This window comes from Leucobacter sp. MMO-125, from assembly GCF_037148395.1.
Classification (GTDB): domain Bacteria; phylum Actinomycetota; class Actinomycetes; order Actinomycetales; family Microbacteriaceae; genus Leucobacter.
Map to the genome: position 1 here is coordinate 286921 of NZ_JBBCTL010000002.1, position 57043 is coordinate 343963.

General features: G+C 68.4%; 48 protein-coding genes and 1 tRNA gene (1 of these 49 cut by a window edge). 20 read left to right on the forward strand and 29 right to left on the reverse strand.

Translation table 11 applies throughout. The features are described 5' to 3' along the window. The 8 genes from WFI54_RS06050 to rsmI all read right to left on the reverse strand — a co-directional run. A protein-coding gene (locus WFI54_RS06050; RefSeq protein ID WP_336651895.1) for an amidase crosses the window boundary here: on the reverse strand, positions 1–820 show its 5' portion. The gene continues 332 nt to the left of window position 1, outside the view; 820 of the gene's 1152 nt are visible here — the first part of the coding sequence; its start codon is at positions 818–820; the stop codon falls past the left edge of the window. Between the two features lie 40 nt (positions 821–860). Beyond that, complete coding sequence (locus WFI54_RS06055; RefSeq protein ID WP_336651896.1) at positions 861–2006, reverse strand: TIGR00730 family Rossman fold protein; 1146 nt, start codon at positions 2004–2006, stop codon at positions 861–863. 57 nt (positions 2007–2063) lie between these two features. After that, positions 2064–3194 (reverse strand): flavodoxin-dependent (E)-4-hydroxy-3-methylbut-2-enyl-diphosphate synthase, encoded by a 1131-nt coding sequence (gene ispG / locus WFI54_RS06060; RefSeq protein WP_336652199.1) that lies wholly within the window; start codon positions 3192–3194, stop codon positions 2064–2066. A gap of 66 nt (positions 3195–3260) precedes the next feature. Then, a complete protein-coding gene (locus WFI54_RS06065) occupies positions 3261–4640 on the reverse strand; it encodes a M15 family metallopeptidase (protein WP_336651897.1) in 1380 nt (459 codons plus the stop codon). A 34-nt stretch (positions 4641–4674) separates the two neighbouring features. Then, the gene (locus WFI54_RS06070) at positions 4675–6162 is read right to left on the reverse strand and encodes a M50 family metallopeptidase (protein WP_336651898.1); all 1488 of its coding nucleotides are present in this window, start codon (positions 6160–6162) and stop codon (positions 4675–4677) included. A gap of 154 nt (positions 6163–6316) precedes the next feature. After that, entirely contained in the window at positions 6317–7408 is a 1092-nt protein-coding gene (gene dxr, locus WFI54_RS06075; RefSeq protein ID WP_336651899.1) for a 1-deoxy-D-xylulose-5-phosphate reductoisomerase, read from the reverse strand. 93 nt (positions 7409–7501) lie between these two features. Next, entirely contained in the window at positions 7502–8488 is a 987-nt protein-coding gene (locus WFI54_RS06080; RefSeq protein ID WP_336651900.1) for an FKBP-type peptidyl-prolyl cis-trans isomerase, read from the reverse strand. 119 nt (positions 8489–8607) lie between these two features. After that, complete coding sequence (gene rsmI, locus WFI54_RS06085; protein WP_336651901.1) at positions 8608–9441, reverse strand: 16S rRNA (cytidine(1402)-2'-O)-methyltransferase; 834 nt, start codon at positions 9439–9441, stop codon at positions 8608–8610. Between the two features lie 113 nt (positions 9442–9554). On the opposite strand from rsmI, the gene WFI54_RS06090 reads away from it, so the two are divergent. After that, positions 9555–10508: a DsbA family protein gene (locus WFI54_RS06090; RefSeq protein ID WP_336651902.1), complete on the forward strand. Its 954-nt coding sequence runs from the start codon at positions 9555–9557 to the stop codon at positions 10506–10508. A gap of 72 nt (positions 10509–10580) precedes the next feature. Then, a complete protein-coding gene (locus WFI54_RS06095; RefSeq protein WP_336651903.1) occupies positions 10581–11852 on the forward strand; it encodes an MFS transporter in 1272 nt (423 codons plus the stop codon). Between the two features lie 19 nt (positions 11853–11871). Here the strand turns inward: WFI54_RS06095 and WFI54_RS06100 are convergent, their stop codons facing one another. Continuing rightward, positions 11872–12513, reverse strand: a complete 642-nt coding sequence (locus WFI54_RS06100) for a trimeric intracellular cation channel family protein (protein ID WP_336651904.1) — start codon at positions 12511–12513, stop codon at positions 11872–11874. 108 nt (positions 12514–12621) lie between these two features. On the opposite strand from WFI54_RS06100, the gene WFI54_RS06105 reads away from it, so the two are divergent. Genes WFI54_RS06105 through WFI54_RS06115 form a run of 3 tightly spaced genes read left to right on the forward strand, consistent with a single transcriptional unit; the run spans position 12622 to position 15076 of the window. After that, entirely contained in the window at positions 12622–13929 is a 1308-nt protein-coding gene (locus tag WFI54_RS06105; RefSeq protein ID WP_442918484.1) for an aminotransferase class V-fold PLP-dependent enzyme, read from the forward strand. Then, positions 13926–14396 (forward strand): Fe-S cluster assembly sulfur transfer protein SufU, encoded by a 471-nt coding sequence (gene sufU / locus WFI54_RS06110; RefSeq protein WP_336651906.1) that lies wholly within the window; start codon positions 13926–13928, stop codon positions 14394–14396. Before WFI54_RS06105 ends, sufU begins: the two co-directional genes overlap by 4 nt. Continuing rightward, positions 14393–15076, forward strand: coding sequence for a DNA alkylation repair protein (locus WFI54_RS06115; protein ID WP_336651907.1), 684 nt, complete (start codon positions 14393–14395; stop codon positions 15074–15076). The genes sufU and WFI54_RS06115 overlap by 4 nt, the downstream gene beginning before the upstream one ends. A 106-nt stretch (positions 15077–15182) precedes the next feature. On the opposite strand, the gene WFI54_RS06120 is transcribed toward WFI54_RS06115, so the two are convergent. Further along, complete coding sequence (locus WFI54_RS06120) at positions 15183–16115, reverse strand: LysR family transcriptional regulator (protein WP_336651908.1); 933 nt, start codon at positions 16113–16115, stop codon at positions 15183–15185. Positions 16116–16192: 77 nt separating this feature from the next. Between WFI54_RS06120 and WFI54_RS06125 the strand changes: the two genes are divergently transcribed. Both WFI54_RS06125 and WFI54_RS06130 read left to right on the forward strand, forming a co-directional pair. Next, positions 16193–17968 carry an FAD-binding protein gene (locus WFI54_RS06125; protein ID WP_336651909.1) on the forward strand — a complete coding sequence of 592 codons (1776 nt, stop codon included), beginning with the start codon at positions 16193–16195 and terminating at the stop codon, positions 17966–17968. Between the two features lie 141 nt (positions 17969–18109). Then, positions 18110–19384: a DUF4192 family protein gene (locus WFI54_RS06130; RefSeq protein WP_336651910.1), complete on the forward strand. Its 1275-nt coding sequence runs from the start codon at positions 18110–18112 to the stop codon at positions 19382–19384. A gap of 38 nt (positions 19385–19422) precedes the next feature. On the opposite strand, the gene WFI54_RS06135 is transcribed toward WFI54_RS06130, so the two are convergent. Genes WFI54_RS06135 through WFI54_RS06155 form a run of 5 tightly spaced genes read right to left on the reverse strand, consistent with a single transcriptional unit; the run spans position 19423 to position 25529 of the window. After that, positions 19423–20658 (reverse strand): cysteine desulfurase family protein, encoded by a 1236-nt coding sequence (locus WFI54_RS06135; protein ID WP_336651911.1) that lies wholly within the window; start codon positions 20656–20658, stop codon positions 19423–19425. Continuing rightward, a complete protein-coding gene (nadC, locus tag WFI54_RS06140) occupies positions 20655–21503 on the reverse strand; it encodes a carboxylating nicotinate-nucleotide diphosphorylase (protein ID WP_336651912.1) in 849 nt (282 codons plus the stop codon). Before nadC ends, WFI54_RS06135 begins: the two co-directional genes overlap by 4 nt. After that, positions 21497–23275: an L-aspartate oxidase gene (locus WFI54_RS06145; RefSeq protein WP_336651913.1), complete on the reverse strand. Its 1779-nt coding sequence runs from the start codon at positions 23273–23275 to the stop codon at positions 21497–21499. The genes nadC and WFI54_RS06145 overlap by 7 nt, the downstream gene beginning before the upstream one ends. Beyond that, positions 23272–24609: a quinolinate synthase NadA gene (gene nadA, locus WFI54_RS06150; RefSeq protein WP_336651914.1), complete on the reverse strand. Its 1338-nt coding sequence runs from the start codon at positions 24607–24609 to the stop codon at positions 23272–23274. The genes WFI54_RS06145 and nadA overlap by 4 nt, the downstream gene beginning before the upstream one ends. Continuing rightward, on the reverse strand, positions 24606–25529 hold the full coding sequence (locus WFI54_RS06155) for an NUDIX hydrolase (protein WP_336651915.1): 924 nt from the start codon (positions 25527–25529) through the stop codon (positions 24606–24608). Before WFI54_RS06155 ends, nadA begins: the two co-directional genes overlap by 4 nt. Before the next feature lie 341 nt (positions 25530–25870). On the opposite strand from WFI54_RS06155, the gene WFI54_RS06160 reads away from it, so the two are divergent. After that, positions 25871–26074, forward strand: coding sequence for a cold-shock protein (locus WFI54_RS06160; RefSeq protein ID WP_017883062.1), 204 nt, complete (start codon positions 25871–25873; stop codon positions 26072–26074). Between the two features lie 79 nt (positions 26075–26153). Here WFI54_RS06160 and WFI54_RS06165 read toward each other — a convergent pair whose 3' ends face one another. After that, a complete protein-coding gene (locus WFI54_RS06165; RefSeq protein ID WP_336651916.1) occupies positions 26154–26717 on the reverse strand; it encodes a dihydrofolate reductase family protein in 564 nt (187 codons plus the stop codon). 235 nt (positions 26718–26952) lie between these two features. Here WFI54_RS06165 and WFI54_RS06170 point away from each other — a divergent pair, with 235 nt between their 5' ends. Continuing rightward, positions 26953–29097, forward strand: a complete 2145-nt coding sequence (locus WFI54_RS06170; protein WP_336651917.1) for an NADPH-dependent 2,4-dienoyl-CoA reductase — start codon at positions 26953–26955, stop codon at positions 29095–29097. Positions 29098–29141: 44 nt separating this feature from the next. On the opposite strand, the gene WFI54_RS06175 is transcribed toward WFI54_RS06170, so the two are convergent. Beyond that, on the reverse strand, positions 29142–29714 hold the full coding sequence (locus tag WFI54_RS06175) for a TetR/AcrR family transcriptional regulator (protein WP_336651918.1): 573 nt from the start codon (positions 29712–29714) through the stop codon (positions 29142–29144). A 182-nt stretch (positions 29715–29896) separates the two neighbouring features. On the opposite strand from WFI54_RS06175, the gene WFI54_RS06180 reads away from it, so the two are divergent. From WFI54_RS06180 to WFI54_RS06195, 4 genes are read left to right on the forward strand one after another with little or no spacing between them, the layout of a single operon-like run. Continuing rightward, positions 29897–31522 (forward strand): ABC transporter substrate-binding protein, encoded by a 1626-nt coding sequence (locus WFI54_RS06180; RefSeq protein WP_336651919.1) that lies wholly within the window; start codon positions 29897–29899, stop codon positions 31520–31522. Between the two features lie 34 nt (positions 31523–31556). After that, complete coding sequence (locus WFI54_RS06185; RefSeq protein WP_336651920.1) at positions 31557–32525, forward strand: ABC transporter permease; 969 nt, start codon at positions 31557–31559, stop codon at positions 32523–32525. Continuing rightward, complete coding sequence (locus WFI54_RS06190; protein WP_336651921.1) at positions 32522–33388, forward strand: ABC transporter permease; 867 nt, start codon at positions 32522–32524, stop codon at positions 33386–33388. Before WFI54_RS06185 ends, WFI54_RS06190 begins: the two co-directional genes overlap by 4 nt. After that, positions 33381–34928 carry an ABC transporter ATP-binding protein gene (locus WFI54_RS06195; protein ID WP_336651922.1) on the forward strand — a complete coding sequence of 516 codons (1548 nt, stop codon included), beginning with the start codon at positions 33381–33383 and terminating at the stop codon, positions 34926–34928. The genes WFI54_RS06190 and WFI54_RS06195 overlap by 8 nt, the downstream gene beginning before the upstream one ends. 166 nt (positions 34929–35094) lie before the next feature. Here the strand turns inward: WFI54_RS06195 and WFI54_RS06200 are convergent, their stop codons facing one another. After that, on the reverse strand, positions 35095–35679 hold the full coding sequence (locus WFI54_RS06200) for a MarR family winged helix-turn-helix transcriptional regulator (RefSeq protein WP_336651923.1): 585 nt from the start codon (positions 35677–35679) through the stop codon (positions 35095–35097). A gap of 105 nt (positions 35680–35784) precedes the next feature. Here WFI54_RS06200 and WFI54_RS06205 point away from each other — a divergent pair, with 105 nt between their 5' ends. Together WFI54_RS06205 and WFI54_RS06210 are read left to right on the forward strand one after the other, a co-directional pair. Next, positions 35785–36363, forward strand: a complete 579-nt coding sequence (locus tag WFI54_RS06205; RefSeq protein ID WP_336651924.1) for an NADPH-dependent F420 reductase — start codon at positions 35785–35787, stop codon at positions 36361–36363. A 56-nt stretch (positions 36364–36419) separates the two neighbouring features. After that, a complete protein-coding gene (locus WFI54_RS06210; protein ID WP_336651925.1) occupies positions 36420–37334 on the forward strand; it encodes a VOC family protein in 915 nt (304 codons plus the stop codon). Between the two features lie 2 nt (positions 37335–37336). Here WFI54_RS06210 and WFI54_RS06215 read toward each other — a convergent pair whose 3' ends face one another. Together WFI54_RS06215 and WFI54_RS06220 are read right to left on the reverse strand one after the other, a co-directional pair. Continuing rightward, positions 37337–38437 carry a carboxylate-amine ligase gene (locus tag WFI54_RS06215; protein WP_336651926.1) on the reverse strand — a complete coding sequence of 367 codons (1101 nt, stop codon included), beginning with the start codon at positions 38435–38437 and terminating at the stop codon, positions 37337–37339. Positions 38438–38585: 148 nt separating this feature from the next. Beyond that, positions 38586–40877, reverse strand: a complete 2292-nt coding sequence (locus WFI54_RS06220; RefSeq protein WP_336651927.1) for a bifunctional alpha,alpha-trehalose-phosphate synthase (UDP-forming)/trehalose-phosphatase — start codon at positions 40875–40877, stop codon at positions 38586–38588. A 233-nt stretch (positions 40878–41110) separates the two neighbouring features. On the opposite strand from WFI54_RS06220, the gene WFI54_RS06225 reads away from it, so the two are divergent. Continuing rightward, positions 41111–41581, forward strand: a complete 471-nt coding sequence (locus WFI54_RS06225) for an Hsp20/alpha crystallin family protein (RefSeq protein ID WP_336651928.1) — start codon at positions 41111–41113, stop codon at positions 41579–41581. A 211-nt stretch (positions 41582–41792) separates the two neighbouring features. Then, positions 41793–42437: a dihydrofolate reductase family protein gene (locus tag WFI54_RS06230; protein WP_336651929.1), complete on the forward strand. Its 645-nt coding sequence runs from the start codon at positions 41793–41795 to the stop codon at positions 42435–42437. A gap of 68 nt (positions 42438–42505) precedes the next feature. On the opposite strand, the gene WFI54_RS06235 is transcribed toward WFI54_RS06230, so the two are convergent. From WFI54_RS06235 to WFI54_RS06245, 3 genes are all read right to left on the reverse strand, one after another. Then, positions 42506–43240, reverse strand: a complete 735-nt coding sequence (locus WFI54_RS06235) for an ABC transporter permease (protein WP_336651930.1) — start codon at positions 43238–43240, stop codon at positions 42506–42508. Then, complete coding sequence (locus WFI54_RS06240) at positions 43237–44064, reverse strand: ABC transporter ATP-binding protein (RefSeq protein WP_336651931.1); 828 nt, start codon at positions 44062–44064, stop codon at positions 43237–43239. The genes WFI54_RS06235 and WFI54_RS06240 overlap by 4 nt, the downstream gene beginning before the upstream one ends. A gap of 164 nt (positions 44065–44228) precedes the next feature. Next, positions 44229–44305 (reverse strand) — tRNA-Pro (locus tag WFI54_RS06245). A 113-nt stretch (positions 44306–44418) separates the two neighbouring features. On the opposite strand from WFI54_RS06245, the gene WFI54_RS06250 reads away from it, so the two are divergent. Beyond that, a complete protein-coding gene (locus WFI54_RS06250; RefSeq protein ID WP_336651932.1) occupies positions 44419–46074 on the forward strand; it encodes an amidohydrolase in 1656 nt (551 codons plus the stop codon). A 27-nt stretch (positions 46075–46101) separates the two neighbouring features. On the opposite strand, the gene WFI54_RS06255 is transcribed toward WFI54_RS06250, so the two are convergent. The 4 genes from WFI54_RS06255 to WFI54_RS06270 all read right to left on the reverse strand — a co-directional run bounded on the left by WFI54_RS06255 (position 46102) and on the right by WFI54_RS06270 (position 51339). Then, positions 46102–46464, reverse strand: a complete 363-nt coding sequence (locus WFI54_RS06255; protein ID WP_336651933.1) for a GntR family transcriptional regulator — start codon at positions 46462–46464, stop codon at positions 46102–46104. A 395-nt stretch (positions 46465–46859) separates the two neighbouring features. Then, on the reverse strand, positions 46860–48764 hold the full coding sequence (typA, locus tag WFI54_RS06260; RefSeq protein WP_336651934.1) for a translational GTPase TypA: 1905 nt from the start codon (positions 48762–48764) through the stop codon (positions 46860–46862). Between the two features lie 73 nt (positions 48765–48837). Beyond that, a complete protein-coding gene (locus tag WFI54_RS06265) occupies positions 48838–50322 on the reverse strand; it encodes an amino acid permease (protein WP_336651935.1) in 1485 nt (494 codons plus the stop codon). Between the two features lie 57 nt (positions 50323–50379). Further along, positions 50380–51339 (reverse strand): arginase family protein, encoded by a 960-nt coding sequence (locus WFI54_RS06270; RefSeq protein ID WP_336651936.1) that lies wholly within the window; start codon positions 51337–51339, stop codon positions 50380–50382. Positions 51340–51505: 166 nt separating this feature from the next. Here WFI54_RS06270 and hutH point away from each other — a divergent pair, with 166 nt between their 5' ends. Beyond that, entirely contained in the window at positions 51506–53089 is a 1584-nt protein-coding gene (gene hutH / locus WFI54_RS06275; protein ID WP_336651937.1) for a histidine ammonia-lyase, read from the forward strand. 59 nt (positions 53090–53148) lie between these two features. Next, positions 53149–53931, forward strand: a complete 783-nt coding sequence (locus tag WFI54_RS06280; RefSeq protein ID WP_336651938.1) for an IclR family transcriptional regulator — start codon at positions 53149–53151, stop codon at positions 53929–53931. Between the two features lie 24 nt (positions 53932–53955). Here the strand turns inward: WFI54_RS06280 and hutI are convergent, their stop codons facing one another. Continuing rightward, positions 53956–55197 carry an imidazolonepropionase gene (hutI, locus tag WFI54_RS06285; protein WP_336651939.1) on the reverse strand — a complete coding sequence of 414 codons (1242 nt, stop codon included), beginning with the start codon at positions 55195–55197 and terminating at the stop codon, positions 53956–53958. 49 nt (positions 55198–55246) lie between these two features. Beyond that, positions 55247–56974 (reverse strand): urocanate hydratase, encoded by a 1728-nt coding sequence (gene hutU / locus WFI54_RS06290; RefSeq protein WP_336651940.1) that lies wholly within the window; start codon positions 56972–56974, stop codon positions 55247–55249. Between the last annotated feature and the right edge of the window lie 69 nt (positions 56975–57043).

Consider the following 57043-nt stretch of genomic DNA (forward strand, 5'->3'; position numbering starts at 1 on the left):
CCAGCTTCGCGGCCACATTCGGATCGTATTCCTCGGCCAAACGCGGATAGCTCACCTGATGCTCGCGCGCGATCTCGGCGCGAAACGCCGGCCAGAACGCCTCTTCAATTTCAGCGAGCGGCAGGGTCACGGGCACGAGCTCCACACCGAGCTCGCCCAGCAGGCGCAGCGCGGCAGGGTCGGGATCACCGCAAACGCCCACCCGCTCGGCACCCGCAGCTTTTCCCTCCACCAGCCCGGGCGCCCGCCCGCCCGGCGCGCCGTCGGCGAGCACCCGCCAGGCCTCGGCGACAAGCGAGACACTCGCCGCCATCGGCCCCACGGTGTCGAATGAAGGGCACAACGGCTGCACGCCGGCAAGGTTGAGCACCCCGTTGCGCGGACGCAGCCCCACGGTTCCCGTGCACGCAGCAGGAATGCGGATCGAGCCCGCCGTATCGGTGCCGAGCGCCAACTCCGCAAGCCCAGCAGCGACCGCCGCTGCACTGCCGCCGGAGGAACCACCCGGCACGTGGCCGGAGTACCGAGGGTTGGGCACCCTGCCGTGCCAGGGGTTGTCGCTGCTCACCCCGTAGGCAAACTCGTGCAGGTTCACCTTGGCGACGGGCCTCGCTCCAGCGCTCGCAAGCGCCGCCACAGTGGGCGCGGTCGCCAGAGCCGCTTCGTGACCGCAGATGCGGGATCCGCCCGTCGTGGGCGCACCCTCGACGTCGATATTGTCTTTCACCGCGAGACGCAGCCCGCTCAGCACACCGTTACCGGTTTCAACACCCGACAGCTCGGTGATCACGATGCCCGCAGGCGCATCCGTTCCGCTCACCCGCACCACAGTAGCGGGTGGGCGGGGCGCAGGGCGATCATCACCCCGGCAGCGTCTCCTCTTCCGCGAGCGCATTCACGGCCCTGATGAGCTGGTGCAGCTCGCCGATCGCGCGCCGCTGCGGCACCAGCGTGATACGCGGCAGATCGATACGGTCTCTGTCGGCGAGCTCCTCCGGCGAGGGCTGCGCACACTCGATACGTCCCCGCGCGAGCAGCCAGGCAAAGCGATCGCTCAGCTCGGCGACTTGCCGCTCGCTCGGCGCACGCCGCAACCGCAGCACCAAACGGTCGTACTGCACTGGCAGGGTGAGCGCCGGGGCGGCAGGTGCGCCCGGCTCGGGCTGCGCCCCAGGAGCGAGCTCGGCAGTCGCCCCGCGATCCGGAACCCACCGCAGCGAATCGTAGTTGCTCCAGAACCCGGCAATCTCGGCCACTGCAGCATCGACCGAATCAGTGATCAGCACCCGATCAAGATCGCCGGGCGCCACCATCCCATAGTCGGCGAGCTGCTCACGCACAAAGGTTTCGAAGCCTCGCCAGAACGTGCCACCGGGCCGATCGAGCAGCACAATCGGAGTCGGCACCGCCTTCCCCGTCTGCTGCAGGGTGAGCAGTTCGAAGGTTTCGTCGAGCGTGCCGAAGCCGCCCGGCAGGCACACGAACCCGCTCGACTCTTTCACGAGCATGAGCTTGCGCGTGAAGAAATACTTCATCGCCACACGATTGCCGTCCTGGTTCACCATGTCGTTCGGCTTCTCCTCGAACGGCAGCCTGATTGACACGCCCAGAGAATGCTCCGGGCCGGCACCCCGAACCGCGGCCTCCATGATGCCGGGGCCAGCCCCCGTCACCAGCATCCAGCCACGCTCGGCAAGACCCTTTGCAACAGCTTCGGCCTGCTCCCAGAGCGGGTCACCGGCCCGAATGCGCGCCGAACCGAAGATCGTGACCTTCGGCGTACCCTCGTGCGCCGCGAAAATATCGAAGGCTCGGCGCATCTCGGTGAGCGCCGCCGCCGAAAGCTTCAGATTGGCGCGGCTCGCACCATCCTGTCCCAGCCCCAGACTCGTCTCGACGAGCTGCGAAACCAGCTTGCGCTGCCCGCGCACACCGGCCTCATCGAGCAGAGCGGCGATCCGCTCCCGCAGATCATCGCGGCCCGCGATCACTCCCCCGTCGTCCATGCTTCGAGTCTACGAGGCCAAGGGTGCGACACGCACGGCCGCGGTGAGAGCCCCTGCTCAGATCGTGACGACCTCGGGCTTGCCCGTTCCCGCCGTATGGCCCATCTCGTCGGCGATACGGTTCGCCTCTTCAATGAGCGTTGCGACGATCTCACTCTCGGGCACGGTCTTGATAACCTCGCCCTTCACGAAGATCTGGCCCTTGCCGTTGCCGCTCGCAACACCCAGATCGGCCTCGCGCGCCTCGCCTGGGCCGTTTACCACGCAGCCCATCACGGCAACGCGCAACGGCACGCTCATGCCCTCGAGCCCCTGCGTCACCTGCTCGGCCAGCGTGTACACGTCAACCTGTGCGCGACCACACGACGGGCACGAAACAATCTCAAGCTTGCGCTCGCGCAGATTGAGCGACTGCAGAATCTGCAGCCCTACCTTCACCTCTTCGACCGGGGGTGCCGAAAGCGAGACGCGGATCGTGTCGCCGATGCCCTCCGAAAGCAGGATGCCAAACGCCGTGGCGCTCTTGATCGTGCCCTGGAACGCGGGGCCGGCCTCGGTCACACCGAGGTGCAGCGGCCAATCGCCCCGCTCGGCGAGCTGACGATACGCCTTCACCATCACGATCGGGTCATTGTGCTTCACCGAGATCTTGAAGTCGTGGAAGTCGTGCTCTTCGAACAGCGACGCCTCCCAGACGGCGCTCTCAACAAGCGCCTCAGGCGTGGCCTTGCCATACTTCTGCAGCAGGCGCGGATCGAGCGATCCCGCGTTCACACCGATGCGGATCGAGACACCGGCGGCCTTCGCGCGTCGCGCGATCTCACCCACCTGATCGTCGAACTTGCGGATGTTGCCCGGATTGACGCGCACCGCAGCGCAGCCGGCATCGATTGCGGCGAACACGTAGTTCGGCTGGAAGTGGATATCGGCGATCACCGGGATCTGGCTCTTCTTCGCGATGATCGGCAGCACCTCGGCATCGTCGCGCGAGGGGCACGCAACGCGCACGATGTCACAGCCCGAGGCCGTGAGCTCGGCGATCTGCTGCAGCGTCGCGTTGATGTCCGTGGTGGGGGTCGTGGTCATCGACTGCACCGACACAGGGGCGTCGCCGCCCACCATCACCGAACCGACTTTGATCTGGCGGGTCTTGCGCCGGGGGGCGAGGACCTCGGGGATCTTCGGCATTCCTAGATTCACTGCTGCCACGCACACGAGTCTAGCGCCGACCGCTGAACGCCGCCCGATGACGCCTCAGTAAGTCGGAGCGGCGGGCAGGCCGAAGTAGTCTTCGAGGTTCGCGATCCCGCGCGCCCGCATATCGCCGGCCACCTGCGCGCCGACGTAGCGGAAGTGCCACGGTTCGTAGATGAAACCGACCACAGGCTGCTGGCCGGCGTCATAGCGCAGAATGAACCCGAAGCGGTGAGCGTTCTCACGCAGCCAGCGACCCGCCGCGGTGTCACCGAAGCAGCTGTCGAGCGAGCACCCCGAGCCGTCGTCGAGGTCGGCGGCTAGCCCCGTCTGGTGCTCCGAGTGCCCCGGGCGCGCCGAATACGTCTCGGCAGCGGCGAGCCCGTCGCGCGCCGTGTAACTCTCGAACAGCGACGTCTGCAGGCCGTAACCGCGATACCCACTGGTGATGATGAAGGGCACGCCCGCCGCCGCAGCCTCGGCGTACATCGCTTCGAGCGCGGTGGCAGCCTCTGCTCGCAGCGGCTGGCCATTGGGGTTGGGGATGCCCGCCGGCATGCGCAGATCACCGGGCTCCCACGAGATCGGCTGCAGGGGCCGCTGCTTGTTCACCACTACGGCGATCGAAGCCGGATCGTCGATGTTCGCCGCGGCGGCCGGCCCGGCGGCGGCCTCGTGCTCGGCTCGCGCAGCGTCGAGGGCGGCGGTGAGCGCCGTCGCCGACGCGGCCGCCTCCGCCACAGGCGCCGCAGCGAGCGATTCGCCCGCCGCGGCAAGCGCCTGACGGGCCTCGGCCGATGCTCCCGTCAACCCCGCCGCCTGATCCGCCACAACAGTCACAAGTGCGCCACGCGCAGTATCCACAGCGGCCACAACCGCGCGGCGCTGCTCGGTGACAGCCGCAAGCGCAGCGTCATCGCTCTGCGCTGCCCCTTCGCGTGCGGCGATCGCGGCCTCGATCCGCTGGGTCGCGGCACGCAGCTTTGCAGCATCCTCGGGTTCAGCAACGGATGCCGGCCCCCGTGTGTCGCCCGCCCCGCCGTGCTGCGCCGCCGTCTGCTGAGCCGCTGTTGCTGCACCTTCAAGCGCAGTTCTCGCGTCGACCCCCACCAGAGCCTCGGGCAGCACCGCCGCCAATTCCCGAGCGGCCGCGATCTCACCGTCGAGCCCTTGCAGTTCAGACGACAGCGAACCCGGCGCAGCGTCACCACCGATGGCCTGCCACCGCGCCACAGCGGCACGGTAGGCGTCGCGGGCATTCCGCTCCTCAGCTGCGCTCACCGCGACACACACCAGGGCTCCCGCCAGAACCGCCGCAAGAGCGGCCGCACCCCAAACAATCACGCGGCGCCTGCGGGCAGCTTCGGCGGGCTGCGCGGGCGCCTGCGGTTCGGATACCCGCGGCTCAGGCGCCTGTTGCTCGGAGAAGTGCTCGTTCACGACGCCAAGTCTAGGCGGGCACCCCGCTCCGAGATCAGCCGAAGAGCGACACCGGTTTCACAATGTCGGCGTACACGAGCAGCAGTGACATCGCACCCAGCACCACCACCACGGCAAACGTCACGGGCACCATGCGGGCGGTGTCGACAGGGCCGGGATCGGGTTTGCGGCGGATCCTGGCGATGCCCCGCTTCGCCCCCTCGTAGAGGGCGCCCGCGATGTGCCCACCATCGAGCGGCATCAGCGGCACCAGATTGAAGACGAACAGCGCCACATTGAGCGAGCCGAGCAGCCCGATCACGCTCTGAGCGCGCGCCGCAACCGGTGCCTCGTCAAGACTCACGATCTCGCCGGCCAACCGGCCGACGCCCACAACGCTCATCGGGCCTGAGGGGTCGCGCTCCTCTGCACCGAACGCCGCGTTCCAGGTGTCGACCATGCGCTGCGGCAGGCGCAGAATCACACCGGCCACCTGCTCGACGTTCTGCCCCACGAACGCGGGCACTTCGGTGATCGGCTGGGGCACGGTCTCGGTCGCGGCGACCGCCCCGATCATGCCGACGGTCTCGGTGACGGGGTCGCCAGCAGCATCGGTGACGGGTTTGCCCGCCGCGTCGACCACCGCACGCGTGTTCGCCTCCGGGGTCATCGTGAGGGTCTGCTCAGAGCCGTCGCGCTCGATGAGCACGCGCAGCGACTGCCCCGGCGCAGCCGACACGATGCCGCGGAACTGCTCCCAGCTCGTGATCTTCTCTCCGTTCACGGCAAGGATGGTGTCACCCGGCAACATGCCCGCTGCCGCCGCGGGCGCGGCAGGGTCGCCTGCGGCGCAGGCGGTCTGGGTGCTGCCGGCCGGCTGCAGGCACTCGCTCACACTGCCGAGCGTGGTGCTGCTCTGCGGCACGCCGAAGCCCACGAGCACAATGGCGAAGAACACGAAGGCGAGCACCAAGTTCATGAGCGGGCCGCCGAGCATGATCACGATCTTCTTCCACACCGGCAGCCCGTAAAAGGTGCGGTGCTCCTCGCCAGCCTGGATCGTTTCGGCGCTCGCGATGCGAGCGTCATCGACCATGCCGGCGATGCCACCGCGCACCTCGCCCGCGCCCGGGTCGATGACGCTCTGCGGGGCGGCATGGGGCGCGGTCGCTTCAGGATCGCCGATCCGCTCCACCTCGGCGACGACGTCACCGGCCGAGCGATGACCCAGCGCGGGCCGCTCTTCGACCACGGTGTTGAGGAAGCCCGTGGTCGACTCGCGCGGCGCCTCCCCCGGCTTCTGCGGCGGATACATGCCGATCATCGCAACGTAACCGCCGAGCGGGATCGCCTTGATGCCGTACTCGGTCTCGCCGCGCTTGCGCGACCACAGGGTCTTGCCGAAGCCGACCATGTACTGCGTCACCTTCACGCCGAACAGCTTCGCGGGCAGCAGATGCCCGAGTTCGTGCAGGCCGATCGAGACCGCGAGCCCGACGAGCACGATCAGGATCCCCAACACGTAGAGCAGCACCTCAATCACCCGCTCAGGCTACTGTGCTGCGCTGTGGAGATGCGGGGAGGGCTCGGAGGTCGAAATCGGGGTCACTCTGTGCCGTGACGCGGCGCGACACGCGACCACATTTGGCCTCGATTGGGTAGCGAAGCGCGGGCAGCGGATCAGCGGCGGCGGCGGATCAGCGCGCAGCGCGGGCGGCGATGAGCTGCTGGGCGCGCTCGCGAGCCCAGCGCTCGGCCTCGGCGAGGGCTTCGAGCGTGAGCGTGTCCGGGGCGCTGTGGGCTTCGAGCACATCGCGCACGGTGTCGACGATGTCGAGGAAGCCGATGCGGCCGTCATGGAACGCTTCGACAGCTTCTTCATTGGCGGCGTTGTAGACGGCGGGGTAGGTGAGCCGCGCGCGCCCCACCTCCTTCGCCAGATCGACGGCCGGGAATGCCTGCGAGTCGAGCGGTTCGAAGTCCCATGAGCTCGCGGTGGTCCAGTCGAGCGGCGGCACGGCGTGCGCCACCCGGTTCGGCCAGCTCAGGCCAAGCGCGATCGGCAGCCGCATATCCGGCGGCGAAGCCTGCGCAATAGTGGAGCCATCGATGAACTCCACCATCGAGTGCACAATCGACTGCGGGTGCACTACGACGTCGATATCGCTGTAGGAGACACCGAACAGCAGGTGGGCCTCGATCACTTCGAGCCCCTTGTTGACGAGCGTGGCCGAGTTCGTGGTCACCACGCGACCCATGTTCCAGGTGGGGTGGGCGAGAGCCTGTGCCGGGGTGACATCTCGCAGCGACTCCCGGCTGCGCCCACGGAAGGGGCCGCCCGACGCGGTCAGCACGAGGCGTCGCACCTCGTCTGCGCTGCCTGAGCGCAGTGCCTGCGCGATGGCGGAGTGCTCGGAGTCGACGGGCACGATCTGTCCGGGCTTCGCGAGGCCTGTGACGAGGTCTCCGCCCACGATCAGCGACTCCTTGTTGGCGAGCGCGAGGGTGCGACCGGCTTCGAGCGCCGCGATCGTCGGGCCGAGACCGATGGATCCCGTGATCCCGTTGAGCACCACATCGGCGGGTACCTCGCGGATCAGCTTCGCGGCGTCGACCGCACCGAGTGCGGTGTGCTCCACATTGAATTCGTCGGCCTGCTCGCGCACCCGATCCGCCTGGCTGCCGGCGACAAGCCCGACGACCTGAAACTTCGACGGATTCTTGCGCACCACGTCGAGCGCCTGCTCGCCGATAGAACCCGTTGACCCGAGAATGACGATGCGCCTCATACTGTCCATTCTGTCAGCCCGTCCCCTACCGCGCTGCGGGCACGACGAAGCCCGCCCCGCAGCTGTGTCGCGGGGCGGGCTTCGGCAGGTGCGTTACTTACTCTCGGCGTCGGCGTGCACCGTGCCGAGGATGTCGAGCACGAAGACCATCACATCGTCGGCCTCGAAGCCGCGCTGGGTGAGGCCGTCGGCACCGTAGCCGCCGTCTTCCGCGGGCACCACGGAGATGATCTGCGAGCCGACCTTCTGACCCACGAGCGCCTTGGAGAAGCCGCCGATCACGCCGTCGGTGGTGAAGTTGGCGGGCTCACCACGGGTCCAGCTCGAGTCGAACTCTTCGCCGGTGCGCCAGATCACACCGCGATAGTTGACGTAGACGCGGTCGCCCGGCTCGACCTTCTCGCCGTCGCCCTCGATGAGGGTCGCGATCTCGAGCTTGGTGGGCGCTTCGACGCCCTCGGGGATGGTGATGGTGGGTTCGCCATTGTCGGCGAGCTTCACCGTCGGGAAGCCTTCAGGAGCCTTCTGAGCCTTGCCCTCGGCCTTCTTCAGCAGCTTGTCGGCGTCGAGCGTGCCGGGTTCGCCTGCGGCACCGGCGGCGTCAGACCCCTCGGTGATCTTGCCGAACTTCATGACGACCACGATGGAGTCCTTCTCGGTGAGACCCTCGACACCGCTTTCCTCGGCCTTCTGCTCACCGAAGATGTCGGCGTAGGGTGCCACGAGGGCGACCTGCTCGCCGGAGGTTGCGCAACGAATGCCCTCGTACGCCCAAGGCATGAGCTGATCCTTGACGAACGGCACTTCGCTCTCAGGGAACTGCTGCAGGCTGGTGCCGTCTGCGCCGTTGAACATCGCCATCGACACCGCGATGCTCTGACCGCTCTTGATGACATCGCCCTTGCCCTGCTCGAGCACCGAGCGCTCCATCTCCTTCGCCTTCACCGGCGTCTTCGAGGTGATCTCGAGATCGGTGCCGACGGTGCCCTTCACCGCGATGCTCTTGCTGGCGTCACCGGCCGGCACGCAGGCCTCGCCCGAGGCGTCCTTACCGGTTCCTCCTCCCGTGCAGCCTGTCAAGAGCAGAGCCCCGGCAAGGGCCGCGGGCAGGAGAACGGAGGAGATTTTCACGGTAGCTGACTTCCTGACATGTGACGGATAACTGGCAACCGCTTCAGTATTCCCTATTCGTATCTCCGTCAGCTGGGAGCAGCAGCGGATCGCGCGTCGAGTGCCGCGGCGTAGAGTTCGCGCGCCGAGAGACCGGTGGCCTCCGCAACAGAGCGGGTGGCATCTTTCAGGCGCTCGCCTTCGGCGACGCGCTGTTGCACCTCAGCGAGGGCGGTGTCTGCCGACACTGCAACCTCGGGCGCACCGCCCACAACCACCACGATCTCACCGCGCACGCCCTCCGCGGCCCAGTCGGCGAGTTCGGCGAGCGTCCCACGGCGCACCTCCTCGTGCAGCTTCGTGAGCTCACGGCAGACCGCAGCCGGGCGGTCGGCCCCGAACTCGGCCGCGAGGTCTGCGAGCGATGCCGCGAGACGGGTGGGGGCTTCGAAGAACACGAGTGTGCGGCGCTCGGCGGCGAGCGCCGCGAGGGCGCGAGACCGCTCCCCCGACTTGCGCGGCAAGAAGCCCTCGAAAGCGAAGCGGTCGGTGGGAAGGCCGGCGACGGCGAGCGCGGTGATGACCGCGCTGGGGCCGGGGATCGCACTCACCGCGACGCCGCGCTCGGCGGCGAGCTGCACGACGCGGAAGCCGGGGTCGGACACCGTGGGCATCCCGGCATCGCTCACGAGCACCACGTCTTCGGCTTCGGCGCGCTCGACGAGCGCCGCAGCCTTCTCGTGTTCATTGTGGTCGTGCAGGGCCAGCAGCTCGGGGCGGTTCTCGATGCCGAGCAGGCGCAGCAACTGCGCGGTGTGGCGCGTATCCTCCGCGGCGATCACGGTGGCGGCTTCGAAGGTTTCGCGCAGGCGGAGCGAGGCGTCCCCCAGGTTTCCGATGGGGGTGGCCGCGAGCAGGATCATGCCTCCATCGTAGGCCCTGCCTCGCGTGCGCAGCCCCGGCGGCCCCGTGCAGAGAGAGGCCGCGCTCCGCCGTGCCCGGGGAACTCTCCGGGCAGCACTGCCAGAATGTCGGCATGAGCGAAATCACCCCCGATCCGCAGACTCCCGCCGATCCGCAGCGCGCCACGCCACCCGCCAATCCCTTCGCCGCGACGCACACCGCAGCCGCGGAGCGAGGGACAAAGCGCGCCATGATCTGGATTGCCGCAGCGCTCGTCGCCCTGCTCTTCACGGGCCTCATGGTCTGGTACACCACGGTGCAGCTGCGCGGCGGCTCAGACACGACCGGTGCCGCGTCAACGGCGGAAGCCCCGGGCGGTTCGGATGAGGCGACGGCTGTGGAGTGGCCGGCGAACCTTGCGACGGGCGGCATTGTGTTCGTCGAGCGAGACGGCGCGGTAGACCTGCTCCCCTCCGACGCTCCCAGCGGCAACGCTGTGCCGGCCCCCGTCGACGCCGCCGGCATCGGCGCGCAGCACCACATCCGCGTCTACCTCGACTACCGTTGCCCCTTCTGTTCGCTGTTCGAAGAAGCCAACGCCGACACGCTCGAAGAGGCAGTGCTGCAGGGAGGCTCCGCCGTGGAGATCCACCCGCTCACCTTCCTCGACAGGGTTTCCGCGGGCAGCGCATACTCCTCGCGCGCGGCCGGTGCCATCGAATGTGTCGCCGACGCCCAGCCCGAAGCAACGTGGGAGGCGCACCAGGCGCTGCTCGCCCAGAGCTTCCAGCCCAAGGAAGGAATTGCCGGCCACGACAACGCCGCGCTCATCGCCGAGCTCGACCGCGCGACGGGCGGGCTGAACAACGACGCCCGCTCGTGCATCGAGCAGGAGCGCTTCGTACCCTTCGCGCAGGCCCTCAACGACTGGTCGTTCGCCAACCCGGTGCGGGGTGCGAAGGAAGCCGGGCTGAAGGTCACGGGCACCCCGTTCGTGCTGGTCGACGGCGTGCCTTACCCGGGTGATCCCGAAGACCCTGAGGCATTTCGGGCGTTCCTGACGCAGCAGGGCGTCTCCCTCGGCTGAATTTCCTCCGCGGCGCGGGCCGGGGTATGCCCTGGCCCGCACCGCGGCTCGCGCTGCTAGACTCGGTCGGCTATGCATGAGACCGAGCGGCGCAGCGCCGAGCAGCCCTCCCACTCCCTGATTTCGCGTACCGGGGTCGCCTATTATCCGATCGCTCTCGTAGCGCGGCTGCCGTTCGCGATGATGGTGATCGGCGTGCTCACCCTGGTGGTCTCGGCGCGGGGTTCCGTCGAACTTGGCGGCCTCAACTCGGCAATGGTGGGGCTCGGCATCGCCTGCGTCGGCCCGCTCATCGGCGCAGCCGCCGACCGCTTCGGTCAGCGGCCCACCCTGCTCATCGCGGGGGCCGTCAACAGTGCGCTGCTGGGCGCGCTCGCCTGGGTCGCGTTCAGCCCCGCTCCCACCTGGGTGCTGTTCCTCACCTCCTTCGCGGTAGGCGCCACAGTGCCTCAGATCTCACCGATGTCGCGCTCGCGCCTCGTCACGATCATTGCGAGCGAACTGCCCAGGCAGCGGCGGCCGCGCCTGCTCTCCACAGTGCTCGCGTACGAGTCGGCCGCCGACGAAGTAATCTTCGTGTTCGGTCCGGTCGCGGTGGGCGCCCTCGCGACCACGCTCGGAGCGTGGGCCCCTATCGCGGGAGCCGCGATCCTCACCCTCTGCTTCGTCACCGCGTTCGCGGTGCACCGCACCAGCGCACCCGCGAAGAGCGCCGAAGAGCGCGCCGCCACCCTCGCACCGGCTTCGCATCTGTGGCGGCCGGCGCTGCTCATCACCGTCTTCGGCATCTTCACAGTGGGGCTGTTCTTCGGTTCGATGCTCACCTCGCTCACCTCCTTCATGCAGGATCGCGGCGACGCCGAGAGTGCCGGTCTCGTCTACGGCGTGATGGGCATCGGGTCGGCGATCTTCGCGATCGGGGTGGCGCTGTTGCCCGCGCGTTTCACGCTGCGGGCCCGCTGGCTGGTGTTCGCGCTCATGATTCTCGCAGGCACGGCGCTGCTGCAGACCGCCGACGATCTGCCGCGCATGCTGCTGAGCCTCGCGATAATGGGGATCGGGATCGGCCCGATGCTCGTGACGCTCTACAGTTTCGGGGCGCGGCGCAGCCCCGAGGGGCGCTCGGCGACCGTGATGACGATGCTCGGTTCGGGTCTCATGGTGGGCCAGTCGCTCGCGGCGGCCGTCACCGGGGTGGTTTCGGCCGATCTGGGCACGCGCGCGGCGATGGTGCTGCCGCCTTTCTCGGCGGTGCTCGCGGTGGTTGCGGGGGTGGCCAACTGGGTGCTCACCCCGGCAGGCCGCGAACCGGGGATCAGCACGGGGCCGATCGAGCTCGACTAAAGCCGGCTGGGACGCCGCCTCAGCTCTCTGAGGGTTCGGGTTCGCGCCCGATGCGCGGCTTCGGCAGGTGCCAGCCGCGAGCCACCGAGGTGAGGCGCAGCACGATCGCCGCCGCACCGCCCACGAGCGATGCCAGGCCATCACCGCCCCCGAGCGCCATGATCGCAACGGCGAGCCCGGCACCTACGAGAGCAGACACCGCATAGAGCTCGCGTGTCAGCACCCCCGGCACCGTGTTGACGAGCACGTCGCGGATCACGCCGCCACCGATCGCGGTGATCGTGCCCACAAGGATCGCGGTGAGCGGGGTTTGGCCTGCGAGAAGCGCCGTCGCGGCACCGTTCGCAGAGAACAACCCCAGACCGAAGGCGTCGAACACCACTTCGAAGTGTCGGATCCGCGTGATGCCCGGGTGAATGAAGAAGACCGCGAGCGAGCCCACGAGCGCGACCGCCAGGTTCGGCCAGTGCAAGAAGGAGACGGGCGGGTGCACGCCGAGCAGCATGTCGCGCACGATGCCACCGCCGACACCCGTGAACGAGCCGACGACCACCACCCCGAGAATGTCGAGTCGGCGGCGCACACCCACGAGCGCTCCTGAGATCGCGAAGGCGAGAATGCCAGACAGCTGCAGGATCTCGTAGACGACAGTGCTCACCACGGGTCAGATTCTATCCGGGTGCGGGTTTCAGCGATCTCCCTCCGGAATAGGGGCCCGCTCGCAGGCGTTGTACCGAGAGGTTCCACGGGCACAAGCCCGGGTGGAAGAATGGAGACCATGTCTGCTCTCACCCCAGCGGAGGTTGCCGAACTGCGCGCGGCCTTCCCCTACTTCGCGCTGCAGGCCGGTCTCCCGACGCCTCCGGCCTATCTCGATGCTGCGGCGACCTCGCAGCGGCCCGCCGCGGTGCTCGACGCCGAACGGCGATTCCTCGAAACCGCCAACGCCGCCGTGCACCGCGGCACGAGCGGAGCCGTGGGGGCGGCCACAGAAGCCTTCGAGGGTGCCCGCGCCGCGGTCGCCCGCTTCGTGGGCGCGGCTGCGCCCGAGCAGATCGTGTGGGCCGAGAACGCCACCGATGCCCTGAACATCGTGGCCCTCGGCATCGGAGAGGCGAGTGCGAACCCGGCGCTCGGTGTGCCTGGCAGCGAACGCTTCGCGGTGGGGCCGGGTGATGAGATCCTCGTCACCGAGGCCGAGCACCACGCCAATCTCATCCCGTGGCAGCGGCTCGCAGCCCGAACCGGTGCGACCTTCCGCTACATTCCCGTGCGCGAAGACGGCACCTGGACCATCGACGACGCCAGAGCAGCGCTCACCGAACGCACCCGCGTGTTCGCCTTCGCCCACATTTCCAACGTCACCGGCTACGTCGCGCCCGTTGCCGAACTCGCCGCACTCGCGCGCAGCGTCGGCGCGCTCACCGTGCTCGATGCCTGCCAGTCGGTGCCGCACATTCCCGTCGACCTCGACGCCCTCGGTGTCGACTTCGCCGCGTTCTCAGGTCACAAGATGCTCGGCCCCAACGGTGTCGGCGTGCTCTACGGTCGCCCCGAGCTGCTGGCCGCGCTGCCGCCGTCACGCACCGGCGGATCCGCGATCACCCGCGTCACCATGGAGTCGGCCGAGTTCATGCCGCCGCCCATGCGCTTCGAGCCCGGAACCCAGCCCGTCTCGCAGGCTGTCGGCCTGGGCGCGGCCGTCGAGTTTCTCTCGGCCGTCGGCATGGAGCGTGCTGCCGCCCGCGAGCACGAGCTCGTGGAGCGGCTGGTCGCAGGCATCGAGGAGACCCCCGGTGTGCGCTTGCTCGGCCCCGCCGACCCCGCGCAGCGAGTGGCACTCGCAGCGGTGTCGGTCGAGGGCCTGCACGCCCACGATGTGGGCCAGTTTCTCGACGAGCAAGGGGTGCTGGTGCGGGTGGGCCACCACTGCGCACAGCCGCTGCATCGGGCCTTCGGCATTGCCTCGTCGACGCGTGCGAGCGTGCACCTCACCACCACCGAGGACGAGATCGATCGTTTTCTCGACGCGCTCCGCGGCGCTCAGCGGTACTTCGGAGTGGAGGTGTCGGCGTGAGCGCGCTCGACGGACTGTACCAGGAACTGATCCTCGATCACTCGAAGCGCCCGGTGGGCAAGGGAGCGCTTGAGGCGCCCGATGGCGCCCTGACCGCGTCGCATCACGAGTTCAACCCGAGCTGCGGCGATGAGATCGACCTCTCAATTGCCGTCGACGCCGAGAGCGGGCGCATCGAGCGGCTGGCGTGGGAGGGGCAGGGCTGTTCGATCTCGATGGCGTCTGCTTCGATCCTGTCTCAGCTGGTGCGCGATGAACAGCTCACCATCGAGGAGGCGCAGCTGCGGATCGCAGCGTTCCGCGAGATGATTCAGGCGCGCGGCGCTGGGGAACCCGACGAAGAGCTGCTGGGCGATGCCGTCGCCCTGCAGGGCGTCGCGAAGTTCGTGATGCGGGTGAAGTGCGCGATGCTCGGCTGGGTCGCACTCGAGGCGGATCTGCGCCAGGTCGAGGGGCAGCGCGCGTGAGCGCCGCAATCACCTTCGACAGCACGGTCGCCGAGATCGTCGCGGCGCTCGAAGCGCTGGAGGATCCGAAGGTGCGTGCGGTCAACGAGCGCCACGGCGACGATCACGGGGTCAACCTCACGCGGCTGCGGGAGATCGCGAAGCCGCTGAAGAAGAATCAGGATCTTGCACTGCAATTGTGGGCTACCGGCTACACGCCGGCCCGGCTCGTAGCCACTCTCATTGCCAAGCCTCGCGACTTCACCCAGGCCCAGCTCGATTCCATGCTGCGGGAAGCGGTCATCCCCAAGGTGCACGGCTGGCTCGTCAACTACATCGTGAAGAAGAGCCCCCACGCCGAGCAGCTGCGCCTGATCTGGCTCATGGACGACGACCCCGTGGTGGCGAGCGCCGGCTGGGAGCTCACTTCGGAGCGAGTGGCGAAGCAACCCGAGGGTGTTGACGCCGGGATGCTGCTCGATGTGATCGAGCTGGGCATGCAGGATGCGCCGGATCGCCTGCAGTGGTCGATGAACTGGTGCCTCACCCAGATCGGAGTCTGCAACCCGGAGTATCGCGACCGAGCTATCGCGATCGGCGAGCGCCTCGGAGTGCTCAAGGATTACCCGACGCCCCCGAACTGCACCTCGCCCTACGCGCCGATCGCCATCGCCGAGCTGGTTTCACGCCGCGAGGGCTGAGCGCGCGGGTGCCCGCGAAGCGCGCACTCACCGGGGCATGCCCGCTCACGATGCCGGCGCGCTGCCACACACACACACACACACACATCAGCCCTCACACCAGCCCTCACGCCCGCGCGACGAGGCCGTGCTCAGTCGCGGCAAGCCTGTCGGCGATCTCCCTGATGATGGCCTGCATTGCCGCGCCGGCGTGGGTGGGTGCCATGTCTGAGCGGCGGGCCACGCTGATCGTGCGGGTGAGACCATCGCCCGCGAGCGGTGTGACGCGCAGCTTGGATCGATCCGCTGCCACCATGGCCGGCACCACCGCAACACCGATGCCCCGCTCGGCGAAGCTCAGCGCCGCATCCATCTCGGCGCCCTCGACGGCGACAAGCGGCGCGATGCCAGCCCTGCGCAGAGCCGCATCCATCGCGACTCGCAGATCGTAGTTCTCGGGGAACATCACCTGGGGCACCTGAGCGAGCTCGGCAAGCCCGACGGCTGCTGCCCCGGCGAAAGGGTCTCGCTCCTCCGCGGCGGAGACTGCGACCAAACGCTCGCTCAGGATGGGCTCGCGTTCGAGCACCGCACGCGCCGCATCTGACGACACGCTCGTCACGATGAGGGCGAGGTCGAGCGACCCCTCCATGAGCGCTGCGATGAGGCTGCGCGATCCTCGTTCGAGGATCTCGATGTCGATGCCGGGGTACCGGCCACGAAACTCGGCGAGCACATCGGCCACGAGGCTCGTGCAGAGGGTGGGTGTGGCACCCAGCCTGATGCGCCCGCGCCGCAGACCCGCAAGCTCGGCCATTTCGCCGCGTGCGGTCTCGGCGTCGGTGAGCATGCGCCGCGCGAACGGTAGCAGGCGTTCCCCCGCCGCGGTGAGTGTCACATTGCCGCGGGCCCTGTGGAACAGCTCGACGCCGAGCTCGCCTTCGAGGCTCGCGATCTGTCGGCTGAGGGAGGGCTGCGCAAGGTGTAGGTGCTCAGCGGCTCTGGTGAAGTGACCGGTGCGGGCGACCTCGGCAAAGCCGCGCAGCTGTTCGAGATTCATGTCCATAGCCTATTCGCATCGTCATGATCCAATCTATTCATTGGAGTAATCGTCGCTGGGTGCCTAGCGTGGTCCGCATGAACACCATCGCAGCAACCACTGACATTCACGGATCCGCACCCCACGAGCGGATCCTCTCGACCTCCGTGCTCGTCATCGGCACAGGCGGTGCCGGCCTGCGGGCCTCCATTGAACTCGCCGAACGCGGTGTGCAGGTGCTCGCCGTTGGCAAGCGCCGCGCCCACGACGCGCACACCACCCTCGCCGCCGGCGGCATCAACGCGGCCCTCGGCACCGTCGACCCCGAAGACAGCTGGCAGCAGCACGCAGCAGACACGCTGCGCGAGTCCTACTTCCTGGCCGATCCCGCCATTGTCGAGGTCGTCGCTCGCGGCGCCACCCAGGGCATCGAAGAACTCGAACGCTGGGGGATGCCCTTCGCCCGCGAGGCCGACGGCCGGATCAGCCAGCGCTTCTTCGGCGCACACAAGTACCGTCGCACCTGCTACGCCGGCGACTACACGGGCCTGGAGATCCAGCGCACCCTCATGCGCCGCGCCGCCGAACTGCGCGTGCCGATCATCGACACGATCTACATCACCCGCCTGCTGGTGAGCGACGGTCGCATCTTCGGCGCCTACGGCTTCGACATCGTCGACGGCACCCCCGTCGTGATCCACGCTGACGCCGTGATCCTCGCCGCAGGCGGCCACACCCGCATCTGGCGCAACACCTCCTCGCGTCGCGACGAGAACACGGGCGACTCGTTCCGACTCGCGGCGCTCGCGGGAGCCCGCATCCGCGACGCCGAACTCGTGCAGTTCCACCCCTCGGGCATTCTCGAACCCGCTGATGCCGCAGGCACCCTTGTCTCCGAGGCCGCGCGCGGTGAGGGCGGCATCCTGCGCAATGCGCTCGGCGAGCGGTTCATGGAGAAGTACGATCCCGAACGCATGGAGCTGTCTACCCGTGACAGGGTCGCGCTTGCGAGCTACACCGAGATCATCGAGGGCCGTGGCACTACGAACGGTGGCGTCTTCCTCGATGTCTCACATCTGCCTCGTGAGCAGATCCTCGCGAAGCTGCCGCGGGTCTATCGCACCCTGATCGATCTGCAGATGCTCGATATCACCGAGGCACCCATCGAGATCGCCCCGACAGCCCACTATTCAATGGGCGGCGTGTGGGTGCGTCCGGAGGATCACGGCACCGGAGTGGATGGGCTCTATGCCATCGGCGAGGCGTCGAGCGGGCTGCACGGCGCCAATCGACTGGGTGGCAACTCCCTCATCGAGTTGCTGGTGTACGGGCGGATCACCGGTTCCGATGCCGCGAGCTATGTCTCTGGGCTGACCGAGATCAAGCGCGATCCGGCGGCTGTTGCCGAGGCACGCGCCGAGATGCAGGGGCTGCTCACGGGCGGCGGCACCGAAAGCCCGCGTCGCCTGCAGCGGGCGCTGCGCGACCTCATGACGGAGCACGCCGGTGTGGTGCGCTCTGAGCCTGGCCTGCGCGCAGGCCTCGCGAAGCTCGACGCGCTTGAGGAACGAGTTTCGCAGCTCACCGCGCACCCGGATATCGCGGGTTTCGATGATCTCGCCCACGCCTTCGATCTCTACGGTTCGATGCTTGCCGCGCGCGCCACCCTGGAGTGCGCGCTTGAGCGCCGCGAGACGCGAGGGTGCCACAACCGCTCTGATTTCCCTGATCAGAATGATGAGCTGCGCGGCAATTTCGTGTGGTCGCCGTCTGCGGGTGTGGTGTTCGAACCGCTGCCGGAGGCCCCTGAGGCGTTCCGGGCGCTGGCATACGCCGACGCCGACGACTCTGTGGCTGGCAAGTTGGTCGAGTAGCTGGGTTCTTCGGTTTTTTCGGGCAGGGGCGGATCACCGCACTTCGCCCACAGGCGGCCGATTCGGGTGGAGATCACTCGAATCGGCCGCTGGCCTGTGGATAGGCCCCATGCGTGTGCTCGCCCAGCGCAGGATCGGACCATGACTCATGACACCGCTTCCGATACCTCGCTCCGCGTTCTGAAATGCCACGGCACCGCAGATTTCCTCGCGGCTCTGCCCCATCTCGTCGGCTACACCGCCGCCGACAGCATCTTCATCGTGTTCTTCTCCGGCTCTCGCACGAACCGGGCAATGCGCCTCGATCTCCCTCCTGACGAATCACCCCGGCATGTCGCACCTCTGCTCGACTTCATCAGCGCAACCCTGCGCGGGCTCGGGGAAGGGGTCAGCTCCTCGCCGGCCGTGGCGATGACCTGCAGCCGAACCTTCGCCGAGGCCGACGGGCCACCGTGGCGGGCGCTTGCACGGCGCCTCGAGCGCCGCTTGCGACGCGACGGCATCTTCCTGCGCGAGCTGTGCTGCCAAGCACCAGACGGCTGGATCAGTTTTCTCGATCCGAGTGCTCCCACGGGCGGTCGCCCCCTCAGCGAAATTGCGGAGAGCCCGCTCGCGCTCGATGCGGAGCCGGGCGCTTCCGCCCCCAAAAACATCAGCGAACTCGGCGCGATCCCCGAAGCCGACCCCAAGACTCATGATGCGGTGCTCGCCGCACTCGCAGAAGTGCCCCCGTATGCAGCCGCGCATTTCCGGCGGCGCACCGCAGGCGGCACCCCTGTGCCCGGGCGCGCACCGGAGCCTGTGCGGCGGGAGTTCACCGCGGTGGAGGCCGAACAGCACACACATCCTGCTCCCCCGGAGGCCTACGCCTGGATGCGCGACACCGCAGAGGTGACTGCGGCACTGCTCGACCTGAACGAACCGCTCGCTCCCACGATGTCGGCGCGTCTGATCCGCTGCGCACAACTGCCCGACAGGTGGCTGTTGCTCGCTCTCGGGGTGCTCACCCGGCCGCTCTTCCCCGTCGAACTCGCCGAAGACATCGGGCCGGCCCAGTTCGTGGCGGTGCCTGTCGATCTCGACAGCGGGCCTGCGCCTTCCCGCGCACCGGGCTGGTCGCTGCGCCGCCTGCTCGCCGATCTCTCGCCCGAGTTCACCGAGATGCAGCGTGTGCCGCCGCTGCGCACAAGGATCGTCGAGGCAGCGTCGGTGGCGCCCGATGAGCTGCGGCCGGCACTGCTCGCCTTCAGCGCCTGGTTGTGGTGGCTGAGCGGATCCCAATCCGTCGCCGCAAGTCAACTCGATGCGGCGTTCGCCATCGATCCGCAGCATGAACTCGCGCGCATGGTTGAGCGGCTTACCGCTGCGCCGCCATCGATGCATGTGCTCGCACGGCCGTTGTCGAGGGCGGCGTGAGCGCTCTCGCGCCGCGCCCGTGCGGGTGTCGGCGCAGCTCAGCGCGAGCGGATCTCCGAGCGCAGCACCTCTACCACGCGCTCGATTTCGGCACTTTTGAGCGAGCTCGCGAGAGTGAAGCGCACCGCCGTCTGCGCGAGCTCTGGCGGGATGCCCATCGCGAGCAACGTCGGCGAGGGTTCGTCTTTGCCTGCAGCGCAGGCCGATCCGGAAGAGACCGCGAAGCCTGCCGCGTCGAGCGCGATAAGCAGCGATTCACCGCTCGCGGAGGTCATCACGAAGGAGGCATGCCCAGGCAGGCGCTCGATCGGATGCCCGGTGAGCTGGGCGCCAGGCACTTCGGCAAGCACACGCTCGACAAGTTCGTCGCGGCTGCGCATGAGGGCGAGGGCGCGGCTGCCGATGTCGTGCGAGGAAGCGGTGACGGCTGCCGCGAAACCCGCGATCGCCGCCACGTTCTCAGTGCCGGAGCGTCGACCGCCCTCCTGCCCTCCGCCGTGCAGCAGAGCTTCGATCGGCAGTTGCGCGCGTACGAGCAGCGCACCGGCTCCCTGCGGGCCGCCAAATTTATGCGAGGCCACAGTCATGGCGTCAATTTCGGGTCCGGGCCAGACGGCCGCCCCATGCCCGGCACCACCGCTCCCGCCAGCACCGAACGAGACTGGCAGCGAAGCCGCCGCCTGCACCGCGTCGGTGTGCATGAGGGCCCCGCGAGCGCGAGCCTCCGCGGCGATTTCGGGCACAGCCTGCACGGAGCCGATCTCGGCGTTCGCGAGCCCCACCGAGACGAGCGTCGTGTCGTCGCGCAGCACCGCCCGGATCGCAGCAGGATCGACGCTGCCTTGTGCATCAACGGGCACTACGCTCAGCTCGAATCCGTGCACGCGCTCAAGGAAGCGGCAGCTCTCAAGCACCGAGGGGTGCTCGATCGGTGTGGTGACGATGTGGCGCCCGCGCGGCGCGGCGAGGGCCAGCCCGATGATCGCAAGATTGTTGGCTTCGGTGCCACCAGAAGTGAGCACTACTTCACTCTCTCGGGCCCCGAGCGCGGAGGCGATGGCCGCTCGCGCGGCCTGCAGTGTCTGCTGCGCGCGATGTCCGGCCTGGTGCACGCTCGACGGGTTGGCAGGCCCGGCATCGAGCACCGCGAGCATCGCCGCGCGCGCTTCCGGCCGCAGCGGCGCCGTCGCGGCGGCATCGAGATAGCGGCGATCCCTTCGAACTTCGGTGGCGTGCGTGCGGTCCGCAGCAGCTCCGGCCGCGCGCACGCTCATCGCGCGTCCAGTCCCAGGTCGAGCGCTCGTGCGCCGTGGGTGAGTCGGCCGACAGAGATCACGTCCACGCCTGTTTCCGCAATGCTCGCGACAGTGCTGAGATCGACCCCGCCGCTCGCTTCCACCACAGCGCGGCCGTCGATGAGGCGCACGCCCTCCACCAGCTCGGGGATCGAGAAGTTGTCGAGCAGGATACCGGTCGGCGCGGCGGCGAGCACGGGCGCGATCTGCTCGAGTCTGTCGACCTCCACGATGATCGCGGTGGTGTGTCCGGCGCGATCTCGCAGGCCGCGCAGCGCAGCCGTGATGGAGGCATCGTCGACGGCACCGAGAGCGGCGAGATGGTTGTCCTTCACCATGATCGCGTCGGAAAGACTGAAGCGGTGGTTCGTTCCTCCGCCCGCGCGCACCGCATGCTTTTCGAGCGCGCGCAGGCCCGGCGTGGTTTTGCGGGTGTCGGCGATGCGGGCGCGGGTGTGGGCGACGGCAGCAACGTACTCGGCGGTGAGGGTTGCGATCCCGCTGAGGCGCTGGCAGAGGTTGAGCGCCACCCGCTCCCCCGTCAGCACACCGCGGGCCGGGCCGGTGATGCGGGCGAGCGAGGCCCCCGCCACGAAGGCCGCTCCGTCCTCGGCGAGCTCGGTCACCTCGATGCGCGGGTCGAGTTGGCGGAAGGTCTCTACGAGCAGCGCTCCTCCGGCGAACACCCCTGTCTCCCGTGCGACAAGGCTGGTGTCGATGGCGGCGCCCGCAGGAATGGCGAGCTCTACGGTCAGGTCGCCCCAGGGGGCGTCCTCGGCGAGGGCTGCGCGCACGACGGATTCGATGAGGTGGGGGGTTAGCACTGCGCGAGGCTCCTCTGCTGTGGGTGGTTGGGCCCGAGCACGGGCTCGGCTGGCGCGTGCCTGGGGGATGATGCAGGAGGCACTGATCCGGGTTGGGGTGCCACAGAGGCGAGCCGCTCGGGAAGACGTGGCGGCGCGGAACGGCGAGCACACGTCGGGGACGGCGGATCTGCGATTTCGAACACAAAGCCGCGGCGCCGCGCCTGGGCCGGATCGGTGGCGGGCGCATCGATGCGCTGGTGGGCGCCGCGGGACTCGCGGCGGGCATCGGCGGCGAGCGCGATCATCGCGCGCAGATTCGCCGCGGAATACTCACTGTGCTCGGGCTGCTGCGCCACGGGTGTTCCTGCATCGGAGCTGGCCGCAGCCGCAGCACCAGTTGCAGCATCAGCCTCAGCCTCAGTACGAGCATCGGCACCAGCACCAGCACCAGCACCAGCTCCCAGATTGCCCTCGACCCCTGCCCCGAGCCCGACCGTCTCAGGCACGGCCTCGGCAACGAGCGCGCGCATCCCTGTCCCTTCCAAGCTCCAAGATGCGCGCGAAGCTACGAAGTCGGCGGCGGCGAGGCCCGCCCGCTCACCGAACACGAGGCCTTCGAGCAGCGAGTTCGAGGCGAGCCGGTTCGCCCCGTGCACCCCCGTGGCGGCGGTCTCGCCGGCTACGAAGAGCCCGGGGACCGAGCTGCGACCCCGCAGATCCGACGCCACACCGCCCATCGTGTAGTGGGCGGCAGGTGACACCGGCACCGGCTCGCGGCGCCAGTCGAACCCGCTTGCGGTTGTGGCCGAGGTGATCGCCGGGAAGCGGCGCGCCAGGGTGCCTGGGCCGCCCCCGCGTTCGATCCCCGTCGCGTCGAGCCACAACCTCGGCTCCCCTCGCTCCTGCATCACTCGCTGCATCTCCCGCGACACCACATCGCGCGGTGCGAGTTCGGCGAGCGGGTGTCTGCCCACCATGAATCGCTCCCCCGACCCGTCACGCAGCACGGCTCCGGCACCGCGCACGGCTTCTGAGACGAGCACACCCGAACCGTCGAGCACCGTGGGATGGAACTGCACGAACTCCAGGTCGGCGACCACCGCACCGGCACGGGCGGCGAGCATCACTCCCTCACCCCGCGATGATGCCGGATTGGTTGAGCGCGCATACAGCCCGGCGTAGCCACCAGTGGCGAGCACCACCGCATCGGCTCGGCAGGTCTCGCGCGATCCGTCCACCAAGTTCTGCAGCACAGCACCGTTCACCGCGCCGGCATCGCTCAGCAGCTCGACAGCGACCCGCTCCTCAATCAGCTCGATCCGCCCGGCCGCCACCTCGGCACGCAAGAGCGCCACCAGATGCCTGTGCAGCACCGCACCCGTGCGGTCGCCGCCGGCGTGCACAATGCGGGCGTAGCCGTGGGCCCCCTCCAGCCCCAGACGCGGGGCGCCGGACGCCGCGCGATCCGCCGCGAAGCCCTGTCGCAGCAGCTGCCGCACCGCCGCAGCCCCGTCAAGGGTCAGCACAGCCGCGGCTTCGAGATCGACGAGCCCCACCCCAGCAGCCACCGTATCGGCGAGGTGCGCCTCGGGTGTATCTCCGTAGCCGATCGCCGCCGCGATGCCGCCCTGCGCCAGCGCAGTGCTGCCGCCCACCGCGCCGCGAGCGTCACTACCCGCACCGCCCGCTTCCAGCCGTCCCGGCACGACAAGCGCCGTCGCCGCACCCGCCCGAGCCGCTGCGAGCGCGCAGGAGAGCCCCGCAACCCCCGAGCCGACGACGAGCATCATGGCCGTGCCGCGAGCATCCGCTCGAGGGCGACGCGGGAGTCGCCGGCCACATCATCCGACACCACGATGCGGTTCGGCACCGAGCCCGCAACGAGCGATTCCAACGTCCAAGCGAGATACGCGGGGTGGATGCGATACATGGTGGAGCAGGGGCACACCACCGGGTCGAGGCAGAACACCGTCAGCTCGGGATGCTGCTCCTGCAGCCTGTTGACGAGGTTGATCTCGGTGCCCACCGCAATCACATCGCCTGGCGACGCCGCCTCGATCTCCTTGCGAATGTACTCCGTCGATCCCGCGCCGTCTGCGGCCTCGACCACCGCGGCAGGGCACTCGGGGTGCACGATCACGCGCACTCCCGGGTGCTCTGCCCGCGCCTGCTCGATCTGCTGCACGGTAAACCGCTTGTGCACCGAGCAGAAGCCGTTCCAGAGAATCACGCGCGCCTCGCTCAGTTGCTCGACGGTGTTGCCACCGAGCGCGAGATGGGGCCGCCACACCGGCATCAGCTCTTCGGAGATGCCCATCGCCTTCGCGGTGTTGCGTCCGAGGTGCTGATCGGGGAAGAACACTACGCGCTGGCCGCGCTCGAAGGCCCACTCGAGCACCGTGCGGGCGTTCGACGAGGTGCAGACGATGCCGCCGTTGCGCCCGCAGAAGGCTTTGATCGCGGCCGATGAGTTCATATAGGTCACCGGGATCACAGGCTGCAGACCGTTCTCGGTTTCAGTGCCCAGTGCCCCGGTCAGCTCATCCCAGCAGCGCTCCACCTGCTCGATCGTCGCCATATCGGCCATGGAGCATCCGGCTGCGAGGTTGGGTAGCACCACTGCCTGCGAAGGCCCAGAGAGGATGTCGGCGGTCTCGGCCATGAAGTGCACGCCGCAGAACACGAAGGCTTCGGCTTCGGGGTGCGCCTTTGCAGCCTGCGCCAGCATGAAGGAGTCGCCCACGAAGTCGGCATGCTGCACGATTTCGTCGCGCTGGTAGAAGTGGCCGAGGATTTGCACCCGTTCGCCGAGCTGCTGCTTGGCTGCGACGATCCACTCGTGCAGCTGCGCATCGCTGGCGTCCGTGTAGCGCTGGGGCAGCGGCCCCTGGCGGGGTGCGTCGCCGGGGATCGGGTCAGGTGCCGACGCTCCGGGCCCGTAGCCGGGGGCGAGGTCGATGGCCCAGGGGTCGCTGGCGAGGCCGGAGTCGCAGCTGGAGACGCCCGTAGCGCGCAGGGCGATGGGTCGACGGTGCGAGGCCTGGCCGCCAGCGGGTTGCTGCGGGGGGCGGGCGGTGCGTTCGCGCTCGGCGGCGGCTCGGATGAGTTCGTGCACGCTCGTCATGCTGTGCTCCTCGGTGCGGGGTTGTGGGGCGCGGCTGGCCGGCCCGGGTGGCCGGGGGGCCGCTGCGGATCCTCCCGGAAGCGGTAGAGGCGTGCGGGGCGGTGCCGCGTGCCGGTTTCGGTTTCGCCGGTGTCGACGAGGTGGCCCTGTGCGAGCGCCTGGCGTCTGAAATTCGCGGGGTCGACGGTCTCACCGAGCACGGCCTCGGTCACGGCGCGCAGCCGCCCAAGGGTGAATACCGGCCCCAGGAAGCGGTGCGCCACGGCCTCGTACTCGGTTTTCGAGCGCAACCGTGCGAGGGCGTAGGCCACAATATCGGCGTGGTCAAAGGCCAGGTCGGGCAAGTTGTCGGCTGAGAACCAGGCCACATTGGGGTCCGGATCGCGGGTTGCCTGAGTGCTCCGCGTTTCGGGGCCTGGTCGGCCGTCTGCTCGCGCCCCGCTGTCGAACGGCTCGGGGTCGTCCCAGCGTCGCGGGTGTTGGCGGGTGCGCGCGTGCTCTGCTGTGTCGGCGGTCGCGACGGGCGACGCGAGCAGTTCGCGTTCTCCATAGAGTGCCCAGTAGGCGATGGTGACCAGGCGCTGCGCCTCGGCTGAGCGTTCGACACCACCGAAGGAGTAAAGCTGTTCCAGGTAGCCGGGATCGCGCCGCACTGCATCGCGGAGTGTGCGCAGCGCCGTATCAGAAAGAGTCTCATCCCAGCGGGTAGGACCGCCAGGCAATGCCCAGCATCCATGAAAGGGTGCGCGTGTGCGGCGCACCAGCGGCAGCCAGAGCGTGATCCCAGCACCCGCGGCTGCGCTTGTTTCAGCGACCGCTCCCGTGATCGTGTCACCGATGAGCGCGTCCTCGGGTGGCGCGAGCGCGAAGGCGACTGTCGAGACCGCCACTGCCGGGGGCATGGTTCGGCGCTCGCTCACGCTGGCGGTCTCGTAGGGCACGGTGCTCCCTGTTCGGTGCTCATCTGATGGCGGCGGGCATCTTGTGCACCGCCATCAGCAGCTTATAGTCAAACTGACTATAAGTGAATTACGCCGAGAGCGCACCTTCGTCAAGGACACAAGAAGGTCACGAGACTGTCGCATTTGCGGCATCTGGGATAGGCTCACCGCAAGACCAGTAATGCCGAACGTTGGAGCAGTCCAGACACGTTTTATCGCTGCGGCCCGCCGCAGCACGCACCACCAGTCTCCACGTCGGCGCCGTCGCCGTGGCACCCCGGTCGCTCTTTGCGACCAGCAACACACGAAGGAAACACACTATGGCCATCGGCACCGTGAAATGGTTCAACTCCGAAAAGGGCTTCGGCTTCATCACCCCCGACGACGGAGCTTCCGACGTCTTCGCGCACTTCAGCGCTATCCAGGGCAACGGCCGTCGCGACCTCTTCGAGAACCAGCGCGTCGAGTTTGACGTCGAGCAGGGCCCCAAGGGTCTGCAGGCGAGCAACATCCGCGCTCTCTAAGCACAGCGCGACACCGTCGGGGGTGCGGGGCTTCGGCTCCGCACCCCCGCTTTTGTTTCAGTGCCTCATCCTCCAACGCTCACCCCCGCAGCCGGTAGTGCAGATACACGATCCCGTTCTCAAGGCTGCGCTGTTCAAGCAGTTCGAGTTCGCAGCGCAGATCATCCGGAAAGAACCGCGTGCCGCCGCCGCCCACCACCACCGGCGCGAGGTAGATCTGCAACTCGTCGACGAGTCCGGCGCGCAGGGCGTGGCCCGCGAGCTCGGGCCCCTCGATCGTAAGGTCGTGCTCGAGTGTGCGCTTCAACTCACGGATCTCGTCAGGGTCGAAGGCGCGGCGCAGCGTCGTGCGGGCGCTGCGTGGCTCGTCGAGCGTGGTCGAGTACACGATCTTGTCGCAAGCTCGCCAAAGTCTCGCGAACTCCGCGATCCCTGGCGGCATCTCGGCGTCCTGATCGGCGGTCTCCCAGTAGACCATCATCTCGTACATGCGGCGCCCGTAGAGGTAGGTGCCGACGGATCGGGTAGCCTCCGCGACAACGGCGTGCAGCTCCTCGCTCGCCATGCCCCAGTCGAAGCCACCCGCCGCATCCTTCGTGTAGCCGTCGGCCGAAACGACCATCGAATAGATCAACAGGCCCATCAGCGTCTCCTTTGCTCGCCGCGCGCGATCCGCTTCCAGTATCGCCCCGCCGGGTCGTTCGCGCACCCCGTGTTTCGCTCAGCCCGATCCGAGCATCCCGCATCACACTGGCAGCCGAGCTACGCACGCACCCCCTCACTCCAGCCTGTTTTGTACACTCGCCACACCCGGTTCGACAGCGCTTCGCCGCTCGCACTACATTCGGGGCACCGCCTCCGAACTGAAACGGGGATCCATGTCAGAGCCGACGTACCCACACCTCCTCAAGCCCCTCGATTTGGGCTTTGTCACGCTGCCCAATCGCTTGCTCATGGGCTCGATGCACCTCGGGCTCGAGGAAGCCCCCGACGGCGCCGAGCGTCTCGCGGCGTTCTACAGCGAACGTGCCCGCGGCGGTGCCGCGCTGATCGTGACGGGCGGCATCTCGCCCAACGACGAGGGGCGACTCACCCCGGGCGCCGCCACCCTCGAATCCGAGGAGCAACTGCCGCACCATCGCGTCATCACCGACGCCGTGCATGAGGAGGGTGGGCGGATCGCGCTGCAGATTCTGCACGCCGGCCGCTACGGCGCGCACCCGAACATTGTGGCCCCGAGCCCTATCCAAGCTCCCATCTCGCCGCTCACCCCACGCGAGCTGACCGACGCCGAGGTCGAGCGCACCATCGACGACTTCGCCCGCACGGCCCGCCTCGCCCAACTCGCCGGCTACGACGGTGTAGAGATCATGGGCTCCGAGGGCTACCTCATCAACCAGTTCACGGCGCGCCGCACCAATCACCGCGACGACCGTTGGGGCGGCAGCCTCGATGGCCGGTTGCGCTTCCCCGTCGAGATCGTGCGCCGCGTGCGCGAGGCCGTCGGCGAGCGCTGCATCGTGATTTACCGGCTCTCGATGCTCGAACTCGTGCCCGACGGCGCAACCTTCGACGAGGCGCTGCAGCTCGCGCGTCTCGTCGAAGCCGCGGGTGCCACCATGATCAACTCGGGCATCGGCTGGCACGAGGCCCGCGTGCCCACCATCGCAAGCTCGGTGCCGCGCGGCGCGTTCTCGTGGGCGACCCGGCGCTTCGCCGACGCCGTATCGATCCCGCTCATCACCACCAACCGCATCAACACCCCCGCCACAGCCGAGCGGCTGCTCGCTGAGGGCTGCGGCGATATGGTGTCGCTCGCGCGGCCGTTCCTTGCCGATCCCGAGTTCGTGCGCAAGGCCGCCGCGGGCACCCCCGAGCGCATCAACACCTGCATCGGCTGCAATCAGGCCTGCCTCGACCACACCTTCTCCGGTCGCCCGGCTTCCTGCCTGGTGAACCCGCGCGCGGGGCACGAAACCGATCTCGTCATCGGCCCGACGGTTACGAAGAAGCGGATCGCGGTTGTCGGTGCAGGCCCGGCAGGGCTCGCCTGTGCCACCACGGCGGCCTCGCGCGGTCACGCGGTGACCCTGTTCGAAGCCTCGGATCGCATCGGCGGGCAACTGAACGTGGCGTTGCAGGTGCCGGGCAAGAGCGAGTTCCGCGAGACGCTGCGCTACTTCGGGGTGCGGATCGCGGAAACGGGCGTCGAGCTGCGGTTGGGCCATCGGGCCACAGCCGAGGCCCTGGCCGCTGAAGGCTTCGACGAGATTGTGGTGGCGACGGGCGTGGTGCCGCGCCGACCCGACATTCCCGGCGTCGATCACCCGAGCGTGCTCGGGTATCTCGATGTGCTGCGCGAACAGGCCCCGGTGGGCGATCGCGTCGCGATCCTCGGTGCCGGCGGTATCGGCTTCGACGTCGCCGAGTATTTGACAGCACCCGCCGACGATCCGGGATGGAGCGACGCGGCGGCTGAGGATCCGGCGGCACTCGACGCGTTTCTCGCGCACTGGGGCGTAGACCGCGACTTCACCGGTGCCGGCGGCCTGCGTCCACCCGTCGACGAGCAGCCTACACGCAGTGTCGTGATGCTGCAGCGCAAGGCAGGCAAGCTCGGGGCAGGGCTCGGCAAGACGACAGGCTGGATCCACCGCACCGAACTCGCGCGGCGCGGAGTGCGCATGGTGGCCGGCGCCGAGTATCTTGGCATCGACGACGACGGTCTACGGGTGCGGTTGCAGGCGGGCGAGACGGCTGCAGGCAGCAAGCCGGCCGGGGCAGCCGGATCCGCCGCATCGCATACCGAGGAGCGCACGAGCACCGCAGACACCGTTGCCATTGAAACCATCATCGTCGACACCGTCGTGCTCTGCACCGGCCAGGAACCCGCGCGGCAACTGCACGACCAACTTACTGCGCTCGGCGTCGCCGCGCACCTCATCGGCGGTGCCGACGTGGCCGGCGAGCTCGATGCGAAGCGCGCGATCGCGCAGGGCACGCGGCTCGCAGCGAAGCTCTAGCGGATCAGGCGGCACCTCAGCCGCTTGCGCCACCTGCGCCAGCATCAGTTCGAGGGAGCTGAAAGCACCTCTCGGGCAACCGCGATTGCGTCATCCAGCGCGCGATCGAGGGGGTGCCGGCCGGCGCCGCGATCCGCCCACTCCCACACCGCAGTTACGAGTGCCGCCGCATAGCCGGCCCCGATCACGGCGGCGCGCACCGACTCGGTGCCGTCGCGTTCGAGCCTGTGGGCGATGGCGGTGCCGATCCGCAGCTGGCGCGCTGCCCGCCCCGCAGCAAGCTCCTGCTCGACCCCCATCGTGCGGGCATCGACGATCGCGAGCGCGAGCGTATCGGGTGCCTCACCCGCAGCGAACACCGCGAGCGCGTCGGCGAGTGGCTGCGCCGGATCGTCAAGCGCCCCGAGCAGCGCGTCGATCCGCCCATCGAACACGAACCACAAGATCTCTGATTTGCCGGCGAAATAGTTGAAGAAACTGGAGCGGCTCACCCCGGCGCGACGCGCGATCTCAGTGATCGAGGTGGCCTCGTAGCCCTGTTCAAGAAACAGCTCGCAGGCCGCGTCGGCAAGCACCTCGCGGGAGGAAGCGGGCGGCCGCCCACGCGAAGCTTTCATACCCACCACACTACCCCGCACCCTTGTCTCTCCCTCCTATCTCACCCCGGTCTGAGCTGTGGCGCCCAGGGTCGAAGCGCGGGGGGGGGCCAACAACACCAACCCGCATGTAAGATAGCTTTGTTGAACCGGATCTAACAAATAGTTTCGGGTCGTTGCACCCTGAGGAGTTCCGCACCGCCATGTCCCCGCACCATCGCCGCCAGCTCACGCCTCTTGCACTCGCCGCGGTCGCCGCTCTCGCACTCAGCGCTTGTAGCTCTGCCGGCACCAACCCCCAGCAGAGCGACACCCTCGTCTACGCGACCGGCGACGCCGAGCCGAGCTGCCTCGATCCGCATGTGGGCGGCAACTACCCACAGGCGCTCATCTCGACGCAGTATCTCGAGCCCCTGGTCGGACGCGACTCAAGCGGCAAGATCCAGCCGTGGCTCGCGACCGAGTGGCAGGCAAGCGACGACGGCCTGACCTGGGATTTCACCCTGCAGGACGGCGTCACCTTCACCGACGGCACACCGCTCGACGCCGCAGCAGTCAAGGCGAACATCGAGCACCTGCAAGATCCCAATACGCAGTCCTCCACCGGCTACCTTGCGGTGCAGAAGATCGCCGAGATCGAGACCATCGACGATACGCACGTGCGCTTCCACCTCTCGGCCCCTGACTCGGCGCTGCTCGAGTCACTGAGCCAGCAGTGGACCGCGATCCAGTCGCCCGCCGGCATCGCACGCGGCATGGAGCAGAACTGCCAGGCCCCCATCGGCACCGGCCCCTTCATTGTCGAGTCTTGGACCCCGCAGCAGCAGGTCGATCTGGTGCGCAACGACGACTACCGCACCCCCGGCCCCGAGGCCGACCATGAGGGCCCGGCCCACATCAAACGCATTGAGTGGCGGTTTATCCCCGACGCGGCCACCCGCAAAGCGGCGCTTGCTGCTGGCGAGGTGCAGGTCATCGACAACCCGCTGCCTGCAGACATCGTCGCTGCTGAGCAGAGCGGATCGGGCATCGAGCACATCGACGCCCCTCGCCCCGGCGCGGTCAACCGTATCGAGCTCAATTCGGGTCAGGCTCCCTTCGACGATGTGCGCGTGCGCGAGGCGTTCATTCGCGTCGCCGACCCAAACCCGGGCATCTCCTCGCTCTTCAGGGGTGTGGCCTCCCGTTCCTACTCGCCGCTCGCGAGCGTCGAGCCCACTACGGTTGCCGACAAGTCGTTGTTCGGCACGGATCCGGCGGCTGCGGCGAAGCTGCTCGACGAGGCGGGCTGGGTGATGGGATCCGACGGGGTGCGCGAGAAGAACGGCGCGAAGCTGACCGTGCGCTTCCCCGTCAGCACCAATCAGTCGACGGCTGCCGAGCAGTCGTTGTTTGAGCAAATCCAGGCGAACGCCGCGGCCGTCGGTTTCGATGTGGTGATTGAACCTGTCGATCTGAGCAGCTGGTACGGCGCTCTCGCGGTGCACGAGTACGAGGCAGTGAGCGCCCCTTACACAAAAGTCGGCCCCGACGTGCTGCGCATTCTCTACCACTCCGACGGCACCATCCCGGCACCCTCGGGCTACTTCGCGAACAACGCGCAGCTCAAGGATCCCGAGCTCGATGCGATCCTCGATCAGGCCTCGGCCACGCTCGATGAGGCTGAGCGCACCAAGCTCTACGCCGACGCGCAACAGCGCATTCTCGAGAGTTTCACGGTGCTGCCACTCTACGATCAGCAGAACCACTTCCTGGTGAAGGGCGTCGAGGGTGTGACTACGCTCGGCACCGTGGCGACACCCACCTTCGTCAACGCGCGTCTCAGCTGAAGCGGAGAGACGAGAAAGCCGAGGGGCAGTACACGTGACAGCCAGACGGATCGCGCGCGCGGTCGCGAGGCGGCTCGGGTCTGCGCTACTGGTGGTCTGGTTGACGGCCACCGTGGTGTTCTTCGCGCTGCGGCTCTCCGGTGACCCGCTCGAGGCGATCATGGGCGGCCCTGGTTCGCAGGCGGGCGCCGAGGCGACGGAGCGGGCCCGGGAGACCTACGGGCTCGACCGCCCGCTCGTCGTGCAATATCTCGCGCAACTCTGGAACACCGTCACCCTGCAGTTCGGCGATTCCTACTCCCGGAAGCAGCCGGTGGCCGAACTGCTCGCCGCGAACCTACCGCCGACGCTGCTCATCGCGACGCTCGCGCTGCTGCTCGCCTGGGTGCTTGTGGTGTGCGGCGCGCTCGTCGTAGCGCTCGCCGGTCACGGCCGCGCCGGCCGCGCAATCCGCTCAGCGCTGGCCGGCGTCGAAACAGTGGCGTCGGTGGCGCCGCAGTTCTTCGTGGGCGCGGTGCTGATCCTCGTCTTCGTGAGCGGATTCGGCCTGCTGCCCGCCACCAGCGGATCGACGCCAGCGGGGCTCGTGCTGCCCGTGGTGACGCTCGCGGTGCCGATCGCGGGGTACCTCGCGCATGTGCTGCAGGGCTCGCTCATCGAGGCCGACGAGGCTCCCTTTGCCGTCACGGCGCGCTCGCGGGGCGCGTCGGAGGCCCGGGTACTGCTGCGCCACACACTGCGCCACGCCGCACTGCCGGCGCTCGCTCTGTCGGGTTGGGCATACGGATCATTGCTGAGCGGTGCGGTGGTGGTGGAGGCGCTGTTCGCACGGCAGGGCATCGGGAGGATGCTGCTCGAGGCGGCGACTGTGCGTGATGTGCCGGTGGTCGTGGGGGCTGTGGTGGTGATCGCGTTGATGTATGTGGCGATCATGCTGCTCTCGGATGTGCTTGAGCAGTGGGTGGATCCGCGGCTGCGCCGCCGGGACGGGGTGCGTGTATGAGAGCGATGCGGATCGGCGAGAGCCGGGTCGGCACCGCGTTCTGGCGCGGCGCCGGGTTCGATGCTGCCCGGAGTTTCGGGTGGTCGGGATGGATCAGCGCGGCGATCCTCGTGGTCGCGCTGATCGCGGTCTGCGCACCGCAGCTGCTGGCCCCCGGTGATCCGCTCGCCGTGCACCCGGCCGATGGTTTCCAGCCGCCCTCGGCGGCACACCTCTTCGGCACCGACGAATCGGGCCGCGACCTCTTCACCCGCGTCGTGCACGGAGCCGCCGCCTCGGTGGGCATCGGCCTCGCGGCGACCGGCATCGGGATCGGTTTCGGGGCGGTGCTCGGCTTCGCGGCGGGGCTCGGCCCGCGCTGGCTCGACAGCTCGCTCGGCCGCGTCTTCGAGGTGCTGTTTGCGCTCCCCACGCTCGTGATGGCGCTGCTGTTCATCTCGGTGATGGGGTCCGGCCCCACCGCGTCGATCCTCGCGATCGGCCTCGCCACGATCCCCGGCTACGCACGAATGCTGCGCGCCCGCGTGCACAGCATCGCCGCGAGCGGCTATGTGGAGTGGGCGCGTCTCGACGAGGTGGGGCCGGTACAGGTGTTCGTGCGACACATCGCCCCGAACTCGCTGTGGCCGTTGGCTTCGGCTGCGACGCTCGGGATTGGCCAGGCCATTGTGTGGGTGTCGGCGCTCGGTTTTCTCGGTCTCGGCGCGCTGCCACCTTCGCCGGAGTGGGGGGCGATGTTGAATGCGGGGCGCGTGTATCTGACAACGGCCTGGTGGATGACGGTGTGCCCGGGTCTCGCGATCGTGCTGGTCGCGGGGGCGCTCACGGTGCTGGGGCGACGATTGGGGGCTGCTCGTGGCTAGCTCGACTCAGGCAGGAGCGGGTGCGACGGTCGTGCTCGACGTCGAGGGGCTCAGCGTGACGCTGCGCGGTGGTGCGCCGGTGCTCGACGGCATCGATCTGCGGGTGCACGCCGGCGAGTGCGTTGCGGTGGTGGGCGAGTCGGGGGCTGGGAAGTCGGTGCTCGCGCGCACGCTGCTCGGTCTTATTCAGGCGGATCCGCGGTGGACCGTGGCGGCCGACTCCTTCGAGGCGGTCGGGCACGACGTGCGCCGCTTCACGCCGCATCGGTGGCGGGGGCTGCGTGGGCGCGAGGTAGCGCTCGTGCTGCAAGATGCACTGCAGTCGCTCGATCCGCTGCGCACCATCGAAGCCGAGGTCGGCGAGGCACTGGCGGTGCATGGGATCGGCCGCCGTGAGCGGCGGGCCGCCGTGATCCGCGCATTGGAGGCGGCGGGCCTCCCCGACGCCGCATCGCGCCTGCGGCAGCGGTCGGGAGAATTGTCTGGGGGGATGCGGCAGCGTGCGCTGATCGCCTCGGCGCTGGTGCACGAGCCGGCACTGCTGGTCGCCGATGAGCCGACCACCGCGCTCGATGCCACTACGGCGAGCCGCGTGCTGCAGCTCTTCGAAGAGGTGACGCAGCGGGGCACGGCGGTCTTGCTCATCAGTCACGATCTCGCAAGCGTCGCCCGTGTGGCTGACCGCATCGTCGTGCTCGATCGGGGTCGCGTGGTCGAGCAGGGTGCTACAGAGCAGGTGCTGCACCGGCCCGCCCACGCCGTCACCCGCGCGCTCGTCGCGGCGATCCCGCGCGGCCCGAAACCGGGGGCGGCGAGCCGTGCCGCCTCCCCGCCCCTCGATTCCCCCGTGCTGCTCGCACTGCGCGGTGCCGCCCGTCGCTTCCCGGCTCCCGCCGGTGCCAGCGCTGGCCTCCACGAGACCGATCTAGTGCTGCGACGGGGCGAGGCTGTGGGCGTGGTCGGTGAGTCTGGCGCGGGCAAGAGCACGCTCGCGCGCCTCCTCGTGGGTGCCGAGCAGCCGGATGCGGGTACGGTCGAGCGCGTCGATCCCGGGTGCCGCGTGCGGCTCATCCCGCAGGATCCGCTCGCCACTTTCGATCCGCGCTGGCGGGTCGATCGGATCCTGTCGGCCTCGCTGCGCGATCCCGCTCGCTCCCCCGAGGCGCTCCTCGCGCGAGTGGGGCTCGGCCCCGAGTATCTGCGTCGCAGGCCAGCGACGCTCTCGGGCGGTCAGCGCCAGCGCGTCGCGATCGCGCGGGCGCTCGCCGCCGACCCCGATGTGCTGGTGTGCGACGAGCCGGTGTCTGCGCTCGACGTGACCACACAGGCGGGCATCTTGCAGCTGTTGCGGGAGTTGCAGAAGCGGCGAGGCGTCTCGCTCGTGTTCGTGTCGCACGATCTCGCCGTGGTGCGCAGCGTGTGCGATCGCGTGCTCATCATGCGCGACGGTCGCGTCGTCGAGTCAGGTGAGACGGAGCGGGTGTTCGCCGATCCCACCGCCCCCTTCACCCGTGAGCTCGTCGCCAGCGCCACCGCCTGAGGCACCGCCAGGCGTCCAGCTGTCGCCCGCGGCTGAGCGCCACCGGGGCTCGTTTCCCCGAGGAGCATAATGCGCCGGGCGTGTGGAATCTCGCGCTCAGAAAAGGAGCACGCAGAAGAACAGCCTTCGAGCGAATCGGGCCGTGTATCCTGGGCCCGGCCTTCGATCACCCTGATATCGGTTCGGGGTCTGCCGGGCAGTCCGAAGGAACGGGCCCAGGGTCGGCCGAGCAACGTTCCACTTCTCCCCAGTGTGCGTTCGGTGCAGGATCGGCTGCGCACCCACTTTCGGTGACGGCGAAGCGTCGGTCCGGATCGAGCTGGGTGAGAATCCCGTAAGAGACCTCTGCGATCCGAGCGGCGCCCTCCTCTCCGAGGCCGGCAAACACGAGCGACTTCACCGCATCACTGTAGAGCGGCAAAGCGCGCCGATAGGCCGCGACCCCGTCCATCGACAGTGTCGCGTTCGTCGCCCGCCGGTCTGCCGCGCAGACCGATCGAACCACGAGCCCTTTTCGTTCAAGACTGTCGACCACTCGAGACAGACGCGGAAGGGTTGCGTTCGTACGCGCGGCAAGGGCGCTGAGCCGCAACGTATGGGATTCAGCCTCGTAGAGCGCTTCGAGGAGCGTGAACTCGAACGATGTGACCCCCGCACCTGCCATTCGGCGGTCCAGCTCCGTGGGTAGCAGTTCGAGCATCGCTCGCAAACGCGCAATGGCAACCCGCTCCTGCTGGTTCAGTCGGCTCATATCATCCATCCTAACTTTAGTTGTAGACGCAAGCAATTTGTGTTAGTTTCATCTACAAGTAATCTCTCTGCGTTACCGGACATCACCAACCGGAAGGAACGAATCATGACCAGCTACACGATCATCGGCACAGGAAACATGGGATCCGCGATCGGCGGTGTCCTGACCGCCGGTGGCGCCAGAGTGTCGCACCTCTCGCGCGAGCAGTTGCAGAGCGAGAGCATCTCGGGTGACGTGGTCGTGCTTGCCGTGCCGTATCCAGCGGTCGAGGGCATCCTCGCGGCGCACGGTGACCAGCTCGCAGGAAAAACGGTGGTAGACATCACCAATCCACTGAACTTCGAGACCTTCGACTCTCTGGTAGTGCCGGAAGGCAGCTCGGCGACGGCAGCGATCCAGGCACGGCTTCCCCAGAGCAAGGTACTCAAGGCCTTCAACACCAACTTCGCCGCGACCCTTGTGAGCAAGCAGGTCGGCGGCGAGACCACTACGGTCCTGATCGCGGGCGATGACGTGCAGGCGAAGGCTCAGCTTGCCGGGGCGATCATCGCGGGCGGGCTGGCCGCCCTCGACGCCGGTTCGCTCAGCCGTGCACATGAATTGGAAGCACTCGGCTTCCTCCAGCTCACACTCGCCGCGAGCGAGAAGATCTCCTGGACCGGTGGCTTCGCTATCGCGAAGTAGCATCCCCACGTTGATGTCGAGGTGCCACATGGCACCTCGACAAGATAGGAAACATCATGAGCACCTCGACTCACGACGAGATACTGAACGCGCAGACGACCATGGGTCCGGTCACACTCCGCGTCGGTGACATGCAGGTCATGTCCGACTACTATTCGGGCGCCTTCGCGCTCGAGCCCCTCGAAGAGGAAGCCCAGGGCAACGAGACGCATCGTGTACTCGGTCGCGGGCAGACCCCGTTCGTTCGCTTGATCCACACACCGAACCTTCCCGCGGTCGATCCGCGTCAGGCAGGCTTGTTCCATACGGCCTTCCTCTTCGAGGACGCCGCGGGTCTCGCGGCGACGGTCTACCGCGCAGCGCAAGACCGCCGCGGCACCTTCACCGGCTCGAGCGATCACCTCGTAAGCGAGGCGTTCTACTTCACCGATCCGGAGGGCAATGGGGTGGAGCTCTACACGGATCGACCCCGAGAGCAATGGACACGGGTCGACGGCGAGATCCAGATGGACACCATCTTTCTCGACCCCAATGCCTTTCTTCGCGAGCACCTCAGCCCGGAGGCAGTCACTGCCGCACCCACCCAGGCGGGCACCGTCGGACACGTCCACCTTCAGGTCGGAGATCTCGCAACCGCACGAGCGTTCTACATCGACACCCTCGGGTTCGAGATCACCCAGAGTCGATATCCTGGAGCGCTCTTCGCCTCAGCCGGCGGATACCATCACCACATCGCTATGAACACCTGGAACAGTCGCGGTGCCGGGCCCCGCGCGGCACAGCTCGGCCTGGCCGATGTCTCGATCACTGTGCCCGACCGGTCGGAACTCGATGCTGTTGCAGAACGTCTCCGCCGTCATAAGATCGATTTCGCCTCAGACGGCAGAACGCTCGCGCTCGATGATCCATGGGGCACCCGTGTCACCCTCGCGATGCCCGGAGTCGCGACAGACGAGCTGATGGCCCGCTAGGGTCAGCCCGCGCCGGAGCTCTCGCGGTAGAGGCCGATCAGCCCTTCGAGACCGCCCGCTTCGAATCGTTCGAGCTGGCGGCGGGCGGGGCCGCCGGTGGCGCGGAGGCGCTCGACGTAGCCGTGCACGCGGTCATGATCGCCGGTGCGGCGCAGTTCGGCCTCGACCGAATCGACCATGCGGTCGAGGGTGTCGAAGGCCGGCTCCGGGCGCGCGGTGAGCGGATCGATGAGCTCGGCTCCGAGACCGTCTCGGGCCGCCATCCAGATCGCACCGTTCAGGAGGCCGGCCGCCGCTCGCGGCCTCGCCTTCCCCGCCTCAGCGTCGCGCAGCGCCCGATCCACAAGCGCCCGCACCAGCACGGCGAAACAGACCGCATCCTCAGCCTCCAATTGCGCATCAGCGATCCGCAATTCCATCGTGGGGAAGTTCTGCGACAGCCGCGCAAGCCACGTCACCACACCGGCATCGAGCAGCACCCCGCTCTCGACAAGCTGCTCCACAGCGTGCGTGTACTCATCGCCGCTCGCGAACTCCGGCGGGAACCCCGCCACCGGCCACGACATGTTCATGACATGTCGCCAGCTCGCGAACCCTGTCGGTTCACCGCACCACAGCGGCGAGTTCGCGGTCATTGCGAGCAGTGCCGGCGCCCACGGAGCGAGCCTCGACAGCACCTCCACGCCCGCATCGGACGACGGAATCTCCACATGCACATGTGTGCCAGTCACATACTGGTGCGTCGCCGCGTTGCGCAGCTGCGCGCCCAGCTCGCGATAGCGCGACCTCGGCGTGACCGTGCCAGCTTCGTCGCCACCCACAGGCGGAAGACCGCTGCCCGCCAGCACAATGCCGCGATCCGCCGCCTCCCGCGACAGTGCGCTGCGAAACTCCGTGAGCGTGCTGAGCGCCTCTTCGACGGTGCGGCACACGGGAGTAGCGGTCTCGAGCTGGCTTGAGAAAAACTCGCGCTCGGCGGGCGCAACCGAGCGCGGCGCCGAACGCACAAGCTCAGCGGCCAGATCACTCGGCGTGCCGTTCCCGGCGTCGAGAAGCAGGTACTCCTCCTCGACCCCAAAACTGCGGAACTCGTCAGCTGCCATGTCGCCCTCCTTTACCCTCGGCCGGGCAGCGCGGTGCGCCCGGCTCAGATTCGAGCGTAAAGGTCAGAAGAGAACCGTGTCAGAGGGGTTGATTTCGCAGGGGCGCAGACGCTAGGCACGGCAACGGGCACCGCGATCCGCCCCAAACCTACTCCGAACCGATCACGACGCCGGTGCGCAGCTCAGCGAGCAAGGCCAACACCGCCGTGGCGGTCTCAGGGTCGGGCACCCGCTCCACCGCCGCGGTGGCCCCATCACCCACCTTGATGCCGAGATCGTCTGGGCCGAGCGAGGTGAACACATCTTCGTCAGTGACGTCGTCGCCGAGAAACAACACCGGAGCCGCGGGCAGCGCCTCGCGAATGCTGCGCAGCACCGACCCCTTATTCGAGTCCCGCACCGAGAACTCACGCACCTGCTTGCCCTCGCGCACATGCATCTCCGCAGCGAGCCCCAGCTCCACCGCCGCAGCCAGCAGCTCCTCCGCCTGTTGCGCATCGGGCACCTGCCGCGTGTGCACCGCGATCCCGAACGGTTTGCGCTCCAGACGCACCCCAGCCTCACCGCCGAGCACCCGTTCGAATCGTCGCACCACCCGCTGCAGCCGTTCATCCTCTTCCTCAGTGAGCGGGCTGCCCAGCAGCGGGGCATCCCCCGTCGCAATGCTCACGTCAAGCCCGGTCAGCTCAGAGCCGTGCGAACCCGACACGATCCAGCCCTCGCTCTGCAGCCCCGTCTCGGCGAGGCCTGCCAGCGAGCGTCCCGTCAGCACGGCCACATAGGTGTCCGGCGCGCTGCGCAGCACTTCGAGCGCCTGCCGTGCGCGGGGCAGCATTCGCGCATCTTGTGGCCGGGGCACGATGGGCGCGAGTGTGCCGTCGAAGTCGCTCGCCACGATGAGTTGCGGCAGCGCCGCGAGCCGGCGCACCCGGTCGTCGATGCTGCGCGGCACGAACGCCGTGCTGACCTGAATCGGCTCCGTGCGCTCGCCCGTGCGGCTCGGGCGCTGCGCCTCGGCGGCGGCGCGCACCGCTCCGAGATATCCCGTTGCCCAGTGGGCCACATCATTGTCGTAGACAGTGCGCCGCAAGGAGCGCATACGGCGGCGCTGCTCTTCGCGGGGCATGTGCACGGCACGCACCACGGCCGCTTTCAGCCCCTCAATGTCGTGCGGGTTGACGAGCAGCGCGTCACGCAGTTCGTCGGCGGCACCCGCGAACTCGCTCAGCACAAGCACGCCCTGCTCGTCGGTGCGGCAGGCCACATACTCTTTGGCGACGAGGTTCATGCCATCGCGCAAGGGGGTGACGAGCAGCACGTCGGCGGCGAGGTAGAGCGCCACCATCTCGTCGCGGGTGTAGCCACGGTGCAGGTAGACGAGGGGGGCGTGGCCGAGCGATCCATGCTCGCCGTTGATGCGGCCCGCCGTGAGTTCGACCTCGTCGCGCAGCTGCCGGTAAGCGTCGACTCGCTCTCGGCTCGGGCTCGCCACCTGCACCAGCACAACGTCGCCGGCGTCGATCTCGCCATCGCTGAGCAGCTCGTCGAAAGCTTTCAGCCGGTGGCGAATGCCCTTCGTGTAGTCGAGCCTGTCGACGCCGAGCATCACCGTCTTCGGGTTGCCGAGTTCTGCGCGGATCTGGCGAGCGCGCTCCTGCACCTCGGGCCGCGCGGCGACCTCAGCGAAGGCTGCGGCGTCGATGGAGATGGGGAACTCCTGCGCGAGCACAGTGCGGGAATGGTGCTCTGCGGTGCCGGGCACGACGATGGTGTTGCCGAGGGCGGGCACGCGGGTGAAGCGCTCGGCAGTCGTGCGGAAGGCCACCGCGTCGGTGACCTGCTGGAAGCCGATCACGTCAGCACCGAGCAACCCCTCGACGACGCGTTTGCGCCAGGGCAGCTGGGCGAAGAGGCGGCTGGGCGGGAAGGGGATGTGCAGGAAGAACGCGATGGTGAGGTCGGGGCGCAGCTCGCGCAGCATCTCGGGCACGAGCTGCAGCTGGTAGTCGTGCACCCACACGATGGCGCCCTGCGCAGCGTGCTGCGCGACGCGCTCGGCGAAACGCTGGTTCACCCGCTGATAGCGGTCCCACCACACGCGGTGGAAGTCGGGGCGGGCGATCACGTCGTGGTAGAGCGGCCACAGCGTGCCGTTCGAGAAGCCCTCGTAGTAGAGCTCGACGTCGTCTTCGCTGAGTTCGACGGGTGCGAGCCGCATCGAGCCGATCTCGAAGGGTTCAAGGGTTTCATCAGCGGCGCCGACCCACCCCACCCAGAGGCAGCCGAGCTGCTCCACGATGGGTGCGACGGCGGTGACAAGGCCTCCTGGCGAGGTGCGCCACGAGGTTGATCCGTCGGGCTCGACTACCCGGTCTACCGGCAGCCGGTTCGACACCATAACGAGCTCGCGCCCGCCCGTCATGTCCTGCATCTCGGTCATGGCACCCCCTGCACTCTCTGCCCGCAGTCTACCGAGCGCGAGGCCCTGGCCGCTGCCCGTTGCGGGCGGGGAGCGCGCGGTGCTATGCCACCCACCAGCACCCACCTTGCGCGGCGTTTGCCATCAGCGAACTATCTGGCACTCTCAATGCTCGAGTGCTAATCTCAAGACAAGTTGAGTCGCATTAGCTCAACTTCAACACACAAGTCAGTCGATGAGAGAAAGGTGCGAATATGGCCAGCTACAACCCCTTCCGCGACGTTGAACGCATTGCGGATGCACTCCTCTCCGATCCGCTTCGCGGGCCTCGGCAAATGCCGATGGATCTCTATCGAGACGGTGACCACTATTTGCTGACGGCAGACCTGCCCGGGATGGATCCCGGTTCAGTCGACATCGATGTCGACGGGCAGCTTCTCACTATCCGCGCCGAGCGCACGTTGCCGGAGGCCGAACACGTGAAGTGGATCACCCGCGAACGAACCGCAGGGAGCTTCTTGCGCCAGCTGAGCCTGGGGCAGGGGATTGACACTGAGCGCATCAGCGCCAGCTACGACAACGGCGTTCTCTGCGTCACGATCCCGGTGAGCGAGCGAGCAAAGCCGCGCAAGGTAGAAGTTCGGTCGACCAGCACCGCAGGCGCGACCTCGACAATTCAGGCTTCGGAGTCGTCTCCCGCCCAGCTGGAGAACTCTTCCTCATAGCCTCACAAGACGCTGCGTCACGAACCCGGTTTAGCACGAGGGCTCCGTGCCTGCTCTCTCGAGCAAGCACGGAGCCCTCATCATTTCAACCTCTTGAGGAGCAGAAACGTCAGGGGTGGCGTGACTGGCCCCAATCATTTACTCTGCGAGTGCGCGGTCACGCCCGCTCAGCCGAGCTGGGGCCGGCCCCGCCCGATCCGCTGGAGGCATCATGACTCGCACGCGCGTGCACAATCAGTTCGTGTCGCTCGACGGGTTCTCCGCCGGGGAGTACGTCACCTTCGATGAGCCGATCGGCGGCGCCCGTCACCTCTTCGACTGGTTCGACGGACGAGTCATCGAGGGTGTGCACCGGGTTGCGGAGCCGGTGACGCTGGACCGGGCACTGTTCAGCATGTGGGGCCAGGGCATCGGTGCCGAGATCATGGGGCGACGCAAGTTCGGCCCGCAGCAGGGGCCGTGGCCCGACGACGGCTGGCGCGGCTGGTGGGGCGACGAGCCGCCTTTCAAGACGCCCTGCTTCATCCTCACCCATCACCCGCGCGAACCGATGGTGTTCGAGAACGGCACGAGCTTCCACTTCATGGACTCTGGGCCGGAGGAGGCGCTGCGGCAGGCACAGCAGGCTGCGGGTGATCAGGATGTGCGGATCGGCGGCGGCCCGACAACGATCCGCCAGTTTTTGAGCGCCGATCTCGTCGACTTCATGCACGTCATCGTCGTGCCCATCACGCTGGGCCGAGGGGTGAGCCTGTGGGAGGGCGTGACCGGATTCGAGGATCGCTTCACGCTCGAAACGGTCGCCAGCGCGAGCGGCCTCACGCATCAGCTGTGGAACCGCCGGGCGGAGGCCTGAAGGGCCGCCGCTCGACGGGCGTGAATACGTACAGCCGCGGCGCGAACCGCCCGATCCGCCCCTCTCATCTACGGCGTACGACGGCGCAGGGTGAGCGCGGCGAGCCCGAGCGCCACCAGCGTCACCGCGGCGATCACGATGAGCGGCCGGCCGAGATCCCAGCCCTCGTCGCCCCGGGTCACAGCGTTCACCGCGTCGATCGCGTAGCTGAGGGGCAGCCAGTCGGAGATCGTGTGCAGCGCGTCGGGCATCTGATCGCGCGGCATCAGCAGGCCGCCGAGAAGGATCTGCGGGAACACGAGCACCGGCATGAACTGCACGGCCTGAAACTCGGTGCGCGCGAAGGCGCTGGCGAGCAGCCCGAGCCCGGTGCCGAGCAGCGCGTCGAGCACGGCGACGAGCCCGAGCTGCCAGAGCGGGCCGGAAACCTCGAGCCCGCAGACGATTACCGCGAAGCCGACAGTGATCACCGCCTGCACCGTGGCGGCGAGCCCGAAGGCGAGCGCGTACCCCACGATGAAGTCGCCCTTGCCGAGCGGGGTGGTCATCAGCCGTTCGAGGGTGCCCGAGCGCCGCTCCCGCAGTGTGGTCACCGAGGTGATGATGAACATCAGAATGAAGGGGAACAGCGCCAGCATCGGCCCGCCGAGCCGCGAGAACGCGCCCGGCTGCGCGTCGAACAGCCATGCGAAGAGGCCCACGAGCAGGCTCGGCATGAGCAGCAGCAGGGCGATGGAGCGCGGATCGTGGCTGAGCTGCCGCAGCACGCGGCCAGCGGTGGAGCAGCTGCGGGAGAGGTTCATCGCGCCTCCCCTGAAGCAGCGGCACTGTCGGCGCTGTGGCGCCCGTGGTGAGGCGGATCGGTGGGATTCGGGGGCGAGACCGGGTGGGTGCCGTCGCCCGGCTGCGATGCGATGATCGCGAGGAATGCCGCCTCGGGGTCGTCGGTGTCGGTCTGCGCAAGCAGGGCCCCAGGTGAGGTGTCGGCGATGATGCGCCCCTCGCGCATCAGCAGCAGGCGGTCGCAGCGCAGCGCCTCGTCCATGACATGGCTGCTGACGAGCAGCGTGGTGCCCGTGCTCGCGAGCTCCCGGAAGAGCCCCCACAGTTCCACCCGCAGCACCGGATCCAAGCCCACAGTGGGCTCGTCCAGCACCACGAGCTCGGGATCCCCGAGCAGTGCGGCCGCCAATGAGACACGATTGCGCTGCCCACCGCTCAGCGCTTCTACACGATGTCCGGCGTACTCGCCGAGACCCACCTGCTCGATCGCCCGATCCGCATCGCCCTTGGAAACCCCGAGCACGCGGGCGAAATAGCGCAGATTCTGCGCAACCGTGAGATCGTCGTACACCGACGCGGCCTGTGTGGCGTAGGCGACGCGGCGACGCAACAGCGCCGACCCCGCCCGCTCACCGAGCACGCTCAGCTCGCCGGTGACCCCCGCCTGCACGCCCACGATCGAACGCATCAGCGTACTCTTGCCGCACCCCGACGGGCCGAGCAGCCCAGTCACCTGCCCGCGCGGGATCTCGAAGCCGATGCCGTCGAGCACCGTGCGCCGGCCGCGCCGAACCGACAGACCCGCGGCTCGAACCACGGGCAGAGCGTCGTTGCGATCCACCATATGCTCGGCGTACTCGCGTGGAGGGGCGGTGGGAGCCGCAGCCGTGCCGCATCAGGGGCGCAGTCCTCGCCCCTGCTCAGGTGAGTTGGAGTAGTCTCCCCGTGGCCGGGTCGAGTTCACCCACCGAAAAAGCCGCGGAAACCATGAGGTTTCCGCGGCTTTCGTGGTCGGGATGACAGGATTTGAACCTGCGACCCCGTCGTCCCGAACGACGTGCGCTACCAAGCTGCGCCACATCCCGATTGCGTTTTCACGCGAGCTTTACTCTAGCGCGTTTCAGGCCAGGGCAAAAATCGGCGGCTCCCTCGGGCACCCCGGCAAGCCGATACCCTATACGGAAACCGGGAAGGACCTATGTCGCACTCACTCACCCACTACCGCGGCGGGCGCATCTTCACCGCCGACGACGCACAACCCTGGACAGAGTCCCTGCTGGTGCACGACGGGGCGATCCGCTTCGCCGGTTCCGTCGCCGCCGCCGACCAGCTGGCCGCGCACCACCCCGGCACGACCCGCGTCATCAAACTGAACGGCGCGCTCGTCACCCCCGGCTTCATCGAAGCCCACAGCCACCTCGTCAACCTCGGCCGCTCGCTCTCGCAGGTCGACCTGCTCGACGCGCAAGACCTCACCGAGATGCAGCGCAGAATCGCGGAAGCCGCCGCCGCGAAGCCCGGCGCCCCGCGCGTGCTCGGCCGCAGCTGGCTGCTGGAACCGCTCGCAGGTGCGCAGCCGGATCGCAGCATGATCGACGCCGTCGTCACCGACCGCCCCGTCTACCTCGTATCGAACGATCTGCACTCCGGCTGGGTCAACACCGCAGCGCTGCGCGAGCTCGGCATCGACCGCAACACCCCCGACCCCGAAGGCGGCACCATCGTGCGCGACGCCGCCGGAGACGCGACAGGCCTGCTGCTCGAAACCGCGGCCCTCGTGCTCATGCGCGGCGGTATCGAACAGCTCGAAGACGACACCGTGCGCGACGATGCCTTGCTGCGCGCCCTCGAAAGCTACCGCGCGGCAGGCACCACCGCGGTCGCCGACCTCGGCCTGCGTCGCGCGGAGTTCGAGGCGCTCGAACGAGCCTGGGAGGGCGGCGCGCTGCCGATCCCCGTCGCCGGCTACCTCCGCGTCGAAACCTCCGCCGACCCCGAGACGCTGCAACAGCAGCTGCAAGATGCCATCCGGATCCGCGACCGCGTCGCCGCCCGAGCCTCCGAACGCGGCGACACCGATCCATTGCTGCGCATCGCCGGCATCAAGGTGTGGATCGACGGCGTCATCGACAGCGGCACCGCCGCAATGTCGGCGCCCTTCGCCGACGGCGCACACCCCGACCCGCTGTGGAGCCGGGCACTGCTCGAACCCATCGTCATCGCCGCCGACGCCGCAGGCCTGCAGGTCGCTATGCATGCGATCGGCGACGCAGCCGTTGATCTCGCGCTCGACATGATCGAGTCGGCCCGCCGCACCAACGGTGCCGATGGGCCGCTGCACCGCATCGAGCACCTCGAATACGTCGACCGCCGCGCCGCCGAACGCATCGCGCAATCCGGCACCGTCGCCTCCGTGCAGCCCGTGCACTCCGACCCCGCGGTGCAGGGCGCCTGGCGCAGCCAGCTCGGAGACGAGCGTGTCGAACGCGGCTACCCCTGGGCCGAGTTCGCCGCCGCAGGTGCCAGGATCGCGCTCGGCACCGACGCCCCCACCGCACCCTACGCGCCGCTGCCGAACCTCTTCATCGCGGTGACGCGGCGCTCTCCCCACCGCCCCGAACTGCCCGCCAACCACCCAGAGCTGCACCTCGACCTCGAACGCGCCCTCATCGCCGCAACCCGCGGTGCCGCAGAAGCGTGCGGCTGGAGCACCACCCGCGGCGTTCTGGCGGCTGGCCGCCGGGCTGACTTCGCAGTGCTCGATATCGACCCCTTTACCGACGGCGCCGAGGTGCTGCGCAACGCCGGTCCACGCCTCACCGTGGTCGCAGGCGAAGAGTTCCCGCAGCGCTGAACACACCCAAGCGGATTGTGCGCCGGGTCATAGAGCCCGGCGCACCTCCCCCACGATCGCCTCGGATCCGAACCCGAGCTCCCGCATCCCCTCCAGGTACGCCGCCACCAGCTCCGCCGCCCGCAACTGCGCAGCCTCATCGACAGGCGCAATAGCTGCCACAGTCGTGCCGTTGCGCCCCCGCGTCACAAGGTACCCCTCGGCTTCGAGCTCGCGGTAGGCGCGTGCAACCGTGTTCGGCGCCAGCGCAAGATCCGCCGCGAACTGCCGCACCGATGGCAGCCTCGTGCCCTCTGGCAACTGCCGCGTCATGATCCGCTCAATGAGCTGCGCGCGCAACTGCTCGAACGGCGGGCGCGGATCCGCAGGGTCGATACGCACACCGATCACGATCGATCCGCCCCACAGGGCCGCAGCGCGGCGATCCCGATCACAAGCTCCATGGCCGCTCCCTCCGTCGCGCTGTCACCCCACACGGTAGCGACGCCACCCTGCGGCGTCAATCCCACGCAGAGCGCTCAGCGGAGCGCCCCTGCACTGCATCGAGGTCACCCGTGTGGTCGTTTCAGCTCACCGCAAACGACCACACGGGTGACCTCGATGAGGGGAAGGTGAGGGAGGGGAAGGTGAGGGAGGAGGGAGGGAGGGAGGGAGGGACGGAGGGAAGGAGGGAGGGAGGGAGGGAGAGAGAGCGAGAAGAACAGGAGAAGGAAGCCCCAGAAACACCAAGGGCCGCCGCCAGCCCCGAACGAACGGAGCTGGCGGCGGCCCTCAGCAGCGCGCTGCTACTTCTGGTTCTTGATGCGCGACGCGGCGCGGGCGCGCAGCGAGGCTTCAAGCTCGACCTTGCGGATGCGCACGTTCTCGGGCGTGACCTCGACGCACTCGTCTTCGCGAGCGAACTCGAGGCACTCTTCGAGAGTGAGCTTGCGCGGCGGGGTCATTGACTCGAAGCTGTCGGCCGTGGAGGAGCGCATGTTGGTGAGCTTCTTCTCCTTGGTGATGTTCACGTCCATGTCTTCGGAACGCGAGTTCTCACCGATAACCATGCCCTCGTAGACCTCTTCGGTGGGCTGCACGAAGAAGCTCATGCGCTCCTGGAGGTTGATGATTGAGAACGGCGTTGCCACGCCCGCACGGTCGGCCACGATCGAACCGTTGTTGCGGGTGTTGATGACGCCCGCCCACTCGTCGTAGCCGTGAGCGATCGCGTTCGCGATGCCGGTGCCGCGGGTGATCGTCATGAACTCCGAGCGGAAGCCGATGAGACCGCGCGACGGCACGATGAACTCCATGCGCACCCAGCCGGTGCCGTTGTTCACCATGTTCTCCATGCGGCCCTTGCGCGCCGCGAGCAGCTGGGTGATCGCGCCGAGGTGCTCTTCGGGGGTGTCGATCGTGAGGTGCTCGTAGGGCTCGTGCTTCTTGCCGTCGATCTCGCGGGTGACCACCTGCGGCTTGCCGACGGTGAGCTCGAAGCCTTCGCGGCGCATGTTCTCGACGAGGATCGCGAGCGCGAGCTCGCCGCGTCCCTGCACCTCCCACGCATCGGGGCGGCCGGTGTCGACGACGCGCAGTGACACGTTGCCGATGAGCTCTCGGTCGAGGCGATCCTTGATCATGCGGGCGGTGAGCTTGTGACCCTTGACCTTGCCCACGAGCGGCGAGGTGTTGGCGCCGATGGTCATCGAGATAGCGGGCTCGTCGACCGTGATGGTCGGCAGGGGACGCACGTCATCTGCGTCGGCGATGGTCTCACCGATGGTGATGTCCTCGATGCCTGCGATCGCGACGATGTCGCCGGGGCCGGCCTGCTCGGCGGGGTAGCGGGTGAGCGCCTTGGTGAGCATGAGCTCGGTGATGCGCACGTTCTGCACAGTGCCGTCGTGCTTAACCCAGGCCACGTTCTGGCCCTTCTTGATCCAGCCGTGGTGGATGCGCAGCAGCGCGATACGACCGAGGAACGGCGAGGAGTCGAGGTTGGTGACGTGGGCCTGCAGCGGGTGCTCGTCGTCGAAGACGGGGGCGGGCACGCGCTCGAGGATGGTCTCGAAGAGGGGCTCGAGGTCGGGGTTGTCGGGCAGCGCACCGTCTGCGGGACGGTTGTGGCTTGCCGCACCGGCACGGCCGGAGAGGTAGACGGTGGGCACGTCGAGCACGGCGTCAACGTCGATATCGGGGTGATCCTCGGAGAGGTCGGATGCGAGACCGAGCAGCAGATCCTGCGCTTCGCTCTCGACCTCTTCGATGCGCGCGTCGGGGCGGTCGGTCTTGTTGACCGCGAGGATCACGGGCAGGTGCGCTTCGAGCGCCTTGCGCAGCACGAAGCGGGTCTGCGGCAGCGGGCCCTCGGATGCGTCGACGAGCAGCACAACGCCGTCAACCATCGAGAGCGCGCGCTCGACCTCGCCACCGAAGTCGGCGTGACCGGGGGTGTCGACCACGTTGATGACGATGGGGCCATTCTTCGCGTGAGCGCCCTCATAGGTGATCGCGGTGTTCTTCGCGAGAATGGTGATGCCCTTCTCGCGCTCGAGGTCATTGGAGTCCATGACTCGGTCGTCGACCTCGGCGTGGGCGTCGAACGAGTTGGTCTGACGCAGCATGGCGTCGACGAGGGTGGTCTTGCCGTGGTCGACGTGTGCGACGATGGCGACGTTACGGAGGTCTTCGCGAGTGGCGAGAGCCATAGATGGTTCCTAACGAACGTGAAACAGCGAACGTTCTATGTTACATGGCGAGACTGCGAACCGCACGGGTGACTTACTCGCCCGCACGCGAACGCCGCGCACCCCAGCGGTCTGCGACCTCAATCGGCAGGGTGGTGTCGACCAGCGGGTAGGCTTTGCGCCCTTCGCCGCGCACGAAGAGCAGGTAGCAGGCGCCGAGGAGCGCCACCCAGACGAGCCCTACCACGAGCGCGGGCCGCGACTCAGGCACAATGCCCACCATCACGATGACGAGGACGATGAACCCCACGGTGAGCCAGGAAGCCACGGGCCACAGCGGCACCGGGAACTCGCTCGGCAGGCGGTGGTCGCGGCGGATCTCGGCCTTCATGCGAATGTGGGCGATGAGGATCACCAGCCACACCAGCACTGTCGCAAAGGTGGCGAGCGCGCCGAGTAGAAAGAGCACCTGGTCGGGGTAGAGGAAGTTGAGCACCACCCCGATGAGCAGGCCGACGATCATCGTAATGACGGTCAGGATCGGCACCCCGGCTCGCGTCGTGCGGGTGAAGGCGCGCGGTGCCTGACCTTGCTCGGCAAGCCCGTGGAGCATGCGCCCCGCTCCGAAGATGTCGGCGTTCATCGCGGAGAGCGCGGCGGTGATGAGCACGATGTTGAAGACTGCGGCGGCGGATCGGAATCCGAGCGATTCGAAGAGGGAGACGAACGGGCTCGTCTCCCCCGTGATCTCGGTCCACGGTTGAATGCACATGATCACACCGAGCGTGAGCACGTAGAAGAGCAGAATGCGGATCGGCACCGAGTTAATCGCTTTCGGCAGCACCCGCTTCGGGTTTTGGGCCTCACCCGCCGTGACGCCGATAATCTCGATCCCGCCGAAGGCGAACATCACAATGGTGAAGGAGGCGAGCAGGCCCCAGGCGCCGTGGGGCATGAAGCCCCCGTGATCCACCAGGTTGTGCACGCCCATGCGATCGTGATCCGCCACCCCGAAGCCGAAGAGAATCACACCGACACCCACCGCAATGAGCACGATGATGGCCGCGATCTTGATGAGCGCGAACCAGAATTCCAGTTCGCCAAACACTTTCACGCCGACGAGGTTGATCGCCGCGATACAGCAGACCACCGCGAGCACCCACACCCACTGCGACACCTCGGGAAACCAGAAGCGCATGTAGAGGCCGATCGCGGTCGCGTCGAACACGGCCACCAGAAACATTTCGAAGGCGAAGCTCCAGCCCACGAGGAAGCCGGCGAAGGGGTGGATGTAGCGCGACGCGTACTGGCCGAAGGAGCCGGACACGGGGTGCCGCACCACCATTTCGCCGAGCGCGCGCATCACCATGAACACTGCCGCGCCGCCGATCACATAGGCGAGCAGCACCGCCGGCCCCGCGGTTTGGATGGCTCCGGATGAGCCCATGAAGAGGCCTGTGCCGATCGCCGAGCCGAGCGCCATGAAGCGGATGTGACGGGCGGTGAGGCCACGGCGGAGGCCACCGGCACCGGCTGCGGGGCCCGCGGCCGAGTCACCGAGGCTGGTGTTCGCGCTCATCACCGTGTCCCTTCGTGGCCTGCCGTGGCCACGGGGTGCGGCCTCCGAGGGTCGAGACTACCGGCCAAGCCGTTCGGCGAGCCCAGCGGCGGCTTCGAGCACGAGCAGCGCCGCAAGCCGCACCGTGCGCCCGTCGGGGGCGTCGGCCGTCGCATCGACCTCGGCGATGTCGATGCCGCGAACCCGGGGGTCGGCGGCGAGCAGCCTCGTTGCGAGCCGCAGCTCGTCGGCGGTGATACCGCCGGGAATGGAAGCGGGGCAGCCCGGTGCCACGGAACGGTCGCACACATCAACATCGAGGTCGACGTGGATCGGCCCGCCTGCGGCACCCGCGACGGCGAGCGCCTCACCCACGATCTCAGCGAGGCTGCGGGTGCGCAGTTCGCTGCGGTGGATCACCGTGATGCCAAGCTCCTTCGCGCGCTGGCGGTAGGCGCGGGAGTTCGCGAAGTCGGCGATGCCGATCTGCACGATGCGGCTGGGGTCGAGGCCGAGCTCGACGAGGCGCCGCACCGGGGAGCCGTTGCTGCGACCGTCGCGCAGGTCGTGATGGGCGTCGAGTGTGATGAGACCGGCGGTTGCCAGATCGGCCCCCGCGACGCCGAGCGCGGCCGGCACGGTGAGGGCGTTGTCGCCGCCCAGGGCGACGAGCAGCTGCGCGGTTTCTGAGAGCCGTCGCACTCGCTCGGCTGCCAGCCGCTCGCCTTCTTCGGTGTCGGGGTCTGCGAGGTCGCCGGCGTCGATGATGCGCAGCGCTTCGTCGAGCACCAGTTCGGCTTCGTCGCCGCGTGCGTCGGGTGCACCCTCGGCGACGACGTGGCTGGAGTAGCGTCGCAGGGCGTCACGCACCGCGGCGGGTGTCTCGTGGGCGTTCGTCGGGGAGAGCGAGGTCTGCGAGGTGGGGATGCCAACGAGCACGAGGTCGGCGGGGGTGCCGTCGGGTGCCGACCAGCCGCCTGTGCGGGGCCAGGAAGGGTCGTGCGAGAGGGCTGGGCGGGCGGGCGTTGCGTGGCTCATGCCTGCGAAGCTAACAGCTGCGGGTGCCGAAGTCTCCTCCCCGACATACTGCTGCTGTCTGTGATTCCAGATCCGAGATGGTGAGCGGATCGAGTGTCTGGGGTTTCAGACAGGCGAAGGGGGAAAGCTCTGGACCCGAGCCGCCGCGTGCGATGAGATCGAATCCATGAACGCGAACGCACCAGCAGCCACCTCCGTCATCCTCGGCGACGCTCCCCTCTCCGTCGGCGATGTCGTCTCGGTCGCCCGCCACAACGCACGGGTCGAGATCCCCGCCGCCGTCCTGGCCCGCGTCGCCGAAAGCCGCCGCATTATCGAAGACCTCGCCGGTGACACCCGCCCGCACTACGGCGTCTCAACAGGCTTTGGAGCCCTCGCGAAGGTGCAGATCCCCGTCGAGAAGCGGCAGCAGCTGCAGCGCAGCCTCATCCGTTCACACGCCGCAGGCACCGGCCCCGAAGTCGAACGCGAAGTGGTGCGTGCCCTCATGCTGCTGCGCATCAACACCCTCGCGTCGGGTCGCACGGGCGTGCGGCCCGAGGTCGTCGAGAGCTACGTCGCGATCCTCAACGCCGGCATCACCCCTGTGGTGCACGAGTACGGCTCGCTCGGTTGCTCGGGCGACCTCAGCCCACTCGCCCACTGCGCACTCACCCTCATGGGTGAAGGATTCGTGCGGATCGGGCAAGATCCGCACCAGGCCCCGATCCCCGCCGCAGAGGCCCTCGCCACCGCCGGTATCGCACCGCTCGTGCTCGCCGAGAAAGAGGGCCTCGCCCTTATCAACGGCACCGACGGCATGCTCGGCATGCTCTGCCTCGCACTCCACGATCTCACCACGCTGCTGCACACCGCCGACGTCGCCGCCGCCGCAAGCGTCGAAGCACTCACCGGCACCGATGCTGTGTTCGCAGCAGACCTGCAGGCCCTGCGTCCGCACCCTGGCCAGGCCGCAGCCGCAGCAAACATGCGCGCAGTGCTCGCCGGTTCGAATCTGATCCAGCGCCCCCGCGAGGGCGAGTTCACCCGCGTGCAAGACGCCTACTCGCTGCGCTGCTCACCGCAGGTTCACGGCGCGGCGCGCGACACCGCCGACCACGCTGCCCGCGTCGCGGCCATCGAGCTGCGATCCGCTGTCGACAACCCCGTTGTCACGCTCGACGGCCGCGTCGAATCGAACGGCAACTTCCACGGGGCACCCGTCGCCTACGTGCTCGACTTCCTCGCCATCGCGGTCGCCGACCTGGCATCCATCAGCGAGCGACGCACCGACCGCTTCCTCGACGTGTCCCGGAATCACGGGCTGCCGCCCTTCCTCGCCGCCGACGCCGGCCTCGACTCGGGCCTGATGATCGCGCAGTACACCGCCGCCGGCATCGTCTCAGAATTGAAGCGCCTCGCCGCGCCGGCCTCGGTCGACTCGATTCCGTCGTCGGCGATGCAGGAGGACCACGTCTCGATGGGCTGGCATGCCGGCCGCAAGCTGCGTCGCGCGATCGATGGTCTGTCGCGGGTGCTCGCCATTGAACTGCTCGCATCCACCCGGGCACTCGACTTCCGCGCGCAAGATCCCGAGGCGGGCTCCCCCGCAGCATCGACGGCTGCCGTGCACGCGCTCTTCCGCACGCGCATCCCGGCTCCCGACACCGACGAGTTCCTGTCGCCGAGCATCGCCGCAGCTCATGAGCTGGTGGCAACGGGAAGCGTGCTCGACGTCGTCGAAGCGCAGCTGGGCGCACCGCTCGCCTGAGCGTCTCTCGCTGCAGCGTCGCGGCACCCGCGCGAGACCGGAAAGGTAGGCTGCGAAGCATGGCCACTCCGAAGGTTCCCGCGGCGGATCACACGCTGCGCATCCTGAGCCTGCTGGCGGCATCGCGCGGGCCCATGCCCGCCACGATGATCGCCGCCCAGCTCGGCATTCCGCGGTCGACCGTCTACCACCTGCTCGCGACGCTGCAAGAGCACGACTTCGTCATGCACCTGCCCGAGGAAAAGCGCTACGGGCTCGGGCTCGCCGCCGTGGCGCTCAGCTCGGCCTACGAGCGCCAGGAACCGCTCGCACGCATCGGTCGCCCGCTCATCGCCGCCCTCGTCGACAGGGTTCGGATGAGCGGGCACCTTGCGGTGCCTCATGGGCGAGACGTGCTCTACGTGATCGAGGAGCGCGCGCCTGGCGCTCCGCCGCTCATCACCGACGTCGACGTGCGTCTCCCGATGCATCTCACGGCCAGCGGCCGCGCCGTGCTGGCGGCGCTGCCGAAAGCACAGGCCCGCGCACTCTTTCCCGATCAGCGCGCCTTCGTGCATCGGCACGAGTCCGGCGACGGCATCGACCGCTATTCTCGCCTGCGCGCGGTGCTCGATGAGACGGTGACGCGGGGCTTCGCCCTGGAGCGCGGATCGGTCACCTCCGGCCTCACTTCCGTGGGCGTGCCCGTGCTCGACCACCGGGGCTGGCCTGTCGCAGCCATCGCGGTGACGTTCCCCGACGAGCGCGTGCCCGAAGACCGCCTCCCCGAACTCGCAGCCGAGGTGCGGGGCGCTGCCGAGGTGCTTTCGAACCGCATCTACGGTCGAAGCACCGCGAAGTAGCAGGCACCCGGGGCGCGAATCGCCCTAAACCTCGCGCACGCCCGCGCGCCAGACTGCGGCGGTGAGGGGCATGCCCGGCCGGTAGGCGAGGTGCGTCACCGAGGGCGCGTCGAGCAGCTGTAGGTCAGCGCGGGCGCCGGGTGCGATGGTGCCGACGCGGGCCTGGGCTGTGCCTCGCGGATCACGCCAGCCGTCTTCGTGCATGTCGAGCGCGATGGCACCGCCGAGGGTGGCTGCACGCACGGCCTCCTGGATCGTGAGACCCATCTGCAGCACTGCGGTCGCCACGCAGAAGCCCATCGAGCTCGTGTACGAAGTGCCGGGGTTGCAGTTCGAAGCGATCGCGAGCACGGCGCCGGCGTCGAGCAGCGTACGGGCGGGGGCGAGCGGCATGCGCGTGGAGAGATCGCAGGCGGGCAGCACGGTCGCCACGGTGCCGCGACCATCGGCCCATGAGCTTGCGAGCGCTGAGATGTCGTCGTCGGTCAGGAAGCCGAGATGGTCGACGCTGAGCGAACCGTACTCCACAGCAAGCTGCGCACCGGGGCCGTGCCCCAGCTGGTTGCCGTGCACGCGGGTGGCGAGGCCCGCCTCGCGGGCGCTGTCGAGCACGCGCCGCGTGGCGGCTTCGTTGAAGGCGCCGGTCTCGCAGAACACGTCGACGGCGCTCACATACGGGGCTACGGCCTCGAGCATCGGCCCGGTGACGAGGTCGAGATAAGAGAGCGGATCCTGCCCGGCCGGCACCACATGCGCCCCCAGGAATGTGACGGCGTCGACCTGCTCGCCGGCGACCCGTGCGGCACGTACCTCGTCTGCGACGGTGAGGCCGTAGCCGGTTTTCGTCTCCAGCACGGTGGTGCCGCCGCGGCGAGCCTCGGCCACGAGGCGGGCAAGATTCTGGGCGAGCGCTGCCTCGTTTGCGGCGCGGGTCGCTTCGACCGTCACGTTGATGCCGCCCGCGGCATACGCTTCACCGGCCATGCGCGCCTCGAACTCGGCGGTGCGATCCCCCGCGAAGACCATGTGGCTGTGCGAGTCGACCCAACCTGGAAGCACCGCCCGCCCGGCAGCGTCGACGCGCTCGTCAGCGGCGGGCGCCGCAGCAGCCGGGCCGAGCCACGCGATCCGCCCGCCCTCGATCACCACGGCGGCGTCGCGCACACGCCCACCCACCCCGTCGCCGAGGCCGGGGTCGTTGGTGGTCAGCTCGCCGATGTTGTCGATCAGCAGGGTTGTCGCGGCTGATGCGTGTGCTTCGCTCATGGCTTCACTCTCTCATTGTTGGTGGCGGATCGCCGCGCCCGGCCCCCTGCTACCAGGCCCGCTCGGTGTTGCGCACGGTCGGCGCGACGGGGATCCGCACCCCGCGCTCCTCCGCAACCTCGGCCGCTCGCTCGTAGCCCGCGTCGACGTGGCGGATGACACCCATCCCTGGATCGTTGGTGAGCAGACGCTCCAGCTTCTCAGCCGCGAGTTCGGTGCCGTCGGCCACCGAGACCTGACCGGTGTGGATGGAGCGGCCGATGCCCACCCCGCCGCCGTGGTGAATTGACACCCAGGTCGCGCCGGATGAGGTCGCGGTGAGCGCGTTGAGCAGAGGCCAGTCGGCGATCGCGTCTGAGCCATCGGCCATGGCTTCGGTCTCGCGGTAGGGCGATGCAACCGATCCCGAGTCGAGGTGGTCGCGGCCGATCACGATCGGGGCGCTCACCTTGCCCTCGGCGACGAGCCTGTTGAAGAGCAGGCCGGCCTGGTGCCGCTCGCCGTATCCGAGCCAGCAGATGCGGGCGGGCAGCCCCTCGAACTCGACACGCTCAGCGGCGGCGTCGAGCCAGTGGTGCAGGTGCGTGTTGTCGGGGAAGAGCTCTTTGAGCGCCGCGTCGGTGACGCGAATGTCTTCAGGGTCACCCGAGAGCGCCGCCCAGCGGAATGGGCCGAGCCCTTCGCAGAAGAGCGGGCGGATGTAGGCCGGCACGAAGCCGGGGAACTCGAAGGCGCGGTCGTAGCCGCCCTTGCGCGCCTCGTCGCGGATCGAGTTGCCGTAGTCGAACACCTCGGCGCCGGCATCCTGGAACTCGACCATGGCCTGCACGTGCGCGGCCATTGACACCTGCGCGTCCTTCGTGAACTGCTCGGGGTCGGCTTCGGCGCGCTGCAGGCGTTCCTCGACCCGGTAGCCGATGGGCAGGTACGACAGCGGATCGTGGGCGCTGGTCTGGTCGGTGACGAGGTCAATGGAGACCTCGCCGGCCTGGTGGCGGCGCAGAATCTCGGGGAACACCTCTGCGGCGTTGCCGACGAGGCCGACCGACCAGCCGCGCTGCTCGGCTTTCGCCTGCTGCACCTTGGCGAGCGCCTCGTCGAGGTCTTCGACGACCTCGTCGAGGTAGCGCTTGCCGGCGCGGCGGTCGAGGCGGGTCTTGTCGACGTCGACGATGAGGCAGGCGCCGTCGTTCAGGGTGACGGCGAGGGGCTGCGCGCCGCCCATGCCGCCGCAGCCGCCGGTGAGGGTGATGGTGCCGGCGAGCGAGCCCTTGCCCTCGACGGTCTCGATGCACCCCTGGCCCTGCAGTTTGCGGCCGGCAGCGGCGAAGGTCTCGTAGGTGCCCTGCAGGATGCCCTGGGTGCCGATGTAGATCCACGAGCCCGCGGTCATCTGGCCGTACATCATCAGGCCCTCGGCCTCGAGCTTGCGGAACTCGGGCCACGTCGCCCAGTCGCCCACGAGGTTCGAGTTGGCGATGAGCACGCGGGGCGCCCACTTGTTCGTGCGGAACACTCCGACGGGCTTGCCCGATTGCACGAGCAGCGTCTCGTCCTCTTCGAGGTCGCGCAGAGTGTCGACGATTGCGTCGTAGGCCTCCCAGCTGCGGGCGGCGCGGCCGGTGCCGCCGTAGACGACGAGATCGTCAGGGCGCTCGGCAACCTCGGGGTCGAGGTTGTTCATGAGCATGCGGAGCGGGGCCTCGGTCTGCCAGCTCTTCGTGGAGATCTCGGAGCCGCGAGGGGCACGGACGGGGCGGGCGCCGGGAAGAGCCATGAGTGGTCCTTTCGTGGGGGTCGCGGAGCGATCCGCTGGTCTTCCCCTATTCCAGCGCGCTGCGCGGCC

What these genes read in the sequence shown, in the direction of transcription:
- WFI54_RS06055 (WP_336651896.1), bottom strand. Translation starts at nt 2,006, where the DNA reads ATGGACGACGGGGGAGTGATCGCGGGCCGCGATGATCTGCGGGAGCGG.
- ispG (WP_336652199.1), bottom strand. Translation starts at nt 3,194, where the DNA reads ATGCCGAAGATCCCCGAGGTCCTCGCCCCCCGGCGCAAGACCCGCCAG.
- dxr (WP_336651899.1), bottom strand. Translation starts at nt 7,408, where the DNA reads ATGAGGCGCATCGTCATTCTCGGGTCAACGGGTTCTATCGGCGAGCAG.
- rsmI (WP_336651901.1), bottom strand. Translation starts at nt 9,441, where the DNA reads ATGATCCTGCTCGCGGCCACCCCCATCGGAAACCTGGGGGACGCCTCG.
- WFI54_RS06090 (WP_336651902.1), top strand. Translation starts at nt 9,555, where the DNA reads ATGAGCGAAATCACCCCCGATCCGCAGACTCCCGCCGATCCGCAGCGC.
- WFI54_RS06095 (WP_336651903.1), top strand. Translation starts at nt 10,581, where the DNA reads ATGCATGAGACCGAGCGGCGCAGCGCCGAGCAGCCCTCCCACTCCCTG.
- WFI54_RS06105 (WP_442918484.1), top strand. Translation starts at nt 12,622, where the DNA reads ATGGAGACCATGTCTGCTCTCACCCCAGCGGAGGTTGCCGAACTGCGC.
- WFI54_RS06120 (WP_336651908.1), bottom strand. Translation starts at nt 16,115, where the DNA reads ATGAATCTCGAACAGCTGCGCGGCTTTGCCGAGGTCGCCCGCACCGGT.
- WFI54_RS06125 (WP_336651909.1), top strand. Translation starts at nt 16,193, where the DNA reads ATGAACACCATCGCAGCAACCACTGACATTCACGGATCCGCACCCCAC.
- WFI54_RS06130 (WP_336651910.1), top strand. Translation starts at nt 18,110, where the DNA reads ATGACTCATGACACCGCTTCCGATACCTCGCTCCGCGTTCTGAAATGC.
- WFI54_RS06135 (WP_336651911.1), bottom strand. Translation starts at nt 20,658, where the DNA reads ATGAGCGTGCGCGCGGCCGGAGCTGCTGCGGACCGCACGCACGCCACC.
- WFI54_RS06145 (WP_336651913.1), bottom strand. Translation starts at nt 23,275, where the DNA reads ATGATGCTCGTCGTCGGCTCGGGGGTTGCGGGGCTCTCCTGCGCGCTC.
- nadA (WP_336651914.1), bottom strand. Translation starts at nt 24,609, where the DNA reads ATGACGAGCGTGCACGAACTCATCCGAGCCGCCGCCGAGCGCGAACGC.
- WFI54_RS06160 (WP_017883062.1), top strand. Translation starts at nt 25,871, where the DNA reads ATGGCCATCGGCACCGTGAAATGGTTCAACTCCGAAAAGGGCTTCGGC.
- WFI54_RS06165 (WP_336651916.1), bottom strand. Translation starts at nt 26,717, where the DNA reads ATGGGCCTGTTGATCTATTCGATGGTCGTTTCGGCCGACGGCTACACG.
- WFI54_RS06170 (WP_336651917.1), top strand. Translation starts at nt 26,953, where the DNA reads ATGTCAGAGCCGACGTACCCACACCTCCTCAAGCCCCTCGATTTGGGC.
- WFI54_RS06175 (WP_336651918.1), bottom strand. Translation starts at nt 29,714, where the DNA reads ATGAAAGCTTCGCGTGGGCGGCCGCCCGCTTCCTCCCGCGAGGTGCTT.
- WFI54_RS06180 (WP_336651919.1), top strand. Translation starts at nt 29,897, where the DNA reads ATGTCCCCGCACCATCGCCGCCAGCTCACGCCTCTTGCACTCGCCGCG.
- WFI54_RS06190 (WP_336651921.1), top strand. Translation starts at nt 32,522, where the DNA reads ATGAGAGCGATGCGGATCGGCGAGAGCCGGGTCGGCACCGCGTTCTGG.
- WFI54_RS06200 (WP_336651923.1), bottom strand. Translation starts at nt 35,679, where the DNA reads ATGAGCCGACTGAACCAGCAGGAGCGGGTTGCCATTGCGCGTTTGCGA.
- WFI54_RS06205 (WP_336651924.1), top strand. Translation starts at nt 35,785, where the DNA reads ATGACCAGCTACACGATCATCGGCACAGGAAACATGGGATCCGCGATC.
- WFI54_RS06210 (WP_336651925.1), top strand. Translation starts at nt 36,420, where the DNA reads ATGAGCACCTCGACTCACGACGAGATACTGAACGCGCAGACGACCATG.
- WFI54_RS06215 (WP_336651926.1), bottom strand. Translation starts at nt 38,437, where the DNA reads ATGGCAGCTGACGAGTTCCGCAGTTTTGGGGTCGAGGAGGAGTACCTG.
- WFI54_RS06220 (WP_336651927.1), bottom strand. Translation starts at nt 40,877, where the DNA reads ATGACCGAGATGCAGGACATGACGGGCGGGCGCGAGCTCGTTATGGTG.
- WFI54_RS06225 (WP_336651928.1), top strand. Translation starts at nt 41,111, where the DNA reads ATGGCCAGCTACAACCCCTTCCGCGACGTTGAACGCATTGCGGATGCA.
- WFI54_RS06230 (WP_336651929.1), top strand. Translation starts at nt 41,793, where the DNA reads ATGACTCGCACGCGCGTGCACAATCAGTTCGTGTCGCTCGACGGGTTC.
- WFI54_RS06235 (WP_336651930.1), bottom strand. Translation starts at nt 43,240, where the DNA reads ATGAACCTCTCCCGCAGCTGCTCCACCGCTGGCCGCGTGCTGCGGCAG.
- WFI54_RS06240 (WP_336651931.1), bottom strand. Translation starts at nt 44,064, where the DNA reads ATGGTGGATCGCAACGACGCTCTGCCCGTGGTTCGAGCCGCGGGTCTG.
- WFI54_RS06250 (WP_336651932.1), top strand. Translation starts at nt 44,419, where the DNA reads ATGTCGCACTCACTCACCCACTACCGCGGCGGGCGCATCTTCACCGCC.
- typA (WP_336651934.1), bottom strand. Translation starts at nt 48,764, where the DNA reads ATGGCTCTCGCCACTCGCGAAGACCTCCGTAACGTCGCCATCGTCGCA.
- WFI54_RS06265 (WP_336651935.1), bottom strand. Translation starts at nt 50,322, where the DNA reads ATGAGCGCGAACACCAGCCTCGGTGACTCGGCCGCGGGCCCCGCAGCC.
- WFI54_RS06270 (WP_336651936.1), bottom strand. Translation starts at nt 51,339, where the DNA reads ATGAGCCACGCAACGCCCGCCCGCCCAGCCCTCTCGCACGACCCTTCC.
- hutH (WP_336651937.1), top strand. Translation starts at nt 51,506, where the DNA reads ATGAACGCGAACGCACCAGCAGCCACCTCCGTCATCCTCGGCGACGCT.
- WFI54_RS06280 (WP_336651938.1), top strand. Translation starts at nt 53,149, where the DNA reads ATGGCCACTCCGAAGGTTCCCGCGGCGGATCACACGCTGCGCATCCTG.
- hutI (WP_336651939.1), bottom strand. Translation starts at nt 55,197, where the DNA reads ATGAGCGAAGCACACGCATCAGCCGCGACAACCCTGCTGATCGACAAC.
- hutU (WP_336651940.1), bottom strand. Translation starts at nt 56,974, where the DNA reads ATGGCTCTTCCCGGCGCCCGCCCCGTCCGTGCCCCTCGCGGCTCCGAG.